The sequence below is a fragment of the Nonomuraea sp. NPDC005692 genome, from assembly GCF_040631115.1.
Taxonomy (GTDB): Bacteria; Actinomycetota; Actinomycetes; order Streptosporangiales; family Streptosporangiaceae; genus Nonomuraea.
The window spans coordinates 1-57128 of record NZ_JBEXYU010000030.1 but is presented as its reverse complement, the minus strand read 5'-3'; the positions used below and the strand labels follow the sequence as shown (position 1 = coordinate 57128).

Here is a 57128-nt window from a genome sequence, read left to right as displayed (position 1 = left end):
CTGGCCACGATCGCGGCGGCGATCATGTTCATCGTGTTCCCGCAGCTGGCCGCCGGCGGGGCGTACTACGTGGCGATGGCGCTGCTGCTGGTCGCGGCTGTGCTGGTCGTGGTCGCGACGCCGGACACGTCCTCGGTGGGGATGGCGCGCGAGCCGTTCAGGCTGGGCGCGTTCCTGGCCGGGTTCGTACGGCCGCTGAGGACTCCGGACTTCACCTGGGCCTTCGTGTCGCGCTTCGGCGTCATGCTCGGATATTTCGTCATCTTCACCTTCAACCTCTTCCTCCTTGAGGACTTCATCAAGATCCCCAAGGGCGAGGTGGTCGCCACGATGGGCCTGCTGATGCTCATCGGCCAGGCCGCCACGCTGCTCGCGGTGCTCGTGATCGGCCCGATCTCCGACCGCCTCGGCCGCTTCCGGCTGTTCGCGCTCGTCGCCGGGCTGTCCTCGGCGGTGTTCCTGGGCATCCCGCTGGCGATGCCGACGTTCGAGGGCATGATCGTCTACAACGTCGCGCACGGCATCGCGTTCGGCGTCTACCTGGCCGTGGACATGGCCCTGGTGACGAAGGTGCTGCCGGACCCCGGCGACGCGGGCAAGGACATGGGCGTCATCAACATCGCCAACGCCGGGCCGCAGATCCTGGCGCCCGCCCTCGCCGCCGTCGTGGTGGGGACGGGCGGCTACCCGGCGCTGTTCGTCGTGGGCATCGTGATCTCGCTGGTCGGCTCCGTCGGGGTCCTCAAGATCAGGGGTGTGCGCTAGCGTCGGCGGCATGACGGAACTTGACCCCAGATTGCGCGCGATCACCGATTTGATGGTGTCCGAGGCGCGCGAAGGGGGCGGCAGGCACGAGTACGACGGCCAGATCCAGGACCTGTCGCCCGAGGGCGTACAGGCCGGTCTGGCGCGCCTGGGCAAGGGCGACGCGCCGGCCGACCCGCACGACGCCGAGCATCTGCAGATCTTCGAAGAGACCATGCGCACCCAGCTCGGCGAGCTGGAGCTGCACCGCAAGAACCCCCTGATCCACCTGTCCAACCTCGACCTGGCCTGCTACGACCGCGACTACGGCCCCGAGGCCGAGCGCACCGCCGCCAGGGTCGCCCATCTCGCGCAGTGGCCGGCCGCCGTGGACGCCGCGATCGCCGCGCTCGACCAGGTCGCGGCCCCGGTCGCCACGTCCCTGCTGGGCGCGGTCAAGGGCCTGGCCGCGGGCATCACCGACGAGGCCGCGATCGAGGCCCACGGCAGGCTCGTGGCCCACGTGGCCCGCGCCGCCGCCGAGGGCGACCCCGACGCCGCGCTCGGCGGCGCGGCCCTGGTCAAGCTCATGAGCAGCGCCGAGGGCCTGCCGGTCGACCTGGGCAGGCTGGCCGAGCGCGCCGACGCCGAACGCGACCGGCTCATGGGGCTGCTCGCCGAGTCCTGCGCCAAGCTCGGGCGTTCCGAGCGGCCCCTCGACGTCGTGCGCGAGCTGGTCAAGGACCACCCCGACGCCGACGGCGTGATCGAGGCGGCCAGGATCGGCACCGAACGGGCCATCGCCTTCACCCGCGAGAAGGACCTCGTGCCCTACCACGACGGCGAGTGCCTGGTCGGGCTGGCGCCGGAGTCGCGCCGCTGGGCCATGGCCATGATGGCGTGGAACTCGCCGGGCGAGCCCGAGGGGCCGTCCTGGTACCACATCACGCCGCCGGACGCGTCCTGGAGCGAGCGCGACCAGGAGGAGTGGCTGGAGGTCTTCAGCGCCACCACGCTGCCCGCGATCAACGTGCACGAGGTGGCCCCCGGCCACTTCTCGCACGCCCGCGCGCTCCGCCGGGCCCCCTCCGACGTGCGGCGGCTGCTGCAGTCGATGGCCTTCGTCGAGGGCTGGGCCCACTACGCCGAGGAGCTGTGCGTCGAGGAGGGCTACGCGCCCGACGACCCGCGTTTCGAGATCGGCGTCTGGGTGGAGGCCCTGATCCGGGTCACCCGGCTGGCCTGCGCGATCGGCGTGCACACCGGGCAGATGACGGTCGAGGAGGGCGCGCGGCGCTTCGAGTCCGACACCCACCTGGCCGGTCCCGCCGCGCTGTCGGAGGCCCGCCGCGCCTCCTTCGACCCGACGTACGGCCGCTACACCTGGGGCAAGCTGCTCATCCTCGACCTGCGCGAGCAGGCGCGCGAGCAGTGGGGAGCGGGCTTCACGCTCCAGCGTTTCCACAAGGCGCTGTTCGACCTCGGCTCGCCGCCCCTGGGCCTGATCGGCGCCATCCTGTAGCGTCGGGGGAGCCGAGCGAGCGCTAGGGAGGTTCAGGCGATGCGTGAACTGTCCGGCAGGGTCGCGGTGGTGACGGGCGCGGCCAGCGGCATCGGCAGGGCCCTGGCCGTCCGGTTCGCCGCCGAGGGCATGGCGTTGATGCTGGCCGACGTCGATCCCGGCGGGCTGGCCGAGACGGCCGCGCTCGCGCGGAAGGCGTCCGCCGGGCCGGGCGAGGTGCTCACGCAGGTCACCGACGTCTCGGACGCGGCGGCCGTGCAGCACCTGGCCGACCGGAGCTTCGGCGCGCTGGGCGCGGTGCACGTGCTCTGCAACAACGCCGGCGTCCACCAGGGCGGCCGCCTGTGGACCAGGACCGCCGAGGACTTCGCCTGGCTGCTCGGCGTGAACCTGTGGGGCGTGCTGCACGGCGTGCGCGCGTTCGTGCCGCGCATGATGCGGCAGGACACCGAGGGGCACGTCGTCAACACCGTGTCCGTGGCCGGGCTGCTCGCCGCGCCGGGCGCGGGCGGTTACGCGGTCACCAAGTACGCCGCGCTGGCCGCCTCCCAGTCGCTGGCCCAGGACCTCGCCGCCGTGGGCTCCAAGCTCCGCGTGAGCGCGCTGTGCCCCGGCGCGGTCAGGACGCGGATCGACGACTCGGCCCGGTCCCGCCCGGCCGGCCTGGTCACCACCCCGACGGACGACGAGACGGCCGCGCGCGAGGCCGTCGGGGCGGCCATGGCGCGCGGCGTCGAGCCCGCCGAGGTCGCCGCCCTGGTCGTGCGGGCCATCCACGAGGAACGTTTCCTCGTGCTGACCCACCCCGAGTTCGCCGACCGGCTGCGCAGGCAGACCGAGCTGCTGCTGGCCGGCGAACTGCCCGGCGCTACCAGCGGCGCTCGTGGGCCAGCACGCTCACCACGCTCCCGCGCCGCGGATTGACCAGCAGCCGGACGAAGTCGCCCGGCAGCACGTCCTGGTAGACGCGCTCCTTGGCCCGGTACGCCGGCGCCCGCTCCGACGTGCCGTCGTGCACCGCCAGGTAACAGGTGCGCGAGGAGGACAGGTCGTCGCCGTGCTCGGTCACGATCCAGCGCTTGACCACCCGCCCCTCGACCTCCTGCCGTTTGGGCGCGCCGCCGTCGCGCGGAGCGGGCTCGACCAGGACGCCGCGCCACCCGTCGCCGGTGAAGATCCACTCCTGCCGCGGGTCGACCGGAGCCGGCTCGGGCCCGGCGACCTCGCGGCCGAGCGGCGTCAGCACGAACCCGCGCCCGCCCAGCAGCAGGGCGGCCCCGGCCACGAACGCCCCCGCCGTCGCGATCCAGCCGGGCCACGACACGCCCGCCTGCGAGATGGTGACGTACCAGGGCACGGCGAGCCCGGCGGCCAGCAGCAGCGGCACGAGCATGCTCTGCCAGCGCCGCCGCGCCAGCCCGAGGTCGATGGCGCTCTGCCGGACCAGGGGCACGAACTCGGCGTCGAGGTCGCCGCTGTCCGGCATCAGGGCGGCGACCGGCGCCTGCGGCGCCCCGCCCATCCGCGCGGCCACCCGGTCGAGCACCCATCGCTCGTACGGCCACACCTGCCCCTCGCCCGTCGCGGAGAGCGTGAGCCGGTCGCCCCGGATCGTCAGGAACCCGCGCCTGGCCAGCTCGAAGACCGTGGCGTGGAAGACCTCACCGGCCCGCAGCCCGCGTAAGAGCTCGACGACGGCGGGCGGCGCCGGGGGAGCAGGGGCCGCCGGGGGCGCGGCGGCCCGGCGCGTCGTCAACCCGAACGCGGCGGCCAGCGCGGCGAACCACAGGGCCCACGCCGAGGCCGGCCAGACAAGATCCACCGTTCTGTGTTAGCACGAGTGACGGTGTGAGGCCAGGCGTAATACCCGAGGCCGATACAATGAAGGCACCGCATTTCGCCTTTGGGGGGTTCTCACGGTGTCTGAATTCGACACAGTACTGGTGGTCGACTTCGGCGCACAGTACGCGCAGCTCATCGCGAGGCGGGTGCGCGAGTGCCACGTCTACTCCGAGATCGTGCCGTCGTCGATGTCCGTCGAGGAGATGATGGCCAAGAAGCCGAAGGCGATCATCCTGTCCGGCGGCCCGTCGTCGGTCTACGCCGAAGGCGCGCCGCCCGTGCCGCACGGCCTGTTCACGACCGGCGTGCCCACGTTCGGCATCTGCTACGGCTTCCAGGCCATGGCCCAGGCGCTGGGCGGCGAGGTCGCCCGCACGGGTGTCGCCGAATACGGCGGCACCGCCCTGGAAGTGCTCGACGAGGGCGTCATCTTCCAGGGGCTGCCCGCCGCGCAGACCGTCTGGATGTCCCACGGCGACAGCGTGGCCGCGGCCCCCGAGGGCTTCGCGGTCACCGCCTCCACGAGCGAGACGCCGGTCGCCGCCTTCGAGAACCCCGAGCGCGGCCTCTACGGCGTGCAGTTCCATCCCGAGGTGCTCCACTCCGAGCACGGTCAGGCCGTGCTCAAGCACTTCCTCGACGCGGCCGGCTGCCGTCCGTCGTGGACCATGCTCAACATCGTCGAAGACTCCGTCGAGGCCGTGCGCCGGCAGGTCGGCGACGGCCGCGCCATCTGCGCGCTGTCGGGCGGCGTCGACTCGGCGGTGGCCGCGGCGATCGTCCAGCGGGCCATCGGCGACCGGCTGACCTGCGTCTTCGTCGACCACGGCCTCCTGCGCAAGGGTGAGGCCGAGCAGGTCGAGCGCGACTTCGTGGCCGTCACGGGCGTCAAGCTGCGCGTCGTCGACGCCGCCGACCGCTTCCTGAAGGCGCTGGAGGGCGTCACCGACCCGGAGGAGAAGCGGAAGATCATCGGCCGCGAGTTCATCCGCGTCTTCGAGGACGAGCAGCGCGCCATCATGGCCGACGGCCCCGTCGACTTCCTGGTCCAGGGCACCCTCTACCCCGACGTCGTCGAGTCCGGCGGCGGCACGGGCACCGCCAACATCAAGTCCCACCACAACGTCGGCGGGCTGCCGGAAGACCTCCAGTTCAAGCTGGTCGAGCCGCTGCGCGCGCTGTTCAAGGACGAGGTCCGCAGGGCCGGCGAAGAGCTGGGCCTGCCGCCCGCCATGGTCTGGCGCCAGCCGTTCCCCGGCCCCGGGCTCGGCATCCGCATCGTCGGCGAGGTCACCCGCGACCGCCTGGCGCTGCTGCGCGAGGCCGACGCCATCGCCCGCGAAGAGCTCTCCCGCGCCGGCCTCGACCGGCAGATCTGGCAGTGCCCGGTGGTGCTGCTGGCCGACGTGCGTTCGGTGGGCGTGCAGGGCGACGGCCGCACCTACGGCCACCCGGTCGTGCTCCGGCCGGTGACGTCCGAGGACGCGATGACGGCCGACTGGGCCCGGGTGCCCTACGACGTCCTGTCGCGCATCTCCACCCGCATCACCAACGAGGTGCGCGAGGTCAACCGGGTGGTGGTCGACGTCACGAGCAAGCCCCCGGGCACCATCGAGTGGGAATGATCCCGTGTGCGAACGGCCCGGACCGGCTTACGGTTCCGGGCCGTTCGCATGTCCGGCCATGAGCGGTTAATGCAGGTCAGAGGGTTGGTTATGGTGGAAGGAGGTCGATTCGCCAGACCCGCTGGACCCCGGCCCGTTACGATTGCTCAGCTCGTGGACGCATACCGGAAAGTTTCTTGGGAAAAGTGCGTGAGTTTGGGCCACTTCTTGGCCGTAGTGGGCAGTGGGGCACCTGAGGCGTCGATTCGTTAGAGCTCGGTGCCGGTGACGAAGGGTGCAATTGCCAACATGGCCCATGCGAGTGAGGATGTCCGGCAGCCGTTGGTGTTGCTCGTGGAGGACGATCCGCAGGATGCGCTGATCGTCCAGGAGCTGCTGGAGGACAGCGGCCTTGCCGTCCGGCTGGAGTGGGCGCGTTCGGTGGACGAGGCCCGCAGGGCGCTGGCCCGCCTGCGTCCCCAGTGTGTGCTGCTGGACCTCGGCCTGCCCGACTCCTACGAGTTCTCCGCTTTGTCGTCGGTGCTGGAGGAGGCCGGGGACGCCGCGGTCGTCGTGCTGACCGGCCTGGCCGAAGAGAGCGCGGGCCTCGCCGCGGTGACCGCCGGAGCCCAGGACTACCTGGTCAAAGGCCGGGTCGAGGCCGAATGGCTGGGCCGCACGCTGCGCTACGCCATGCAACGCAAGCAGGCCGAGCAGGCGGCCGTGGCGCTGCACACCGAACGTATGCGCGCCAAGGAGAACGCCCGCCTGGAGCGCGGCCTGCTGCCGACGCCGCTGCTGCAGGAGATGCCCTTGGAGGTCGCCTCCCGCTACCGGGCCAGCCGCGGCTCGGCCACGCTCGGCGGCGACTTCTTCGACGTCGTCGAGACCGACGACAAGGTCGTGCACGCGGTGATCGGCGACGTCTGCGGCCACGGGCCCGACGAGGCGGCGCTCGGCGTCTGCCTGCGCATCGCCTGGCGGACGCTGGTGCTCAACGGCATGACCGGCGTCCCGCTGCTGCGCCAGCTCGAACGTATTCTCCGGGCCGAGCGGGCCGGCTCGGAGATCTTCGTCACGATGTCCACGGTCGTCCTGGAGCCCGACCGGCACACGATGCGCGTCTGGCGCGCCGGGCATCCCGGCCTGCTGGTGCACGCGGCCGACTCGGTGGTCCTCGCCGACCCGCGGCAGGGGCCCGCGCTCGGCCTGCCCATCGAGGCCGAGTGGGAGGAGGACCTGCTGGAGCTGCCCGAGGGCGGCGGCGTGACGCTCTACACCGACGGTCTCTTCGAGCGCCGGCTGCCGGGCGACACGCCGCGGTGGCTGGGCGAGGAGGGCCTGCTGGAGTTGTCCTCCCGGTGGACGGGCCTGGGCAGCGAGGAACTGCTCGACGCGATCCTCGCCGACGTCGAGGCGGCCGCCGTCCACGACGCGGCGACCGACGACGTCGCCGTCGTGCACCTGCGCTGGAAAGACGAATCGTGAGCGAACAGGCGTCCGTGCTGGAGAGGCAGGCCGTGCAGAAGGTTTCCCGTACGCGTGGCGGCGAGCAGGGCTGGCGGCGGCTGACCGTCCACGGCTGGTTCGTGCTGATGATCGCGGCCGTGTCGGTCCTGGTGGTCACCTGCGTCGTGGTCGCCACCGTGATGCTCGACCGCACCGCGCGGCTGTCGGACCAGGTCATCCTGCGCATCTCGCCGGCCAGGATCGAGGCCGCCCAGTTGCGCAGCACCCTGATCGACCAGGAGACCGGCGTACGCGGTTTCCTGCTGACCGGCAACGAGGACTTCCTGCAGCCCTACACGGCGGGCGTGGCGGACGAGCGGCGCAGCCGCGAACGCATCGCCACGCTCATCGGCGACCGTCCGGAGCTGGTCGGCGAGCTGAACGCGGTCAGGGACGCGGCCGACACCTGGCGGCGCGACTACGCCGAGCCGCTCACCGCCGACAAGCGGGCCGACGGAGTCATCTCCGCGAGCCGCATCGAGAGCGGCAAGCACGCCTTCGACGAGATCAGGACGCTGCTCGACCGGCAGGACGACCGGCTGGCCAAGGCCCGGCAGCGCGCCCAGGAGGAGCTGCGGCAGGTCGAGCAGGTGCGCAACCTGGCCTTCGTCGTCATGCTGATCCTGTTCCTGGTGGCCGGCGTCGCGATGGCGGTGCTGCTGCGGCGGGCGATCGGGCGTCCGCTGGACGAGCTGCGCGAAGCCGCCCGCGACATCGCCGCCGGCGACTTCGACCGGGCCATCCCCGCCAGCGGGCCGGCCGACATCCGCGAGGTCGCACGGGACGTGGAGTCGATGCGGACGAAGATCGTCTTCGCCCTCGACGAGTTCCGCAAGCAGCACGTCCTGCTGCGTGAGCAGGCGGCCGGCCTTGACGCCCAGGCCGAGGAGCTGCGGCGGTCGAACGCCGAGCTGGAGCAGTTCGCCTACGTCGCCTCCCACGACCTCCAGGAGCCGCTGCGCAAGATCGCCACGTTCTGCCAGCTCCTCCAGAAGCGCTACGGCGACGTGCTCGACGAGCGCGGCGTCCAGTACATCCACTTCGCCGTCGACGGCGCCACCCGCATGCAGGTCCTGATCAACGACCTGCTCACCTTCTCCCGCGTCGGCCGCCTGTACGACGACCGCAAGCCGGTCGAGCTCGAGGAGTCGCTCGACAAGGCGCTGGTGGACCTGTCGGCGGTGATCGAGGAGACCGGCGCCGAGATCGAGCGGCCCGACCCGCTGCCCAACGTGACCGGCGACCCCACCATGCTCGGCATGCTCTGGCAGAACCTCGTCGGCAACGCGCTGAAGTTCCGCGCCCCCGACCGCGCCCCCCGCATCCGGATCACCTGCGAGCAGCGGGAGAACGAGTGGCTGTTCTCGGTCACCGACAACGGCATCGGTGTGGAGGCCGAGTTCGCCGATAAGATCTTCATCATCTTCCAGCGCCTGCACAGCCGGGAGGCCTACAGCGGCACCGGCATCGGCCTGGCGATGTGCAAGAAGATCGTGGAGAACCACGGCGGTACGATCTGGCTCGACACTGGCCACACCGAGGGAGCCCGGATCAGCTTCACCCTGCCCGCCGTCACCGACGAAGGAGCAACCGCATGACCGTCCAGCCCATCGAAGTGCTCCTGGTGGAGGACGATCCCGGTGACGAGCTCATCACCCGCGAGGCGTTCGAGGACAACAAGATCCGCAACAACCTCCACGTCGTCCGCGACGGCCTGGAGGCGCTCGACTTCATCTACCAGCGCGGGGCGCACGTCGGCGCGCCGCGGCCCGACCTCGTCCTGCTCGACCTCAACCTGCCCAAGTACGACGGGCGGCAGGTGCTGGAGAAGATCAAGGGCGATCCGGAGCTGCGGGCGATCCCGGTCGTCGTCCTGACCACCTCCTCGGCCGAGGAGGACATCCTGCGCAGCTACAAGCTGTTCGCCAACGCGTACGTGACCAAGCCCGTCGACCTTGAGCAGTTCATGGCCGTCATCCGGCAGATCGACGAGTTCTTCGTCACCGTGGTGCGGCTGCCGGGCCGTACCCGGCTGCCCGACGGTCAGGGGCTGGCCTAGCCGCCTTCGGCGGTGGGCGGGGGCGGCCGGCGCAGCGCGCGCCGTGCCGACCGGGCCGCGGCGAGCAGCAGCCGCCCGACGCTCGCCACGAGCAGCGGCACCAGCAGCAGCCCGACGAAGATCGGCGCGGCCATGTACCGGAAGTCCTGGGCCGAGATGTTGGCCAGCACGGCGAGCTGCTGCCCGGCCACGACCGCCGCCACCCCTGCCACATAGCGGTTGCGCAGGGCCAGCGCCCCCAGCGCCACCGCCGCGTACGACAGGTAGGCCCACGAGGCCCCCCGCCAGAACACCCAGTCCCACTGCGGGAGCAGCGCCCCCGTCAGCCACGGCTCGGCCACCTGGTTCAGCTCGGCCGACAACGGCCGGAGCGAGAACACCCCCCGGCCGGCGAAGTCCGGCACCTTGCCGGGCCCCACGTACGTGTCGGCGCTGGGCCGCCGCGAGAACCGGTACGTCATCCCGCCGACCACGTACGGGTCCTGGACCGGGCTCCACGCGATCGCCCCCCGGCACAGGCGGGTGCCGACGATCATCCCGGGATCGTCGGCCAGCAACCGTTCCCACAGGCCGAGCAGCTCGCCCGCGTGCGCGTCGGCGGCCGGCCAGCTGAAGTCGCGACGCCAGATCAGCAGGTTGACCGTGGCGCAGGTGCCGCCCTCCCACCACCTGCTGAGCGGCGCGACCGAGGTCATCAGCGCCTTGTCCTGCTCGGTGAACAGCTCGGGACGCTCCCTGAACGCCACCGCCACGTCGGCGAAGGCCGTGTGGTAGACGTACGTGCTGGACGGCGGCGTGATGCCGAACCGAGGGAACAGCAGGTTCGTGAGCAGCAGCGGAACGGCGGCCGCCACCGTGCCGACGAGCGCGAGCCGTACCCGCCGCGTGGCGACGACCACCAGCAGGACGGCGACGGCGATGCCCACCACCAGGAAGCCGTTCGCGCGGAAGAGCCCGAGCAGCGTCATCAGCACGCCGAGCCCGGCCAGGGAGACCCGCCGGCGTGCGGCCATGCGCGCGCAGACCCCCGCGATCATGATCGCGCAGATCGTGAACGGCACGTCCTTCCACAGCGTGACCGTGAACGCCCCCACCGTCGGCGTCACCGGCGCCAGCACCGCCACCAGCGTCGTGGCCCACCGCGGCGCCCCCAGCGCCACGAGCGACCGCGCCAGGTACGTCAGCGCCCCCGCCATCGCCGTGGTCTGCGCGAACGAGACCGCCCCGAGGTCACCCGTCTTGGTGAAGCTCAGCCACAACAGCGCGTCGTAGGCCACCGAATGATCGCTCACCCACGGCCCGACGATCGTGTGGCTGAGATAGAGCACCGAGTCGCGGCTGAACAGCCCGGGGTAGAAGGCCGCCCACCAGCAGGCGAGCACCGCCTGAATGATCAGGAAGGTGACGAGGGCGGCCCATGGCCTGGGACGTGCGGCGGCGGGGCTGACACTCTCCATGGTTCCAGCACTCAGGAGGGAGACGTGCTCAGAAGTAGCTCACTCCGGAGTCGGGCCCCTTGCCGCGCAGCAGCGTCGGGACGGTGACGAGGGTGTAGCCCTGCTTCTTGAGCTCCTTGAGGATCTCGGGCATCGCCTTGACGGTCTGCGGGACCGTGTCGTGCATGAGGATGACGCCGTCGCGCTTGGCCAGCTTCAGCACGGTCGCCTTGATCTTCTTGGCGTCGCGCAGTTTCCAGTCGAGCGTGGTGCCCGTCCACAGGATCTCGGCGAGGTCCTGCTGGTCGGCCATCCGCAGCACGCGCTCGTCGGTGTGCCCGTAGGGCGGGCGGTACATCTTCGGCCGGTGGCCCGTGGCGTCCTCGATGAGGGCCTGGGTGGTGCGCAGCTCTTCGATGATGGCGTTGTCGCCCAGCGTCGGCAGCGAGGGGTGGGAATAGGTGTGGTCGCCGATCGCGTGCCCCTCCGCGGCCTGCTGCCGGGCCAGCGCCGGACGCCGCTCGACCTGCTTGCCGACGAGGAAGAAGGTGGCCTTGGCCCCCTCTTTCCTGAGTGCCTTGAGCAGCGTCGCCGTGTGCTCGCTCGGGCCGTCGTCGAAGGTCAGCGCCAGGCACTTGAGCCGGGCACAGTCGATCTTCGGGGCGGCGGCCGCGGGCGTGGCTGTCAGGGCCAGGGTGGCCGCGAGGAGGGCGTGAATCACCACACGCGACAGCCTAGAACCATCCGGGCCCATCCGCGTCACCGGACATCGACTTGAGACCTGACCCCGGCCTTCCCCCTTGTGGTTCGGGACCCGTCACCTGCCCAGCCTGGCCCGCAGGAACAGCGTCACGCCCTTCAGTGACCTGACCGGGAGGTAGCGCTCGGCGCGCACCACCATCGACAGGCCCGCATTGACCACCGCGGGCGTCCGCTGCAGGTCGCTGCCCCTCGACCGCCGCCGGTGCCGGGCCACCAGCGGACGCAGCAGCACGTTCCAGCTCCACAGCCGGTCCACCTTCAGCCCGGCCTTCTCCACCACGACGGTCAGCGTGTCGCGGCCATAGCGGCGTACGTGGCCCACGGCGTCGTCGTGCGCCGACCACAACGCCATGTCGCACGGGACGGCGATCAGCGCGTGCCCGCCGGGCGCCAGCACCCGGGCGATCTCCTCGGTGACGAGATGGTCCTCGTGGATGTGTTCGAGCACGTCGAACGCGGTCACCAGGTCCATGCTCGACGACTCGAACGGCAGCGCCCGCGCGTCGGCGTGCACGGCCTTGAGCCCGCGTTCCCTGGCGACCTCGACCGCCGTCTCGCAGTAGTCCGTCGCGGTGGCGTCCCAGCCCGCCTCGACCAGCACCCGGGTGTTCCCGCCGCCGGCCGCGCCGACGTCGAGCGCCCGCCCGGGACGGCCCAGCTCGCGCAGCTCCCTGCGCAGGATCGCCCGGCGCTCCCGGTACCACCAGTGGGTGTCCTCGAGGTCGAGCAGCCGGCGGATCTCAGTGGTTTCCATGTGGTTGGTTCCTTGTGCGGGAGAAGACCCAGCGGTCCAGAGCGGTGAAGCGGATCAGGGTGAGCAGTCCGTACGTGGCGACCACCGCGCTCATCTCCATCAGCCGCCCGGCCCCCGGCGACACGCTGCGCAGGCCGAGCACGGCGGAGGTGGTCAGGAGGTAGTTCGCCAGGAAGAGCAGCGCCGCCCGGAAGTGCATCGCGGTACGCCGTCCGCCCAGCCGGTTGAACGTCCAGCGCCGGTTCGCCTCGGTGTTGACGAACCCGGTGAGCACGAGCGCGCCCAAATTGGCCGGGGCGGGCGCCCAGACGCCGCGCAACGGCAGGTAGATGAGCGCGTACAGCAGGACGGAGAACACGCCGATCGCGGCGAACGAGGCGAACTTCGCCAGCGTCACCGCCCTCGGCCGGGCGACCACCGCGTCGGGATGCGTGGGCCGCAGCTCCGAACGTGTCACCTCGACCTCGGCCCGGCCCGTCGACATCGACCAGGCGACCCTGGCCAGGCCCTTCAGGTCGTCGATCGCCGTCCTGACCACGCGGACGCGCGAGTCGGTGTCCTCGATCCAGTCGACCGGCACCTCGTGCACGCGCAGGCCGTTGTGCTCGGCCAGGAGCAGCAGCTCGGTGTCGAAGAACCAGGCGTCGTCCTCGATCTTGTCCATGAGCGGCCGGACCACGTCGGTCCTGGCCGCCTTGAACCCGCACTGGGCGTCGCTGAACCTGACCCCGAACCCGTACCTGAGCAGCGCGTTGTAGCTGCGCGAGACCACCTCGCGGCGGATCGAGCGCAGGGTGCGGGCGCTGTGCGCGAGCCGGGTGCCGATGGCGATCTCCGAATGCCCGCTCGCCACCGCCGCGACCAGCGGGAACAGCGCGCCGAGGTCGGTGGACAGATCGACGTCCATGTACGCGACGATGTCGGCCGGGCTCTCCCGCCAGGCCGCCTTGAGCGCGGCTCCGCGGCCCCGGATGTCGAGCCGGCGGGCGTGCACCCGGTCGTGCTCGGCGGCCAGCCGGGTGGCGATGGGCCAGGTGTCGTCGGTGCTGCCGTTGTCCACGACCGTGATGCGCCACGGCAGCGGGAACCTGTCCTCCAGGAACGCGGCCAGCGTGCGCACGCAGCCCGGCAGCGCCCGCTCCTCGTTGAGCACGGGGATGACGATGTCGACGGTCGCCAGGCCGGCCGAGGTGTCCAGGACGTTGGGGCTCGGGTCCATGGCGGCACGCGTGTCCATAGGATTCCTGATCGCTTGCGGCGGTAGGTTCACGGAAATGGTGCTGGGGGCGTCCAGCGGGGCGCGTGCCGTTTCTCCTCACCATTCCATGAACGGTGACAAGCTTTACCTGGTCGTGAGCTCGTACACGGAGACGTCGGCGTTGCGGAAGCGTAGTTCGGCGTATGTCTCCAACGCCGGATCATTGCCGGTGAACAGCCATTTGACGCCGTATTTCCGCCGGAGCCTGCGGACGTTCGCCGCCGACGGCTCGCGGAAGGCCGCGTCGTTGTCCGCCAGCCTGGCCTGGTCGGCGAACGGCACCTGGAGGTAGGGGGTCACGAACATCTCGGCGCGCGACAGCGTGCTCTCGGCGTACGCCCAGCCCTCGACCAGCACCCGGCGCTCGGTGAACCCCGAGACCCAGAAGTGCCTGCTGTCGCACGTACGGCGGGGCGCCGGGTTGCGGCAGTGGAGGTCGGTGGCCACCACGTCGTCGGGCGCGGAATGGTCGCGCAGCCACCGTCCGGCCTCCAGCGCCCCGGCCGGGATCAGCCGCTCGCGCTCCCACGGCTCGGGCACGATGTGCACGACCGCCTCCCGCAGCGAGGTCGGCACGGCGTACCCCGCCAGCAGCGCCACCACCGCCAGCGAGAACCCCCTCCGCCGGAACGCCAGCACCACCACGGCCACCCCCGCGAGCACCAGGTACGGAACCAGCACCCGCACCAGCGCCGCACCCGGCGGCACCAGCCGCGAGGCCACGACGGCCACCGCCGCCCCCGCCCCGGCCAGGCCCGCGACCACCGCCCACGGCACCCGCCGCCGTTCCACGGCCGCCACCACCCCGCACACCGCGGCCACCGACAGGTACGGCCGCACCCCCTCCAGGAAGTAGAGCTGCGCGTCGGAGGGATGGCCGAGCACCATGATCGCGCCGATGCCCGCCAGCCCGACGCCGACCGGCAGCAGCACCGCCGGGTCCAGCAGCCGGGCCTTCAGCGCCGCCACGCCGCCCCACACGCAGAACAGGCAGAACAGGTGCACACCGGCGAACACCAGCACCGGCCCCCACGGCTCGGCGGCCAGCGCGGGCGGCTGCACGTCCGCCACCACCCCCCACAACGTGCGCATCGTGGCGAACGGCGCCACCACCGTGCCCTGCGCCCCCCGCCCGAACACCACGAACTGCGCGATCAACAGGCAGCCGAACGTGATCGCCGCCGGCACCACCCACTCCCACCGCAGCCGCCGGTCCACCGGCAACCGCACGACCAGCACGAACACCAGCCCGGCCAGCAGCAACGGCAGGAACGTCGCCTTCGCCCCCGTCAGCGCCAGCAGCAGCACGGCCACCGCCGCCCATCCCCTCGGCCGCATGGCGGTGAGCACCAGCACCACGGGCGCGAACAACAACGCGCCGAACGTCTGCGTCGGGCTGGCCCACACGGTGAACATCGACCGCGAGGTGAACACCACGCCCTCCTGCAACACCGGGGCGAACAGGAAGTACGTGACGCCGACCGCCGCCACCCCCGCCCCCCACCGCCCGCCGAGCCGCCGCCCGAGCACCGCCACGAGCACGACCATCGCGAACGTCATCGGCAACGTGGACAGCCGGTAGACCAGCGTCACCGGCTCGATCCCGGTGACCCAGCTCGTGGCCGACATCTCGGCGTAGACGAACCAGTGGTAGGACAGCCGCTCGCCCAGCACCGACGGCACCGTGGGCGGCACGTGGTTCCTGACCTCGCCGAGCAGCGCCAGGTGGTAGGGCATGTCGACGTACGCGTCGGTGATCGGCACGCGGTAGAGCGACCGGGCGCAGAAGGCCAGCAGGTATCCGGCGACCCCGGCCAGCGACCAGGCGCACCACCAGGGCATCCGTTCGCGTTCGGCCCGGCCCCGCCAGTGACGCCGCAACCGCGGCACCGCGAGGAACGCCGCGACGGCGATGACCGGCCAGCCCAGGACGAGCAGCGGCAGGCCGGCCGCGCGGGCGGGGATGTAGACCAGGACCTCGACCGCGTACCCGAGGGCCAGCCCGGCGGCCGCGTCCTCGGCGAACGACCGGCCGCCGCCGGTGAGGGCCCGCCAGAGCAACGTCCCCGGCAGCGCCACCCCGAGCAGGACGTACGCGGCGAAGGCCACCAGATCGCCTGCCGGAACCCCGCACCACGACAACACCCAGGCGGCCCCGCCCAGCACCACCCCGGCCGGCAGCCACCCCGCGAGCAGCCGCCGCGCCCACCCCGGTGCCCGCCGCTCCCTGACCGCGGCCGCCACCACCACAGCCGTCATCCCACCGCCACCCCCTCATGCCTCCGAGCCCCGCACCCGCCCCGGCGGGACACCTCCGAGGCAGCCCCGGACATCACGGGTGGCTCATCGCCCGACGGCACGATGGCCGTCGGCGGACCCTCGGCGGCCTGCGGAGGAACTTTCGTCATCGGTGCGCCGCCCCGTGCGAGGGCTCATCTGACCACGGTCACCAGTCGCGTGAACTCGCCCGGCAGGTCGACGCCGTCCCACACCCGGTGGAAGCTCAACGCGCTGCCCACCGGCACCATGCGATCGACCCCGCGACCGGCGAGCCCCCGGGCCAGCTCCTCCAGCTCGCCCAGCGAGAAGCCGAAGTGGGTCAACGTCTGGTCCTTGCGCTCGACCATCGGGATCAGCTCCGCCAGGGTCCGCACCCGCGCGTGCGCGAACGTGCCCGCGCCCAGCCACCGCCGCGGCATGGCGGCCGCCGCCGCCAGCGTCACGTTGGCCAGCGCGTTGCCCCGGAACTCGATCAGGTCCACCAGCCCGTCGGCGGCCAGCCCGTAGACCGAGACCCGCTTCTCCACCGCCATCGCCGCGTCGACGTCCCACCCGCGCCCGGCCAGCACCCGCGACACCTGCTCGGTGAAGTCGCCCCGGGCCGCCTCGCAGTCGCCGTCGGCCCCCACCCAGAACACGGTGCGGGGCGAGGAGCAGGCGGCCTGGTCGAACCAGTAGCTGTCGTTGACGAACCCCTCGGCCGCCGCCACCCTGGCCGCGCGCGGTGCGCACAGCCAGGCCGCCGCGTTCACCACCGCGAACGACGAACGGTCGGGGAAGGTCAGGTCGCGGGCGTGCGGCGCGAGCGGGTGGCGGCGCACCTCGCGTACGGTGTCGTCGCCGCCCCAGATCACCCGCAGGTCGCAGGCGGCCGACAGGGCGGCGGTGACCGCCTCGGCACGCCGGTCGTAGGAGACGATGCGCTGCGTGGCAGTCACCACCGGATCGGCGTCGGCCAGCGCCTCCCCGAGCGTGTCGATGACGACCGCAGCGACCGCCCCCGCGCGCGGCGACAGGCGGACGACGTTGCGGTTGCCCATCAGGGCCGACAGGGCCCAGGAGTAGACGAAGACGGTGTCGACGTTGGCCGGAGGGAGATGGAAGACCAGGCCGCGCGGCACGCGTACGTGCGGGGTGCGCAGCTCTTCGAGGGTGCGGGCCAGCTCGCTGGGCCGCAGGAAGAACCCCAGCGAGCCCAGCTCGGGATGGCGGCGGGCCAGCGCGGGCCGCAGCAGCCGCTTGCCGAACGCCGCCAGGAACGCGCGCATCCGCTCGTCGCCCACCTCAAGGGGCTCGCCCTGCCGCACCTGCGCGACCAGCTCCTCGACGGGGACGGGCGAGCCGCCCGGCGGAAAGCGCACCACGACCCCACCCGCGTCGCCCACCCGCGGGATCCGGGTGGTGATCGATCGATCGGTCATCAGCCGCCCTGCCCGAACGTGTCGCTGCAACCGCGCGCCTCGGCCCGCGGCAGCCTGCCCAGCACGGTGAACCGCTTGCCCGGCCAGTGGCCGTCGTCGACGCCGTGCACCATGCCGAGGTCTTCGGTCAGCAGCGCGTGGCCGGGATAGGAGGTGGGCAGGGTGCTGACCACCTCGATCAGCCCCGGCTCGCCGGGCGGGACCTCCCGCCAGGTGCCGGGGTCGCGGATGACGACGTCGGCGAAGTCGGGGCAGTAGAGCCCGTCGCCGTCGGGACCCTCCAGGAAGACCGTGCCGATCTGCTCGACCATGCCGTAGAAGTTGTGGACCCTGGTCAGCCCGCACTCGGACGCCAGCCGCCGGCGGAAGGCGTCGTTGTCGACCGCCTGCTCGGCCAGCCGCTTCCAGCCGCCCGAGTGGATCAGCACGCCCTGGGACAGGTCGGCCCCCAGGCCGAGCAGGTAGAGCCAGACCATGAACGTGAACCCGAAGACCAGGAACGGCTCGCCGCCGTGGCGGGCCAGGAACGCCTCGACGGCCGCCGCGTCGACCTCGCCCTGCTCGTCGAGGACGAAGGTGTGGTCTCTGCCGAAGTTCATCATCCCGAGCACCCCGGCCCCCCGGGCGCTCAGGGCCGGGCCGCGGACGACCGAGCGGCCGTCGACGATCAGCATCGGCAGCCGCCGCTCGCCCAGCACCGCCCGCAGGGTCGCGGCCAGCATGCGCGGCTGCGCGGCGGCCGCCTCCCGGTCGAGGTAGACCCGGCTCGGCCGCTGCCCGGTGGTGCCGCTGGAGGTCAGGACCCGGAACACCGCCTCGGACGGGACGCTGCGCAGCTCGTGGGTCTTGAACAGCCGCACCGGCAGCCACGGCAGGTCGGCCACCCGCTCGTAGGGCGGGTGGGCGCCGATCGCGTCGAGGATCCGCCGGTAGGGCGGGCACGCCCGCCGGTGCCGCTCGGTCAGCGCCGCCAGCTCCCCGGCCAGCACCTCCTCCCGCGCGGCCGCGTCGAGCGTGAACACGCTCACCGCCCGGCCTCCGCGGCCGACTCCAGCGCCCGGTAGTCGATCTTGCTGGTGGGCAGCAGCGGCAGCCGTTCGACGGCGCGCACGTCGAAGCCGCTCCAGTGGAGCCGCAGCTCGGCGCCCAGCCGGCGGGCCAGGTTGCGGCACCCGGCCGCGTCGAGCCCTTCGGCCCACACTGTGACCCGGTCGTCGCCGCTGGTCGCCGCGACCGGCACGGTGTCGCGCAGCAGGTGCTCGACGTCGTCGAGGTTGACCCGTACGCCGAAGATCTTGGCGATGCGCCTGAGCCGCCCGGTGACGTAGAGGAACCCCTCGTCGTCGAGCCGGCCGAGGTCGCCGGTGCGCAGCACCCCGCCCAGGTCGTCGGGCCTGGCCAGGTCGGCGGCGGTCTCGGCGTAGCCCATCATCACGTTGGGCCCGTGGTAGACGACCTCGCCGCCGTCGATCGTCAGCCGCCCGCCGGGGACGGCCTGCCCGGCCGAGCCGGGCTTGTCGGCGAGCCGGTCGGGCGGCAGGACGGTGATGCGGGCCGTGGCCTCCGTCTGCCCGTACATGACGAAGAAGCGGTCGGCCTGGGCGGCGAACAGGGACACCAGCTCGGGGCTGAGCCGGCCGCCGGCCTGGGTGAGCGTGCGGATCGTGGGATGCTCGGCGCGGTCGAAGCGGAGCCTGCGCAGCATCTCGTACTGGTAGGGGACGGCCGCGAGCGAGGTGCACTTGTGCTCGTCGAGGTGTGTCCAGAAGGACCGTTCGAGCAGCCCGGCCTCGGTCAGGACGACCGTGGCCCCCGCGTGGAGGTGGCTGTTGAGCACCGACAGGCCGTAGCTGTAGTGCAGCGGCAGGCTCGTGGGCGCGATCTCGCCGGGCATGATCGACAGCGCCGAGGCGATGGCCGCGGCGTTGGCCGAGACGGCCTCCCGGGACAGCCGCACCAGCTTGGGGTTGCCCGTCGAGCCCGAGGTGGCCAGGAGCACGGCCAGGCCGGGATGCGGGTCGGGGGCCTGGCCGCGGGCGCCCGGCGGCCCGTCGGCCGCGTGGGTGAACCCCACCAGCGCCGCCGGCCGGAACCGGCTCACCAGGTCGGCCAGGGCCGCGGCCGACAGGTCGGGGTCGAGCAGCGCGATCGGCCTGCCGGTCTGCCAGGCGGCGAGATAGCGCAGCACGGACGCCAGGTTGTTGCGCATGCCGCAGAACAGCGGCCCCGGCCGCAGCCGGGACAGGGCCTCGGCCACGCGGGCGACGCGCCGGGCCAACTCGTCGCCGGCCAGCCCCTCCTGCTCGCCGGCGACGACGAGCCCGGCCTGCCGGGATGGGAACATCACGACACCAGCCCGCCGTCGACCCCGAGCACCTGGCCGGTGATGTACGACGCGCCGGGCGAGAGCAGGAACGCCACCGCCTGGGCGACGTCGTCGGGCCGGCCGAGCCGCCGCAGCGGGGTCGCCGAGATCGCCGTCTCGCGGTCGTCGGGCCGCAGCGTCTTCAGCATGTCGGTCTCGACGTAGCCGGGGGCCACGGCGTTGACCCTGATGCCCGCCGGGCCCATCTCCCTGGCGGCGGCCAGGGTGAGCCCGATGACGGACGCCTTGGTCGCGGAGTAGGCCGCCTGGTTGGCGCCGCCCGCGCGGCCCATGAGCGAGGAGACCAGCACGACGGCGGGGCCCTGCCCGCGCAGCAGCAGCCGGAACGCCAGTTGCAGCGTGTGGGCCGGAGCCAGGGCGTTGGTGCGGTAGAGCTCGTCGAGGGTCTCGGCGCGGGTCATGGCCAGCGGGCCGGAGGCGTAGACGCCGGCGTTGACCACCAGGGCGTCGAGCCGCCCGTGGCGCCGGGTGATCTCGCGCATGTGGCCGGCGACCGCGGCCCGGTCGGCCACGTCGCCGTGGACGGACCACGTCTGGCCGCCGGTCGCCGCGGCCACCTCGGAGGCGGCCTTCTCGGCGCGCTCGGCGTCGCGGCCATGGAGGACGACGGTGTGGCCCGTGGCGGCCAGGGTGGTGGCGATGGCGCGGCCGATGCCCCTCGTCGACCCCGTGACCAGGGCGACGCGGGCCTCAGACCGCGGCTGCGCCGATTCCATGCTTCTCCAGCAGCTCGCCCGCCTTGGCGAACGAGCTCATGTCGATCATGTCGTCGGTGTCGATCATGATGGAGAACTCGTCCTCCATCGCCGCGATCAACGCCATGTGGGCCAGGGAGTCCCACTGGGGGATGCCGCGGTATTCGAGGCGGTCGACGTGTGCGTCGGCCGGCAGGTTGAGCGCCGTGCGGAAGACGGCCCGCAGGCGGTCGAGATGACTCATAATGTCTCACTCTCTGTCCTCAAGCCACGACGCAGTGTAGCGGGGATTGCGGTGGCAGGAGAAACCAAACCCCCGACGTGAGTAATGGAAGCGTATAACGGCGCGTGGCCGTCGTTCGGGGCTGGGAATGTCCCAAGGGGCGCGCCAACCGCTACAGGGGGAATGATGGACGAATCCAATCACTGGTACGGGCACTCGCGCATTCTGGGCAGGTACTGCGAGCTGCCGGACGAGACGCCGAAGCGAATCCAGGGCTTCCTTCAACACGGATGGAACTATCTCCACGGATTTCCCCCGAACGACCACTGGTGCAGTCCCGGCTATCCCCGTTTCATCTGGTCTGACGTGCTTCGTCGTCGGGGCTGGTCCATGGGCAGACGCGGCCACTACCTCATCGGCGCGCCCTGGATCTACCTGCTTTACCTGGAGCCTGAGCTCGGCGTGGTCTCCGAACGGAAGGGTACGATCTGGTATCCCTTTCATGGCTGGGAAAAGTCCTCCGTGACCGGAGACCATGCCCTCCTCGCCGACGAAATCCGAAATGTCGAGACCGAACCGGTAACCGTCTGTCTTTACTGGCTGGAATATGTGAATCCGGACATTCGGCGGGCGTACGAATCGAGGGGATTCAAGGTCATCTGTCACGGCGAGCGCGGCTCCCGGTGGGAGAGCAAGGGGCGCGACTTCCTGCGCCGGCAGCTGATCCAGTTGCGGCGCCACCGCAGGGTGGCCTCCAACCGGCTCGGCAGCGCGCTGTTCTACGGCGCCTCCGTCGGCTGCGAGGTCGCCGTGTACGGAGACCCGATGCAGTACGAGGACGAACGCCCCGAGTACGGCGGCACGGCGCGCCGCATGCGGCTCTGGCCCGAGCTGCACGGCACGCACGTCGATCCCGAGCTGGCCGCCGAGGTGGCGCGGCAGGAGCTGGGATTCGAATATCAGGCGACACCGGAGGAGCTACGGCGAATGTTCGGATGGAAGCGGGTGCCCGGGGGAGCGCCGGCAGGAGGAGGCGCGGCGGGAGCCGGACGTCCCGGGTCCTGGGCGAGGGCGACCGCCTCCGGACGGCCGCTCCACGGGGTGACGTCATGAGCGAGCGCGTGAGCGAGGCGCCCGCGAACGTGCGCCTGATCGGCGGCGAGATGCTGCTGTGGTCGGACCTGTCCAACATGGCCGGCGTCACCGACTGGCGCGGCGCGGCCCTGGAGCTGGTCACGCGCGTGATCCCGGCGACCGGACGGGTGCTGCTGGTCGGGCCGCACCCGCAGGTGCTGGTCGACGACGTGGTGGACCGGGCCGGCGAGACGGCCGTGCTGCTGCGGTCCTACCCCGACGCCTGCGCCCTCGGCGAACGGCACCCGCGGCTCGAAGTCCACTGCGGGCGGCTCGACCTGTTCGACGCCGACGAGCCGTACGAGCTGGTGCTGGCGCTCGACGGGCTGCTGCGCACGCACTCGGCCGAGGCGCCGGCGGCGGCGTGGATCGAGTCGCTGCACGCGCTGTCGGCCCTCGTCGCGCCCGGCGGGCGGCTGGTGCTGGGCGTGCGCAACGACCTGGGCGTCGACCGGTTCATCGAGGCCAGGCCCGCCGACCGGGAGGGCGGCGACGACCAGTGGGCCCCGCACGGGTTCGACCCGAGCCACCCGAGCGGGCCGGGCGCCCTCGACGGCGCGCTTGAGGGGGCGGGGCTGAGCGTCGAGCGCTGCTACGCGGCCTATCCGGGGCGGCAGGCCCCCCGGGCGTTGCTGGCGCGCGAGGCGCTCGCCTTCGACCTGCCGGAGGCGATCACGTTCCCGCTGAGCGCCAAGGGCGGCGACCGCATGCTGGTGGCCGACCCGCTGCGGCTGACCCGGCTGGTGTTCCGCCACCGGCTGGGGGAGGAGCTGGCCCCGCTGTGGCTCGCCGTCGCCACCCGTCCGCCGTCGCCCCCGCACCCGCCGGGCACGGAAAGCACGGAAGGCGCGGAAGGGGCCGACGGCGCGGTCGAGCTGCCGCTCGGCCTGATCGAGGAGGGGGCCGTCGTCCACGAGCTGACCAGGGGCGGCATGCGGCGGTTGCCCGACGGCGCCGAGCGTCCGGTCCCGGCCGGCCGGGTGGTCGAGGAGATCCTGGTCGAGGCGTGCGCCCGCGAGGACACCAAGGCCGTGCGCGAGCTGCTGTCGGCGCTGGCCGACTGGCTGGAGGCCGACGGCGGCCCCTGCGTGACCGCCGACGGCCTGGTCCACGACGGCGAGCGGTTCGCCGCGATCGTGCAGACCGCCGCGCCGGCCGTGCCGCCCGAGCCGCGCGTGGTGCTGTGCAGGGTCCTGTGGCGGTTCGCCGTACGGCTGCTCGCGGCGGGCCATCATCACCCGTGGCCGTGGCCGCTGGAGGCCGACCAGCTCACGCTGACCCTCTGCGGCATGGCCGGACGTCCCTGCGACCAGGGCGACCTCGACCTGGCCCGCAAGTTCGACGCCGAGCTGGGCCACCCGGCCGAGCACGCCGACCCGCCCACCTACCGTGACCTGCTCGGCGCCCGCGACCGCCTGGCCGACCAGCTCACCGCCGCCCTGGCCAGGATCTCCCGGCTGGAGACCAAGCTCTCCTACCGCGAGCGCGAGCTGGTGAGGGCCAGGTCCAAGCTGAGAAGGACCCAGCGCAAGTCCGCCGCCTACCGGCGCACGCTCGGGTACCGCCTCTCCCGCCGTCTGGCCCGTCCGCGCAAGGTCGCCCGCCGGGTCTTCCGACTGCTGTCCGGCTGACGAGCCGACGACAACGCTGAGGAGTGCATGTGCCGGTTCTTTCGGTGATCGTCCCGTTCCACAACGTCGAGAAGTACATCGGTCCCTGCCTGGACTCCATCTCCGGTCAGACGATGTCCGACCTGGAGGTCATCTGCGTCGACGACGGCAGCCGCGACGACGGTTGCGCCGAGGTCGAGTCCAGGCAGGCGGCCGATCCCCGGATCCGTCTCATCAGGCAGCCCAACCAGGGCGTCGGACGGGCCCGCAACGTCGGCCTGACCCAGGCCACCGGCCGCTACCTGGCCTTCGTCGACGGCGACGACACCGTGCCGCGGGAGGCGTTCAAGCGGCTGGTGTCCTCGCTGGAGTCCACGGGCTCCGACCTGGCCTGCGGGAACGTCATGCGGCTCTACCGCAACCTGCTCATCCCCTCCTGGGCCCATCGGGAGGCGTTCGCGACGCCGATGAGGCGTACCCACATCACCCGCCACCCGCTGCTGATCCGCGACCGCATGTTGTGGAACAAGGTCTACCGCCGGTCCTTCTGGGACCGGCTGGGCCTGAGCTTCCCCGAGCGCATGTACGAGGACCAGCCCGTCGCCATGGCCGCCCACGTGGGCGCCCGGTCGGTGGATGTGCTGTCCAAGGTCGTCTACCACTGGCGGCAGCGCGACGAGCCCGGCTCCTCGATCACCCAGCGCCGCCTGGAGCCGGGCAACCTGCGCGACCGGCTGCTGTCGGTGCTGCAGACCGCCGACCTGCTGGCCCGCGACGCGCCGGGGCTCAAGCCCGACTTCGACCGCGACACGCTCGACATCGACATGACGGTGGCGGTCGAGGCGGCCGCCACGACCGGGGTGCGGCCCGAGCTGCTCGACCTGATGGTCCGCTACCTCGACGGCGTGTCCCGCGAGTCCTGGCTGAGCGTCCCGTTCGAGCACCGGATCCAGGTGCACCTGCTGCACCGGCGGCGGCTGCAGGAGCTGGCCGTGGTGCACGAGCAGGCCCGCGAGGGCCGGCTGCAACCCCGCGTCAGACCGGCGGGCCTGCTGCGCAGGCGCTGGTACGGCCGCCACCCGGCGATCCCGGCGCACCTGTCGGAGGTCTCCGAGGAGCTGACGCTGACCGCCCGCCTGGTGTCGCTGGAATGGCGGGACGGCGTGCTGACCGGCGCGGGCCGGGCCGCGCTGGGCCGCTTCGACGCCGGCGCGCTGCGCCGGGTGCGCCTGCGCGCCTGGCTGGCCGAACGCGCGACCGGCGAGATCATCCGCCTGTCGGACGAGGTGAGCGCCCCCGTCTGGGAGACCGTCGAGCTGGAGGAGGGCGTCGCGGCGCCCGAGCACGCCTTCCCGTTCGCCTTCGCGGTCGATCCCGCGGTGTTCACGTCCGCCCAGCTCGCCCGGCGCGGCCACTGGGACCTGCGCGTGCAGCTGCGGGGCCACGGGCTGAGGCTCGACGCCAGAGTGGCCGGGCCGCGCTGGCTGCCGCCGCCGGTGCCCGCGCCGCGCCGCAGGTCAGGTGTGTGGCTGGTGCCGGCGCGCGGCTCCAAGGGCGGGTGGGGGCTGCGGCTGCGCAACGCCCAGGCGCTCATCGGCGAGTGCCGCGTGGACGACGGCGACCTGGTGTTCTCGGGCCGGATCAACGACCTCGGCGACGGTGAGCCGGTGGTGCGGCTGCGGCGCAAGAGCGACGGCGAGGAGATGTACTTCCCCGTCGCACTGGCCGGCCAGGACTTCTCCGCACGCGTGCCGCTGGCCGGCATCGACGAGTGCGTCGGCCGCGAGTCGTGGTGGGAGGTGGTCATCGACCAGGGCCGGCCCATCCGCCCGCTCGTCCGGCGGGCCGAGCGCCAGGTCGCCACCGTGGACGACCGGCGCTTCCTCATCGACCGCAGCGAGGACGGCTGCCTGCTGCTGGCCGAGCGCTGAGGGCCGGCTCCTCAGGCGAGGATCGCGGTGAGGGTCTCGACGACGAGGTCCTGCTCGCCGTCGGTCAGGTCGGCGAACAGCGGCAGCGACAGCTCCTCGGCGTAGTACGCCTCCGCGCGCGGGCACAGCCCACGCCGGTAGCCGAGGTCCTCGAACACCGGGTGCCAGTACGCCGGGATGTAGTTGACCTGCACGCCGATGCCCGCGGCCCGCATGCGGTCGTAGACCTCACGCCGGCGGCCGTCGCGCACCCGGACCGGGTAGAGGTGCCAGCTCGGCGTGACGTAGGCGCGGCGGCCGGGCAGCGTGAGGCCGGGCACGTCGCGCAGCAGCGTGTCGTACCGGGCGACCAGCTCGGCGCGGCGGGCGCGGAAGCGTTCGAGGCGGCGCAGTTGGCTGACGCCCAGCGCGCAGAGCACGTCGGGCAGCCGGTAGTTGAGGCCGAACTCGTGCACCTCCTGGTGCCAGCCGCCGTGGCCGGGGTCGCGCTGCCCGGCCGGGTCGCGGACCAGGCCGTGGTTGCGGAAGCGGGCGGCCCGCTCGAATCGGCCGGGGTCGGCCACCGCCACCGCGCCGCCCTCGGCGGTCGTCACGGTCTTGGTCGGGAAGAACGAGAACGTCGTCAGGTCGGCCACCGACCCCACCGGCCGGTCCTTGTACGACGCGCCGATCGAGTGGGCCGCGTCGGCCACCAGCACCGCGCCGGCCTGCTCGGCGAGCGTGCGCAGCTCGTCGTAGTCGGCGGGATGGCCCGCGTAGTCGACGCCGGTGACGACCTTCGTGCGGTGGGTGAGCAGCGCGGCGACCGAGTCGGGGTCGATGTTGCCGGTGTCGGGCTGGACGTCGGCGAAGGCCACCCGCGCGCCGCGCAGCACGGCCGTGGCCGCCGTGGCGACGAACGTGAGCGGCGAGGTGATCACCTCGTCACCCTGGCCGACGCCGGCCGCCACGTAGGCGACGTGCAGCGCGGCCGTGCCGGACGTGACCGACACGCAGGGCACGCCGCCGGTCCACCGGGCCAGCTCGTCCTCGAACAGCCTGACCGCGGGGCCCGTGGTCAGCCAGTCGCCGCGCAGCACCTCAGCCACCGCCTCGATGTCGGACTCGATGATGGACTGCCGTCCGTAGGGCAGCATCAGCCGGCCACCATTTCGCGCAGGTCGCGCACGGACAGCCACCGGTCGTTGGTGTCGGAACGGTAGGAGAAGCCCTCGGGCAGCAGCTCGCCGGTCTGCGGCGCCTGGTAGCCCCAGGTCGCGATCGTGGGCTGGACGACGTAGCGGTCGGCCAGGCGGAGGGTGCGGCGGCCGTCGTCGGGGCCGATCATCTCCTCGTGCAGCTTCTCGCCCGGCCTGATGCCGATCTCGTAGACCGGGCTGTCGGGGGCCAGCGCCTCGGCCAGGTCGGTGATGCGCATGCTGGGGATGCGCGGCACGTAGAGCTCGCCGCCCTGCATGAGGTCGAAGGAGTCGACCACGAACCGCACGGCCTGGTCGAGGGTGATCCAGAACCGGGTCATGCGCTTGTCGGTGATCGGCAGGCTGCCGCCCTGCTCGGCCAGGCGCAGGAAGAACGGCACCACCGAGCCCCTGCTGCCCACGACGTTGCCGTAGCGGACGACGGCGAAGCGGGTCTCGTGGGCGGCGGCGTAGTGGTTGGCCGAGACGAACAGCTTGTCGGCGACCAGCTTGGTGGCGCCGTAGAGGTTGATCGGGCTGGACGCCTTGTCGGTGGACAGGGCGACGACCTTGCGCACGCCGCAGTCGATGGCCGCCTCGACCACGTTCTGGGACCCGGCGACGTTGGTGCGGACGTACTCGAACGGGTTGTACTCGGCCGTGTCGACCTGTTTGAGCGCGGCGGCGTGGACGACGTGGTCGACGCCGTGCATGGCGCGGGTGAGGCGATCGCGGTCGCGGACGTCGCCGATGAACCAGCGCAGGCGTTCGTCGTCGCGGAACAGCTGCTTGAGCTCGTACTGCTTGAGCTCGTCGCGGGAGAAGACCACCAGGCGGCGCACCCCGAGCGAGTCGAGCGCGTGGCGGATGAACGCCTTCCCGAAGGACCCCGTGCCTCCGGTGATCAGAATGGACGATCCACTGAGAATGCTCACGCGGCCCCCTGAAAATCGCGCTGACGAACTGTGGTCGTTAGAGCTGGCCGGTAGCATAGCGCGACCGGTCAACCACGTATGGTCACACGGGGGAATGTGGTTTTGATGCGTATTGTCGGGATCATCCAGGCTCGGATGGGCTCCACTCGGCTGCCCGGGAAGGTGCTGCGCGACCTCGGGGGGCGTTCCGTCCTGGGCTGGGTCGTGCGCGCCGCGCGCGAGTCGCGGGCGCTCGACGACCTCGTGGTGGCCACGACGACGCAGGCCGCCGACGACGCGGTGGCGGCCGAGTGCGACCGGCTCGGCGTGGCCTGCCATCGCGGTCCCGTCGACGACGTGCTCACCCGGTTCATGGAGGCGCTGGCCGGGCGGGAGGCGGAGGCGGTGATGCGCTTCACGGCCGACTGCCCGCTGCTCGACCCCGTCGTGATCAGGGAGGCGGCGCTGGTCTTCCGCGCGGTCCCGGGCCTCGACTACCTCAGCACGAGCCTGGCCAGGACGCTGCCGCGCGGGCTCGACGTCGAGATCGTCGGCCGGGCGGCCCTGGAGCGCGCCGACGTCGAGGCCACCGGTTTCCACCGCACCCACGTGACCTCCTACGTCTACGCGCACCCGGGCGAGTCGCGGCTGCTCGGCCTCGCCCACCAGCCCGCGGCCGACGACCTGCGGGTCACCCTCGACACCGACGAAGACTGGCGGCTCATCGCCCGCGTGGTCGAGGAGCTGGGCGACGCCTGCGTCCCGGTGCGCACGCTGGTGAGCTGGCTGCGGGCCCGGCCCGAGGTCTGCGAACTCAACGCCCACGTGCGCCAGAAGGAGCTGCAGGACGCATGAGCGGGCGGGTGGGCGTGCGCTGCGACGCCGCGGCGGGGAGCGGGGCCGGACATCTGGTGCGGTGCGTGGCGCTGGCCGAGGAGCTGCGCGCGAGGGGCGTCGAGGTGGTCTTCCTCGGCGCGGTCTCCGGTTCGGAATGGGCCATGGACCAGCTCAGGAGCCGCGGGCTGCCGTTGGTGGCCGCCCCCGGGCGGCCCGACCGGCTCGCCGCGCTGGCGTGCGAGCTGCGGCTCGACGCCATGGTGCTGGACTCGTACGAGCTGGCCGAGGGCACCGGCGGGGCGCTGCGGGCGGTGGGCTTCCCGGTGCTGGCGATCGTCGACGGCGACCCGCTGGGCCAGGAGGCCGACCTCTACCTCGACCAGAACCTCGGCGCCGAGGACCGGCCCTTCCCGCTGCCGCGCGACTCCTGGCGGCTCGCGGGCACCCGGTACGCGCTGCTGCGCGACAGCGTCCGGGGGCGGCGCAGGGTGCGGGAGCCGGGGCCGGTGCCGCGGGTGCTCTGCTTCTTCGGCGGCACCGATAGCGCGGGCGTGGCCCCCGCCTGGGCGGAGGCGCTGGCCTGCACGGGCGTGCCGTTCCAGGCCACGCTGGTCAGCCCGGAGCCGTTCGAGGCGGGCGAGGGCATCACCGTCATCCCGCCCACCGACCGCCTGCCCGAGCTGATGGCCGCCGCCGACCTCGTGGTCACCGCCGCGGGGTCGGCCATCTGGGAGCTGCTGCACCTCGGCGTGCCCACGGCGCTGAGCTGGGTGGCCGACAACCAGCTCGTCGGCTACCGGGCGCTGGTGGGTCGGGGGGTGGCCGCCGGGCTGGGCCGGGTGGCCGACGCCGAGGCCGTCGGCGTGCTCGCTCGTCTGCTCGCCGACCCCGCGCTGCGGGAGGAGCACGGCAGGCGGGGCGGCGGGCTGGTCGACGGCAAGGGCAGGGAACGCGTCGCCGACGCCTTCCTCGACCTGTGGATCAGATGAGGTCCCAGGTCAGCGGCGTGCCGAGGGGCGCGTCGCGGGTGAAGCGGCGGCCGGTCACCTCGTCGATGGCATCGGGGCGCAGGCCGCCGGCGGGGCGGATCGACCGGACGTTCTCCCTGGTCACCGCCTCGCCCGCGCGTACGTCGCGCACCACGTAGAGCGAGCGGCGAAAGCGCAGCCCCTCGCGCTCGGACTCGCGCGGCCCGAGCACCGGGCGGCCCAGCGACTGCCACGCGCGCTCGCTCTCCTCCACCAGCGCCGCCAGCTCGGGCGGCTCCAGCGAGAAGGCCGCGTCGACGCCGCCGTCGGCGCGCGACAGCGTCACGTGCTTCTCGATCAGGCACGCGCCCAGCGCGACCGCCGCCAGCGCGGCCCCGATGCCGGGGGTGTGGTCGGAGACGCCGACCTCGGCGCCGGTGAGCGCGGCCAGCAGCGGCAGCGAGCGCAGGTTGCTCTCGGCGGGGGAGGCGGGGTAGGAGGCGGTGCAGGACAGCGCGGCGAGCTGCGTGCAGCCCGCCGCGCGGGCCGCCGTCACCGCCGCCTCGATCTCACCGGCCGTGGCCATGCCGGTGGAGATGATCAGCGGCTTGCCGGTGGAGGCGGCCAGCCTGATCAGCGGCAGGTCGACGATCTCCGACGACGCGATCTTGTACGCCGGCGTGTCGAGCTTCTCCAGCAGCTCCACGGCCGTGGGGTCGAAGGGCGCGGAGAAGGCCAGGAGGCCGTGCTCGCGGGCCCGCTCGAAGATCGGCTCGTGCCACTCCCACGGCGTGTGGGCGCGTTCGAACAGCCGGTAGAGGTTCTCGCCACCCCACAGCTCGTGCCCGTCGCCCACGCGGAAGGCGGGGCCGTCGGCGTCGACGGTGATCGTGTCGGGCCGGTAGGTCTGCAGCTTCAGCGCATGGGCCCCGCCGGCCGCCGCCGCGTCGACGATGGCGAGGGCCCGTTCCAGGCTGCCGTTGTGGTTGCCGGACATCTCGGCGATCACGAACGGCGGCCGGTCGGCCCCGATCGCCCGCCCTCCGATGGACATCATCCCTGTTCCTCCTTGTGCAGCTCTACCGCGACGACCTCGCGCGGCACCCCGTCGACCGGCATCCGGTAGGTCGCGACCTCGGCGAACCCGAAGCGCCTGTGCAGCCGCCGCACCGGCTCGTTGTCGGCCAGCACCTCGCCGCGCAGGGTCGTCAGGCCGAGCGGGCCGAACGCGTGGTCGATGGCGGCCCGCTCCAGGCCCACCCACGCCCTCAGCAGCGCCCCGGACCGTTCGAGGCCGTCGAGGTCGAGGTAGAAGCCCCAGGAGGCGCGCTCGCCGCCGAGCTCCGAGTACGTCACGACCCCGGCGCCGGCCCCGTCGTGCTCGTAGATCAGCACCTGCCTGGCCGGGTCGGCGCGGACGGCGGACCACCAGCGGGCGTGCTCGCCCTCCGAGATCTCGTGACCGGTGAAGCTGGCGGCGCGCACTTTCGGATGGTTGCGCCATTGGCGCATGACGGGCAGATCGCCGTCCTGGACGCGTCTCAGCACCGCTCCCCCTACCATTCGCGCTCGACTCATTGCACAACGTAGCGGATTCCGTGCCGGGTAAAGAGCTCATCAGGGACGGGCATCGAACGCGGAACAGGCGAGGCGGCCACGGCATGCTGCCCTCGACCGCCTTCCACGAAAGCCAAGGAGCGTCATGATCCCCCTGCTCAGTGTCGTCGTACCGGTCCACAACGTGGAGCCGTACCTGACGGAGTGCCTGAAATCGCTGGCCGCCCAGACCATGGAGGACTTCGAGGTCATCATGGTCGACGACGGCTCGATCGACGGCAGCCGGCGGCTGGCCGACGACTTCGTGGCCCGAGATCCCCGCTTCACGCTGGTCGAGCAGCAGAACATGGGGCCGGGGCCGGCCCGCAATGAGGGCGTCAGGCGGGCCAGGGGCACCTACCTGGCCTTCGCCGACAGCGACGACGTCGTGCCGCCGCACGCGTACGAGGTGCTGCTCGCCAAGCTCGGGGAGACCGGCTCCGACCTGGCGTGCGGCGCGGTCAGGCGCATGGTGGACGGTGTGCTGGAGGAGTCGATCCTGCACGAGCGCGTCTTCCGGCGGCCCGTGCTGTGCACGCACATCACCGACAAGAAGGTGCTGGTCAGGGACCGTACGGTGTGGAACAAGGTCTACCGCGCCGACTTCTGGCGGCGGCACGGCCTGCGCTTCCCCGCCGGCATCTACGAGGACGTGCCGGTCGCCATGCAGGCCCACGTCCTGGCCACCAGCGTCGACATGGTGGACGACGTCGTCTACCACTGGCGCCGGCGCGACGAGGGGGAGACCTCGATCACGCAACGCCGCTCGCAGCTGCCCAACCTGCACGAGCGCCTGGCCGCCATCCGCGCGGTGCGCGCGTTCCTGGACGACGGCGCGCCGGAGCTGCTGCCCGAGTTCGACGCGCTGGTGCTGGAGAAGGACATCATCTTCCTGTTCCAGGCGCTGGAGTCGGCGCGGGAGGCGGGCGAGGACCTGGTGCCGCTGCTGGGGCTGGCCGACTCCTGGCTGGACGAGCTGAGCCCGCGCGCGCTGGCCGGCGCGCCCTCGCTGCGTCGCCTGGAGCTGCACCTGGTCAGGCGCGGCATGATCGACGAGCTGCGGGCGGTGCGCGACTTCCGCCGCAGCCGCGTGGACGGCACCCGGGTGCGCCCCCGCGGCTTCCGCACCGTCAACTGGTACGGCGACTACCCCTACTTCCGGCGGCGACGGCGGCTCGGCATCCCCGACGAGGTCTACGACGCCCGCGACGAGCTCAAGCTGATCGCCAGGGTGGACGACTGCTCCTGGACGGGCGCCGGGTTCCGCCTGCGCGGCGAGGTGGCCATCCACCGGGTCGAGCGCAAGGTGGGCAAGGTGAGCGTGTGGCTGAGCGACGGCCGCCGCCGGGTGCCCCTGGAGGTCCGGCGCGCCGGCCGGTACGGCGTGGTGGCCGACATCGACCCCAGGGCGCTCGAAGGCGGCGGCCCGACCTGGCGGCTCCTGGTCAAGGCCGAGACCCGCGGGCTCGTGCTCAAGGGCTCGTTCAGGGACGGAGACGCGCACGGTGCGTGGCGGTTTTCCCTGCAGGGTTGGTCAAGAAGCGGCATGGACATCCCCCAGTAGTTCCAGACAGTAATCGTCAGACGGCGGTCCGTAGCCATGCTGGGATCCATGAGGACCTATTCGCTGGATGACGTCTACGAGACACGCAAGCGGAGAGACTCCTGGTGGACCGTGTATTTCGTGGATCCGGTCGCCTGCCGGGTCGCCCTTCCCGTCGCCAACCGCACCCGGATCACGCCCAATGGGCTCACGGTGTTCTCGCTGGTCCTCGGCATGGTGTCAGCGGCCTGCTTCGCGCTGGACCAGCTCGTCGCCGGCGCCCTGATGTTCTACCTGAGCTTCACCATCGACTGCGTGGACGGCAAGATAGCCCGGCTCAAGGGCACGGGGACGCCCTTCGGCCTCTGGCTGGACTACGTGGGGGACCGGGTCAGGGTCGTCCTGTGTGCCGGGGGGCTGGCGTACGGGCAGTACGTCCTGACGGACGATGTCCGCTACGTGGTGCTCGGCGCGGCGGTGGCCGTACTCGACCTGTTCAGGTACGTCAACGCCCCGCAGATGAAGCGGGTGCGCGAGGCGGTCAGGGAGGAGCGGGGCGAGCCGGAGCTGCCCGGCGAGGACACCGTCCCGCTGGAGTGTGCGCCCGCGGACCTCGACCTGCACCTGCTCGTGGAGCGCGGTCCGCGCCCCGGTGGCCGCAGGCGGCGGCTGCCTTCCTTCTTCAGGCGCCTCAACAGGTTCCTGGCCAGGCACCGGGTGCGTTCGCACCTGATCAGCGGCATCGAGTTCCATGCCGCGGTCTTCGTGGTCGCGCCGCTCGCGGGGGCGTGGGCGCTGATGCCGCTCGCCATGGCCGCCGGCGTCCTGCTCCTCGCCAACGAGATCTTCCTTGTCTACCGGATGTGGCTCTTCACGCGCAGGCACAGCGTGCCCTCCCAGGAGAGCCGAGAGCACGTTCTCGTCTAAGTTTTCGGGGGTTAGTACGAAATGTCCGACCGGCCAGTCTTCGTCATTGGATGCCCGCGGTCCGGCACCACGATGCTCCAGCTCATGCTCCACTCGCACCCGCGCATGGCGGTGCCACCGGAGACGCGCTTCCTCGTTCCCGCTTATTACCGGCGCCGCACATGGGGCGACCTGCGGGTCCCCCAGCGGCGCAAGGCACTGGCGCAGTGGATCGCGACCGACCGCAGCACGAAGTTCCGCGAGCTCAAGATCGACAAGGACGAGTTCATCCGGCAGGCCGTGGAGGGGCCGGGCTCGCTCGGCTCGGTCATCGGCACCGCCTTCCGGATGTACGCCGACCGCTTCGACAAGGCCCGCTGGGGCGACAAGAGGCCCAGCTACGTCAAGCAGACCGACCTGCTGCTGCGCCTCTTCCCCGACGCCCAGTTCATCCACCTGATCAGGGACGGCCGCGACTGCGTGGCCTCGCTGAAGGAGATGCCCTGGTACACGCTGGACTCCTTCCACGCGATCTCCACCTGGGCCGAGGCCATCGACGCCGGCGAGCGGCTGCGGCGCACGCTGCCCGACGACACCTACTACGAGCTGCGCTACGAAGACCTCACCGACGACCCGATGACCGAGATGAAGAAGCTCTGCCACTTCCTGGAGGAGGACTTCGCGCCGTCGATGATCTCCCCTCGCGAGGCCGCCGTCCAGGCCGTCCCGCAGCACAAGGTCTGGCACAGCAACACCCATCGCGAGGTCACCCGCAGCCGGGTCGGGAGCTGGGCCAACCGCCTGGACGACTGGGAGATCGCGCTCTGCGAGCACGTCCTCGGTGAGCGCCTCCAGGCCAACGGGTACGAGCTGACCGGCGCGCCCAGGCCGACCAAGGAGCACGTGACGGCCTGCCAGAAGACCATGCAGAAGCGCAAGGCCAGCCGGTCGCGCAAGGCCATGCGCGACCGCTTCAACCGGCTGCGCGAGCCCAGCCCGGTCGGCGCGCTGCTCACCTCCACGCAGAAGTCGCTGGCCGGCATCCCGCAGCAGCGTCCCGAGGTGACCGTCTAGCGCTCGATGTGCGCGAACAGCCGCTCCCAGCGGTCCAGCACGTGGTCGAGGCGGAACGCCTCGGCCCGTGCCCGGGCGGCGGCCCCCAGCCGCCGCCGCTCCCGCGCCGACCCCATCAGCGCGGCCAGCTCGGCGGCGAACGCGTCCACGTCCCCCGGCGGCACCCGTACCGGGCCCGCCGAGCGCACGCCGCCCGACACGTCGAAGGCCACCGACGGCACCCCGTGGGCGCACGCCTCCAGCAGCACGACAGGCAGGCCCTCGTGCTCGCTGGTCAGCGCCACCAGCGAGGCGTTCTGGTACTCCTCGCGCATCCGATGAGCGGGCACCAGACCGCGCAGGACCACCCGGTCCGCGACGCCCTCCCGGGCCGCGTGCGCCCGCAGCCGCTCGCGTTCCGCGCCGTCGCCGATCAGGTGCAACTCCCAGGACGGCGGCGGCTCGGCGCGGGCGAACGCGCTGATCAGCCGGTCGAACCGCTTGACGCCCTCCAGCCGTCCCACGCCCAGCACCCGCGGCACCTCCAGCGCCGACGTCTCCTGCGGCCAGGCGCCCAGCGGGTTGGGCAGCGTCCAGGCGTTGGGCAGCAGGGCGTGCTCGGAGAAGGCCCAGGCGTCGTCCTCGCTGAGGAAGAGCGCCTGGTCGAGGTCGGGGTAGTGCTTCTTGATCGAGGCCAGGTGCCAGCAGTCGCGGGCGTGGTCGTAGGAGCCGTGGTACTGCCCGATCGAGCGGAACCCGGCGGGCAGCAGCCCTGACAGCCTGGTCACCACCGACGGCGACGTCAGCACCGCGTACCCGGGGCGGACGCCGCGCAGCAGCTCCCTCACCCTGCGGTCGGCCAGGCGCCTGGCCAGCGGCCCCTCCACGCCGAGCGGGCCGCCCACGACGTGCTGCCGGTAACGCGGCCGGTCCACGTAGCGGAAGGGCGCGGCGGCGCGGTGCAGGCCGACGACGTGCACCTCGTGGCCGCGTTCGGCCAGGCCCTGGGCCAGGGTGTGGGTGACCTGCTGGACGCCGCCGAGCGTGTCGGCGTCCAGGCAGGCGAAGACGACGGTCATCGCGTGCGCCCCTCGAAGAAGTCGTCCACGATGCGGGCGGAGGCGTCCCCGTGCTCGTCGGCGCACCACAGGGCGCGGAAGGCGGCGTACTTGGCGGCGAAGGCGGCGTGCACCTCGGGCAGGTTCCGCAGCACGTCCACCAGCTCGGCCGTGGTCGTCACGCACGGGCCCGGGGCGATGGCGGGCAGGTCGTGGTAGACGCCGCGCTCGGAGAGCCGGTAGTCGTCCCAGTCGTCGATGAGGAACACCATCGGCCGGCCGGTCACCGCGTAGTCGCACATCACGGAGGAGTAGTCGGTCAGCAGCGCGTCGGAGGCCAGCATCAGGTCGTTGATCTCCGGATAGGACGCGGCCGACCGCACGAAGTGCCTGAGCCGCTCGGGCGGGTCGTACTTCTCGACCGGATGCGTACGCAGCACCACCACCCACTCGCCGGCCAGCTCCTCGGCCATGAGGTCCAGGTCGGCGCGTACCGAACGGCCGCTCATCCTGTCCCGGTCGCGGTAGGTGGGCGCGTAGAGCAGGACCTTGTGCCCCGGCGGGATCTCCAGCCGGGCCCGCACGTCGCCGCCTGCCTGCGCCCGCACCAGCGCGTCGCAGCGCGGCGTGCCGCACCGGTAGACCTTGCCGTCGTAGCCGTTGGAGGGCAGGAACACCCGCGAGAACTCCGCGCTCGGCGACACCAGCGCGTCCCACCGGGCGACGGCGGCCCGCCACTGCTCGCGCGGCCGGTCGAAGTCGCCGCGCAGGTCGGGGGCGTCGAAGCCGATCGACTTGATGCCCTGCCCGTGCCAGGTCTGCAGGTAGCGGGTGCCGGGCGGCTTCGGATAGTCCAGCGGGAAGCCGTGGCTGTCCACCCAGATCCCGGCGCGGGCCATCGTCCACAGGTAGCGCCAGCTTCCCCGGCGGACCAGCCGCACGTCGGCGGGGAAGTTCTTGCGGCCCTTGGCGACCGACCAGACCGCCTCGATCGGCAGGCCGCGCCGCCGTACCTCCTCGTAGATGGCGCGGGGGCTGCCGTTGTAGCCCTTGCCGACGTCCGACTCGAACAGGGCGAGGTCGTCGCGCCGCGGCACCACCCTGATCAGCAGCTTGTACGCGCGCAACTTGGCGCCCGGCGTGTTGAGCTTCCTGAGCAGCAGCCGCCGCGCCCGCCGCAGCGCCGAGCGGGTACGCGAATGCGTGCGCACGCACAGGTAGGCGGCGTAGCCCTCGGCCTTGACCGTGCAGCCGGGCAGCTCGATCGGCTCCAGGTTGGGGTCCACGATCAGCCGGTCGGTGGTGACGTGGCCGTCGGAGCGGCGCCGGAAGCCGACGTGCGGGTCGCTCCTGCCACAAGGGGCGAAGACGACCTCGCTGACGTAGCCGCCGTCGCCCGAGGGGACCGGCTGGATCGGCACCCGTTCCCGGCCCGCCTCCAGGAAGGCGTCCCACTCGGCCGGCAGCACGCCGAACGGGTCGTAGGTGCGCACGGTCATCCGCACCCGCTCGCCGTTCGTGGCCAGGCCGGTCACCTCGTGCCGCAGCCGGGAGTCGGTGTAGGGCAGCTCGGCCAGGCGCAGCGCGGTGATGTCCAGCCCCGGCGCGGCCGTCGTGCCCCAGTACGTGCGCCCGTCCACCTGCACGGCCGCCCGCGGCGCGGCCCGGGGGCCGGTCAGCGAGCCGGCCGCCACGCGCAGGTCCTCGATCCGGTCGTCCAGGATGAGCCGGCAGCAGACCCGGTCCATCGGCTCGATCCGGTCGAACACCTCGCCGGGGATCTCCTCCAGGTACGGCCGCACGACCGAGGCGAACTCCTTGACCCACACCAGGTCGCGCGCGGGCAGCGGGTTGAGGTAGACCCGCAGGTCCTGCCGCAGGAACCGGTACTGCCGGTGTGGCACCAGGTCCTGCGCGCCGTACCCGCGCAGGATGTCGTCGCTCAGCCGGGCCGCGACCACCCGCTGCCGGACGTTGTCCATCTCGTCGATGCTCAGGGAGATGGACTCGTTCGAGCTCGCCCGGTGCCAGTGGTAGACCACCCACGGCACGATCGCGAACCGGCGGGCCACCGCGTACAGCTCGGTGGCGAAGACGTGGTCCTCGTAGTGGATGTCCTCGGGGAAGCGCAGCACGTTGTCGCGCAGCCAGGCGACGTTGTAGAGCTTGTTGGTGCTGAAGGAGTCGAGGAAGAGCTCTGGCTCCGCGCGGATGCCCTCGACCACCCGCCGCCGGGCGAACAACGACGGGTAGTACGGGCGCAGCCGTCCGTCCCGCTCGAACAGCCGGGAGATCTGCCCCGACACGAAGTCGGCGCCGGTGCGCTCGATCTCGGTGAGCAGGCTCTTGCACGCGTGCCTGGGCAGCTCGTCGTCGCTGTCGAGGAACATGGCGTACGGCGCCCTGGCCGCGTCGATGCCGTCGTTGCGCGGGGCGCCGCAGCCGCCGCTGTTGCTCTCCCTGCGCAGGTAGCGCACCCGCGGGTCCTCGGCCATGAGCCGCGCGGCCACCTCGGGCGTGCCGTCCGTGCTCGCGTCGTCGGAGATGATCACTTCCAGGTCGCGCAACGTCTGCCGCAACACCGAACGCACGGCCCTGGGCAGGCGGGCCGCGTCGTTGTACGAGATCACGACGACGCTGCAGTCCGGCATGCCCATGTCCCCCCAGAAATGACCTGCGGGAATGGCACTTCCCCCTGGCGGCGGGAACTGACCGGACTTTATGGGGTTTTTGCTGAAAATCAGCGCATAAGACGACGAATCGCCCAGATGAGGATCGTGAGCGCCAGGAGGCCGCCCGCGATCGGCGCGAGCCGCTTGAGCAGCGGCTGCCCGGCGATCTCCATCAGGTCGAGCGCCTCCTCGTCGGGCGTGCGCGAGGTCCGCAGCGTGCCCGCGGGCCGCACGTCCGGCTCGGGGACGGGCACCGCGCTCAGGTGCCGCTCTTCCTCCAGCGGCTGCTGCTCCTGCTCCTGGGGCGCCACCGGCTCCACCATCGGCTCGGAGAGCAGCTGGGCGAGGTTGCCGGCGAACCTGTCGATCAGCTTGGCCCCGACCTCGGCCATGACCCCGCGTCCGAACTGCGCCGGCCGCCCGGTCACGTTGAACGTCGTCTCCACCGCCACCGACGTGCCCTCCGCGGCCGGCGCCATGCGCGCCCTGACCGTGGCCGAGGCCGTGCCGGAGCCCCTGGCCTCCTTGCCCGACGCCTGGATGGTGAGGGTGTGGGCGTCTTTGTCGACGTCCTCGAACCTGGCCGAGCCCCGGTAGGTGACGGTGATCGGGCCGACCTTGACCTTCATCCGGCCGGTGAACTCGTCGCCCTCGAAGATGTCGAGCGTCGCCCCGGGCAGGCACGGCGCGACCCGTTCGACGTCGAGCAGCACCGCCCACGCCTGCTCGACCGGAACCGGGACAGTGAACTCGTGCTCGAACCGCATCGCCATCGATCCGCTCCTTCCGAGGTTGGTTGCGACACTACGTCGGGGCGGGGGCGCCCGGAAGAGGCGCCCCCGCCTCACTCAGGGGGTCCCGGCGGCCGCGCGCACTGCCCGATGGGTCAGCACCCGGGCCAGGTGGCGGCGGTAGTCGGGCTGGGCGTGCAGGTCGGCGGGGGGCGAGGTGCCCTCCGCCGCCTCCTCGCACGCCTGCCGCACCCGGTCGCCGAGCTCGACGCCGCGCAACGCGGTCTCGGCCGCGCGGGCGCGCACCGGGGTCGGGCCCATGTTCGTCAGCGCGACCCTGGCCTCGGCGATCGAGCCGTTGGAACGCCTGACCGCGGCCGCCACGCCGACGATCGCCCACGACTGCGCGGTCCGGTGGAACTTCTCGTAGTGGAAGCCCCAGCCCTCGCCCAGCTTCGGCACCTTCACGCCGACCAGGATCTCCCCGGCGCGCAGGGACGTCTCCAGGTAGTCGACGAAGAACTCGGCGGCCGGGATCTCCCGTTCGCCCTGCGCCGACGCCGCCACGATCACGCCGTCCAGCGCCAGCACCACGGCCGGCAGGTCACCCGCCGGGTCGGCGTGCGCCAGCGAGCCGCCGAACGTGCCCCGGTGCCTGATCGCGGGGTCGGCCACCCTGGCCGTGGCCAGCGCCACCAGCGGGGCGCCGGCGTTCACCACCGGCGACCGCATGACCTCGTCGTGCGTGGCCAGCGCGCCGATGAAGACGTGGTCGCCCCGGTCGTGCACGCCGTTCAGGCCGGGCAGGCGGCCGATGTCCACCAGCTTGGACGGATACGCCAGCCGCAACCGCAGCAGCGGGAGCAACGACTGCCCGCCGGCCAGCGCCTTGGCGTCCTCGTCGGCGGCGAGCTCCGCGCAGGCCGCCGAGAGCGAGTCGGGACGCACGTAGTCGAACGGTGCGGGGATCATCGCCGCGCTCCTTCCAGCGCTCGCCAGACACGCTCGGGCGTGCACGGCATCCGGATGTCGCCGACGCCGTAGGGCCGCAGCGCGTCCACGATCGCGTTCACCACCGCCGGGGTGGAGGCGATCGTGCCCGCCTCGCCGACGCCCTTGACGCCCAGCGGGTTGCCGGTCGCGGGGGTCTCGGTGCGGTCCGTCGTGAACGACGGCAGGTCCGCCGCCGACGGCAGCAGGTAGTCGGCCATGGTCGCGGTCAGCAGGTTGCCCTCGGTGTCGTAGACGGCCTCCTCGAACAGCGCCTGCGCCACGCCCTGCGCGATGCCGCCGTGCACCTGGCCCTCGACGATCAGCGGGTTGACCACCTTGCCGACGTCGTCCACGGCCACGTACGAGCGGATCCGGGTCTTGCCCGTCTCGGTGTCCACCTCCATCGCGCACAGGTGCGTGCCGTGCGGGAAGGAGTAGTTGTCCGGGTCGAACGTGGCGTCGGAGTCCAGCCGCGCCTCCACGCCGTCGGGCAGGTCGTGCGCCTGGAACGCGGCATAGGCCAGCTCCTGGATCGTCCGGCCCGACCCGGTGCCGCGCACCTTGAACACGCCGCCGTCGAACTCCAGGTCGTCCGGCGAGCACTCCAGCATGTGGGCGGCCAGCCTCCTGGCCTTCTCCCTGACCTTCTCGCACGCCCGCAGCACGGCCATGCCGCCCACGACCAGCGAGCGCGAGCCGTAGGTGTCCATGCCCTTGTGCGCGACGGCCGTGTCGCCGTGCAGCACGCGCACGTCCTCGAACGGCACGCCCAGCGCGTCGGCCACGATCTGGCTCCACGCCGTCACGTGCCCCTGGCCGTGCGGGGACGTGCCGGTGATGACCTCGACCTTGCCGGTCGGCAGCATGCGCACCGAGCCGTGCTCCCAGCCGCCCGCCCCGAAGTTCGCCGCCCCGAGCAGCCGCGACGGCGCCAGCCCGCACATCTCCGTGTACGTGCTGACCCCGATCCCGAGCTGCACCGGATCGCCCCGGTCCCGCCGGTCGGCCTGCTCGGCCCGCAGCTTGTCGTAGCCGAACAGCGACAGCGCCCGCTCCGTGGCCGCCTCGTAGTTGCCCGAGTCGTAGGTCAGCCCCGAGATCGTCGTGAACGGGAACTCCTCGTGCCTGATCCAGTTGCGCCGGCGCACCTCCAGCGGGTCCAGGCCCAGCTCGGCGGCGAGCTCGTCCATCGTCCGCTCGATGCCGAACGTCGCCTCCGGACGGCCCGCGCCCCGGTAGGCGTCCGTGGGCATCTTGGTGGTGAACACGCCCCTGCAGCCGAACTCGTACGCGTCCATCTTGTAGATCGCGTTGAACATGGACGCCCCGAGCAGCGGCACCCCCGGCGTCACCAGCATCAGGTACGCGCCCATGTCGGCCAGCAGGTCGACCTGGAGGCCCCGGATGCGCCCGTCGGCGTCGGCCGCGAGCCGGATGTGCTGGAGCTGGTCGCGGCCGTGGTGCACGGTCAGGTTGCCCTCGGAGCGGGACTCCGTCCACTTGACCGGCCGGCCCAGCCGGCGCGCCATCAGCAGGCAGAGCACCTCCTCGGCGGTGACCTGCAACTTCGAGCCGAACCCGCCGCCCACGTCGGGGGCGATCACCCGCAGGTCGTGCTCGGGGATGCCGGTCACCACCGCGAGCATGACGCGCAGGATGTGCGGGATCTGGGTGGAGGTCCACATCGTGAACGAGTCGCCGTCGGTGTCCACCAGCACCGCCCGCGGCTCCATGGCCGTCGGGATGAGCCGCTGCTGCACGTACGTCCGGTCGACGACGACGGCGGCGCCCTCGAACGCCGCGTCGATGTCACCGGAGGTGATCTTCATGGAGAACGCCTGGTTGCCCGCCTCGTGCACCTTCGGGCTGTCCGGCGACAGCGCCTCGGTCATGTCGAGCACCGCGGGCAGCGGTTCGTAGTCGACCTCGATGGCCTCCAGCGCGTCGGCCGCCCGGTACCGGTCGGTCGCGACCACGCAGGCCACGGCCTCGCCGACGTACCGGACCTCGGAGGTGGCCATCGGCGGGTGGTCGGGGATGACGACGTCGTCGGTCACCGGCCACGCGCACGGCAGACTGCCCTGCTCGGCGGCGAAGTCCTGGCCGCTGAACGCGGCCACCACGCCGGGCAGGCCGCGGGCCGCCGACACGTCCACCCGGGTGATCCGGGCGTGAGCCATCGGGCTGCGCAGGAACATCACGTGCAGCGTGCCGGGCCTGGAGAGGTTGTCCGTCCAGCGCGTACGCCCCGTCAGCAGCCTGGCGTCCTCCTTGCGCCGGCGCGGCCGGCCCACCTCGTGCACGCCGGCCGGCTCGTTGATCTGGCCGCTGTCGGCGATCTGCCCGGCGACGGCCTCGGGGCTCAGCTCGCTCACTGCGTCCTCACCGCCTGCCCCATCTCCTGCGCGCCGCGCTTCACCGCGCGCACGATGTTGCAGTAGCCCGTGCAGCGGCACAGGTTGCCCTCCAGGCCGTGCCTGATCGACTCCTCCGAGGGCTCCGGGTCCTCGCGGACCAGGTCGATCGCGGCCATGACCATGCCGGGGGTGCAGTAGCCGCACTGCAACGCGTGCTCCTCGTGGAAGGCCCGCTGCATCGGGTGCATCGACCCGTTCGCGCCCAGGCCCTCGACGGTGACGACGTCGCCGCCGTCGGCCTGCACGGCGAGCACGGAGCAGCTCTTCACGCTCCTGCCGTCGAGCAGCACCGTGCACGCGCCGCAGTTGCTGGTGTCGCAGCCGACCGGGGTGCCGGTCCTGCCGAGCCGCTCACGTAGTAGATGGACGAGGAGGAGCCGCGGCTCGACGTCCTCCTCGTACTTGATCCCGTCGACGGTGACGGTGATTCGGGGCATACGTCCTCCCTCAGGAGCAGGGGGAAAGGCGGACACACCCGAAACTACGCCGGTGTTTTTCCCGGTCAAGGGTTACTTGCCGCGGACCACCCGCGCGATGATCGCCACCACCCCCGCGAAGGCCAGCCCCACCACGGTCAGCCCGACCACGACCAGCGCGTCCGTGAGCACGCGGGTCACCACCAGGATGCCGAGCACCACGAACAACGTGCCGCTCAGCAGGGCCATCCAGTCGGTCCTGTGCAGGCGCCGGACCCGCTCGACGTCACGCGCCACGGCGCACCTCCATGTCGCCGAGGCCGCCCCGCAGGTTCAGCACGATCGTGAACTCCTCGTCCTCGGACCTGACCTCGGGCTCCAGCACCTTGTCGAACTTGACGTCCACGCCACCCCTGATCGACTGGTCGACCTTGATGTCGCCGACCTTGTTCATCGCGTGCACCTCGACCCTGGCCGTCGGCGGCACGATCACCGTCAGCTCGCCCACGGAGACCCGGGCGTCGAACGTCAGGCTCGTCCCCGGCAGCGCCTTCAGCTCCGTCAGGTCCAGCCGGCCGTCGCCGACGCCGACGTCGTAGACCTTGCCCGCCTCCGAGGGCTTGGTCAGGTACCAGGTGGAGTCGCCGACGTTGCGCGGCAGGCCGCCCAGCATCAGCCCCACGCCGATGAGCAGCGCGACCGTGGTGCCCGCCGCGACGAGACCGGCGCCGCGGCCCCACCAGGCGGCGATGAGCAGCCCGGCGCCGATGGTGATGAGCACGGCGCCGCCGACGATGGTCGGGCTCACGCCCGCGGCCGACCTGGCCTGGACCGCCACGACGATCCCTCCCACTATGATCGCGAGCAAGATGGTGATGACCCCGATGAACGACTTGGGGCGTCGTTTCTGCGGGGCCGGGGCGGTGGCCGGACGGCCGTACAGGGCGGGGTCGTAGGGCGACTGGCCGGACCGCCTGGCCGGGTCGAGCGGGCGGTAGGGGCCCTTCGGGGCGAAGGGCTCGCCGTAGCCGCTGTAGTCGATCGCGGTCCTGGGCTGGGGGCGGTAGGCGGGCGGCTCCTGCCGCGACGCCGCCTGAGCCTGCGGCCGCGGCTGCTGGGCCTCGACCCGCGTCTTCGGGGCCTCCTCGTCGGGGGCCTGCGCGTCAGGGGTCTCGGTGCCGGGGGTCTGCGCCTGGCGGGTCGCGTCGCGGGGGAGCTGGTGCTCCGCCGTCACGGCGCCGGCGGCCTCCATCGCCTGTGCGGCCTCGATCTTCGACATCTCGGCCTTGCCGGCCTCCGCCTGTCCCGCCTCGGGGGTCTCGGGCCGGTCCGTACGCGGTGTCTCGGCCTGCCGGCCGGCCGACATCGCCCGCAGCCGCGCGGCCACGGCCTCGGCGTGGGCGGCGGCCGTCATCCTGGGAGCCGGGGCCGGCGCGGGGGACTCGGGGTGCGCCGTCGCGGTGTCGCCGAGGCCTGACCAGCCCGGTTCGGCGGGACGTACCGGAGGGGTGGCCGCGGGCGGCGCGTAGGACGGCGCCGGCGGCTCCGCGTCGGGGGAGCGCCGGCGACCGAGCCGCTCGGGCATCGAGCGGGCCAGGCCCAGCAGGTCGACGCCTCTGGAGTGGGCCGCGAGCAGCGAGACGGCCAGCAGCACGCCGACCACCAGCGTGCCGGTGTCGAGCCAGACGGTCGCGAGGTTGAGCGCGAGGCCGAACCCGAGCACCGCGGTCAGCAGCGCCATCACGGCCTCGGCGTCGAAGTCGCGGCGGGTCCACTGCTCGATGATCCCCGGCCCGCCGTTGGGCTCCTTCATCAGCAGGAACGCCGCGATGTACAGGAAGATCCCGATGCCCGAACCGAGCAGGAGCACGGCGAACGCCACGCGGAACACCACGGGGTCGATGCCGGTGTGCCGCCCGAGACCGGCGCAGACGCCCATGAGGAAGCGCCCCTCGCTGCTGCGTCGCAGCTCCCGGGGCGGGGCGGCTGGTTGCCGGGGCGGAGCTTCTGTCATGGAACCATCGTGGACCGTCGGGCGGGGTGGTCGCATCCGGGAGACCCCTGACTCGACCCTGGGGGTTGTTCCCTGATGCCCGAAGTGCCCGCGACATGTGACGATGGCGATGTTATGGCAGACCAGAAGACACTTGCCGAGCCCACCGGCGATCGACCCTATCGCCGGATGCTCCGCCCCATGGAGGGCCGCCTGCTCGGCGGCGTGGCCCAGGGGCTGGCGGCGCAGCTCTCCCTCGATCCCGTCGTGATCAGGCTGATGTTCGTGCTGCTCAGCGTCGTGGACGGGGTCGGCATGGTGGCGTACGCCGTGCTGTGGATGATCACTCCGCGTGAGCCGTACGAGGGGCCGCCGCCGCAGCGCGACTGGAGTCAGCTCGCCGCGTTCAGCGCGATCGGCGTGGCGCTGGCCGCGTTCGGCTGGCTGACCGGGGCCTCGAAGGGCGGGATCGGCATGTTGCCGTTCGCCGTCGGCGGCATCGGCGCGCTCATCCTGTGGCAGCAGGCCGACCCCGAACGCCGCAAGAACTGGGTCAGCGGCGCCACCAAGAGCATCCGGACCAACCGGGTGCGCACGCTGCTCGGCGTGACGCTGGTCGTCATCGGCGCGGCCGGCTTCCTGTACGCCCAGGGCGAGCTGGCCCAGGCCAGGCCCGGTCTGCTGTTCACCGTCGTCGTGGTCGGCGGCATCGCGGTCATCGCCGCGCCCTGGCTGGCCGGCCTGTGGAAGGAACTGCAGCTCGAACGGCGCGAGCGCATCCGGCAGGAGGAACGCGCCGAGGTGGCCGCCATGGTGCACGACTCGGTGCTGCACACGCTCACGCTCATCCAGCGCGTCTCCCACGACCCCCGCGAGGTCACCCGGCTGGCCCGCTCCCAGGAACGCGAGCTGCGCAACTGGCTCTACCAGCCCGCCCAGGACGCCGACGCCACCGTGGCCGCCGCCGTCCGCCGGATCGCGGCCGAGGAGGAGGACTCCCACGGCGTGCCCATCGAGGTCGTCTGCGTCGGCGACATCGACCTCGACGCGCAGGGCAAGCTGGCGGCGATGCTCAAGGCGTCCAGGCAGGCGATGGTCAACGCGGCCAAATATTCTGAGAGCCCGGCCATCTCCGTCTACGCGGAGGTGGAGGGCTTGGAGGTGACCATCTTCGTGAAGGACCGCGGCAAGGGCTTCGACCTTGAGGCGGTGCCCCTCGACAGAATGGGCATCAGGGAGTCCATCATCGGGAGAATGGAACGTCACGGCGGCACGGCCAGGGTCCGCACCGAGCCCGGCGAGGGCACGGAAGTGATGCTGACGATGAAGGTGGACAAGCAATGACACGCGTGTTGATCGTCGACGACCACCGGCTGTTCAGATCCGGCGTACGCGCGGAGCTGGGCGACTCGATCGAGGTCGTGGGCGAGGCGGAGGACGTCGAGACGGCGGTCAAGGCCATCGCCGAGCACCAGCCCGACGTGGTCCTGCTCGACGTACACATGCCCGGCGGCGGCGGCCAGGAGGTGCTGCGCCGCGTCCTCAGCACGGGCTCGCAGGTGCGCTTCCTCGCGCTGTCGGTCTCCGACGCCGCCGAGGACGTCATCGGCGTCATCAGGGGCGGCGCCCGCGGCTATGTCACCAAGAACATCAGCGGCAAGGAGCTCACCGACGCCATCCGCCGGGTGGCCGACGGGGACGCGGTCTTCTCGCCGCGGCTGGCCGGGTTCGTCCTCGACGCCTTCGCCTCCTCCGAGGCGCCCTCGATCGACCCCGAGCTCGACTCGCTGACCCAGCGCGAGCGCGAGGTGCTGCGCCTGATCGCCCGCGGCTACGCGTACAAGGAGATCGCCAAGGAGCTGTTCATCTCGGTCAAGACCGTGGAGACGCACGTGTCGTCCGTGTTGCGCAAGCTCCAGCTCTCCAACCGGCACGAGCTGTCTCGCTGGGCCACCGCGCGCCGCCTGGTCTGACCTGCTTTCTGGACCGTTACAAGGTCGTTACGGCGATCCGTAGACGAATCAGGCGTCTCAGTAGTCACACATGGAAGGAGAAGCACATAAACCAGGAGTAACCCCCTTGAATCGCGTCCCCCGGTTGCTTGCCATGGTCGCACTGGTCTCGGCTGCGGCCTGTTCGGCAGAAGGCGTGCCAGCCTCGCAGGCCCCGGCGGTCCGGACGACCGCCTCCGTGGGCGTCGCCGCGGCTGCCCACGTCGCGGCTCCGGCCAAGAAGGTCAAGCTCGACATCGCCGACATCACGCCCATGGCGGAGACGTCGGAGAAAGTCGGCGTCGGTTTCCCGATCATCGTCACGTTCGACCGGGACGTGAAGGACAAGGCCGCCGTGGAGGCGCTGCTGGAGGTCCAGGCCGACAAACCGGTCGAGGGCGCCTGGCGCTGGGTGTCGGCCCGCAAGGTCATCTACCGGACGAAGACGTACTGGAAGCCGCACCAGAAGGTGCTGTTCACCGCGCGCCTCAGCCAGCTCCCCGGCAACAAGGCCGAGGACGTCACCCGCCGCTTCGCCGTCGGCAACGCGAACATCTCGGTCGTCGACACCCGCAGGCACCAGATGAAGGTCTACCGGGACGGCAAGATCGCCAAGAAGATCGCGATCAGCGCCGGCCGGGGCGGCCTGCTGCGCAACGGCGTGGACGTCTACCTCACCACCAGCGGCGTGCACCTCACCATGGGCAAGAAGGCCGTCGAGACGATGACGTCGTCCTGGATGGGGGTGACCGACCCGAAGGACCCGCGCTACTACAAGGAGGAGATCCCCTGGGCGGTGCGCATCTCCGACAGCGGCGAGTACGTCCACCAGAGCGCCGGCTACTACCAGTACCTCGGCCGCTCCAACCAGAGCCACGGCTGCGTGCGCGCCACCCCGCAGGGCGCCAAGTGGTTCTACGGCATCGCCCAGCGCGGTGACGTCGTCAAGATCACCGGGACCAAGCGCAAGCTCGACTGGCGCAACGGCTGGAGCTACTGGCAGCTCAACTGGACCCAGTGGAAGCAGGGCAGCGCCCTCAAGCCCTGACCCGGCAACCGACCGGCAGGGCCGCCCCCCAGGCGCCCTGCCGTCGCCCGACCCGCCGTAGGGCGCCCGGCCTCCGGCGAGGGGCGGGCGCCTGTCGGCCTTCAGGGGTCAGAGCTTCTCCAGGGGTGCGTACGCCAGCAGCAGCGTCTTCTCCCCGTCGGCACCGAAGTCGATCTTGACCTTGGTCTTCTCCGCCACCCCGTCCACGGCCACCACCGTGCCGAGCCCCCACTTGTCGTGCGTCACCCGATCGCCGGGCGTCAACGACAGGACCTGCCGCGACCCGCCGCCGCCGCTCCTGGGCGCCGGCCGCGCAGCCGGCTCCCGCCGCGTCGCCGCGCTCCAGGCCGACTTCTCCGGGTCGGTACGCCAGTCGATGAGCTGCCCCGGCACCTCGTTGACGAACCGCGAGGCCGGGTTGAACGACGGCGACCCCCACGAGCTGCGCACCGCCGCCCGCGTGAGGTAGAGCCGCTTCTGCGCCCGGGTGATGCCGACGTAGGCCAGCCGCCGCTCCTCCTCCAGCTCCTTCGGCTCGCCCAGCGACCGGACGTGCGGGAACACGCCGTCCTCCATCGCGGTCAGGAAGACGACCGGGAACTCCAGCCCCTTGGCCGTGTGCAGCGTCATCAGCGTGACGACCCCCTGCCCGCCGTCGGCGTCGGGGATCTGGTCGGCGTCGGCGACCAGCGACACCTGCTCCAGGAACTCCACCAGCGTGCCCTCGGGGTTGGCCTCCTCGAACTCCGAGGCCACCGAGACCAGCTCGTTGAGGTTCTCCAGGCGGGACTCGTCCTGGGGGTCTTCGGAGGCCTCCAGCTCGGCGCGGTAGCCGGTGGCCACCAGGATCTCCTCGGCCAGCGTCGACGGCGGCACGCCCTCGGCCTTGGCGATCAGCTCCTCGAGCATCGCCACGAACTCGCGCACCGCGTTGAGCGAGCGCGTCGCCATGCCGTACGCCTCGTCGGCCCGGCGCAGCGCGTCCCAGAACGAGATGCGCTCGCGCGAGGACAGCGCCTCGATCATGGCCTCGGCCCGCTCGCCGATGCCGCGCTTGGGCACGTTGAGGATGCGCCGCATCGACACGACGTCGGCCGGGTTGGCCAGCACCCGCAGGTAGGCCAGCAGGTCCTTGACCTCTTTGCGCTCGTAGAAGCGCACGCCCCCGACCACCTTGTACGGCAGCCCGGTGCGGATGAAGATCTCCTCGAACACGCGCGAGGCGGCGTTGGTCCGGTAGAACACCGCGACCTCGCTCGGCCTGACGCCGTCCTCGTCGCTGAGCCGGTCGACCTCCTGGGCCACGAACATGGCCTCGTCGTGCTCGTTGTCGGCGACGTAGCCCACGATCTTGGGGCCGTCGCCCTGGTCGGACCAGAGGTTCTTCGGCTTGCGGCCCTCGTTGCGCGCGATCACCGCGTTGGCCGCGGCCAGGATGTTCTGGGTGGAGCGGTAGTTCTGCTCCAGCAGGATCGTGCGGGCGTCGGGGTAGTCGCGCTCGAACTCCAGGATGTTGCGGATCGTCGCGCCGCGGAAGGCGTAGATCGACTGGTCGGCGTCGCCCACCACGCACAGCTCGGACATGTCGGCGCCCGGACGCACGACGTCGCCGTCGGCGGTGCGCAGCTCGGGATGGCCCACCAGCTCGCGGATCAGGATGTACTGGGCGTGGTTGGTGTCCTGGTACTCGTCGACCAGCACGTGCCTGAACCGCATCCGGTAGTGCTCGGCCACCTCGGGGAAGAGCTGGAACAACGTCACCGTGTTCATGATGATGTCGTCGAAGTCCATCGCGCCGGCCTCGGTCAGCTTGAGCTGATAGGCCTTGTACGCCTGCGCGAGCGTCTTCTCCAGGTGCGAGCCCGCCTTGTCGAGCGCGGTCTCGTAGTCGACCAGCTCGTTCTTGAAGTTGCTGACCTGCGCCGAGAACGAACGCGGCGGGTAGCGCTTCGGGTCGAGCTCCATCTCCCTGCAGACCATCGCCATCAGCCGCTGCGAGTCGGCCTGGTCGTAGATCGAGAAGCTCGACGGGAAGCCCAGCCGCTTGGCCTCGCGCCGCAGGATGCGCATGCAGGCGCTGTGGAACGTCATCACCCACATCGCCTTGGAACGCGGCCCGACGAGCTTGTCGATGCGCTCCTTCATCTCGCGGGCGGCCTTGTTGGTGAAGGTGATGGCCAGGATCTCGCCCGGATGGGCGTTGCGCTCGGCCAGCAGGTAGGCGATGCGGTGGGTGAGCACCCGCGTCTTCCCCGACCCCGCCCCCGCCACGATGAGCAGGGGGCTGCCATGATGGATCACGGCCTCGCGCTGCTGGGGGTTGAGGCCGTCGAGCAAGGGGTGGTCAACAGAGACTTGGGTCGGCACCCACCTAGGTTAAGACGCGCCACCGACAAACGGCGCCCGGAATGCCTCCGACGGGGTGCCGGTTGTCCTCCGTACAGGGTCCAGGAAGGGAAGCCATGCTGCCGGAAGCCGAGATCAACCGGGTACTTGTCGTGACCGCGCATCCCGACGACGTCGACTTCGCCGCGGCGGGAAGCGTGGCGCTGTTCGTGGAGCGGGGGCTGGAGGTCACGTACCTGCTCGTCACCGACGGTGACGCCGGCGGCAACGAGCGCACCCTCGACAACTCCGGCATGGCCGAGCTGCGCAGGACCGAGCAGCTCGCCGCGGCCAAGGCCGTCGGCGTGACGGACGTGCGCTTCCTCGGCTACTCCGACGGCCGGGTGGTGCCCTCGCTCGACCTCCGGCGCGACATCGCCCGGGTGATCCGCCAGGTACGCCCCGACCTGGTCATCACCCACCACCCCGACCGCAACTACCAGTTCGTCGCTCCCAGCCACCCCGACCACCGGGCCGTGGGCGGGGCCGCGCTCGACGCGGTCTACCCCGACGCCCGCAACCCCTACGCCTTCCCCGAGCTGCTGCGCGACGAGAGCTTGGAGGCGTGGACGGTCAGGGAGGTCTGGCTGAACGGCGGCCCCACCCCCAACCACTGGGTGGACGTCACCGCGGTCATGGACCGCAAGCTCGCGGCCTTGCAGTCGCACGTCAGCCAGGTCGCCCACGTCGAGGGCTTCACCGACTTCGTCCGGGGCCGCTTCGCCGCGTGGGCCGAGCAGGCCGGCTTCGGCGAGGGCCACTACGCGGAGGGCTTCCAGGTCGTGCCCACGGCCTGACCGCGGCCTGACCGCGGCCTGAGCACGACCTTTCCGCCCCTGGCTCAGGGGATCGAGCCGGGCGGCACCACCCAGAGCGCGGGCTGCCCGGTGACCTCGGAGATGACGTCGAAGTACCGGTCGTAGTGCAGGATCGTCGCCTGATGCAGCTCGGCACAGGCGGCGATCAGCAGGTCGCCCGGCCCGGCCGCCCGGGTGTGCGACCTTCCGGCGAGCATCGCCTGCACCTCCAGGGCCCTTGGTCCGACCTCCTTGTGCGTGATGGACAGGAGGCGGAAGCCCTCCCGCAGGTAGCGGGCGTCCCGTTGGTGGCCTTTGAGGTCAGAGGCGCTGTAGAGCACCTCCAGTTGCGTGACCTCGCAGACCGCGAGGGTTCTGTCGAGCATGAGCGGTTCGAGGGCCCGCTGGACCGCTGGATGCGGCATGCGGGCCAGAGCGCTCTTGTCGATCAGGTAGACCACTCCGGTGGTCACCACGCATGCTTCATGATCCACGGATCCAGAAGATGCGTATTGTCCCGGGTGCGCCAGTATTTGTAGGCTTCGCGGCGTTTGGCCCTTTCTGCGACCTCCGACAGTGCCGCGTTCACCGTCTCCTTCACGGTCGATGTGCCCAATTCGCGTTGGGCCAGCTCCAGGAGACCTGTGTCGACGTCGATCACCGTACGCATGCAACACCACCTCCGTACCTCCGGGGATATCAGAAATAGTGATCTTGAGATGCGCCCGTCCCGGAGTGGTGCGCCTGCGGGGAGGGTCGTGGCCGAGACGTTAGAGCATCGGTCGCGCCCATTGTGGACCGTTCCAAATGTCGGTGAAGGATCCTCATCTTCCGAGGTGGAAATCTCATCCCGGCCCGGGGGAGAACTCTCAACCCGGCCGCGGTCCGGGATGATTTCAGCGCTTTGCCGAGAGCCTCGCGAAGAGGTAGCCGAGCGAGTTGGTCGCCAGGTGCAGCATCGACGGCGCCAGCAGCCCGCCGCGGCGCCGGAGCTCGCAGAAGAGCACCCCGGCCGCCGCCGTGGACACCACGCTGCCCGCCACCACCCGCGCGACGTCGAGATGGGCGGGCGACTCGCCCGCGGTCAGCGCGCCGAGCGCCGGGTTCGCGCGGGCCATGTCGATCGCCGGGAGGATGTGCCACAGGCCGAACAGCGCCGAGGAGACCGCCGTGGCGGCGGTCGCGCCGTGCCGGCGGGCCAGCATGCCGTGCAGCGCGCCGCGGAACCCGGCCTCCTCCAGCAGGACCGTGCCCAGGGGGACCTGGAGCAGGGCCTCCTCCAGGGCGCGGGCGCGCGAGAGCGACAGGGCGCGCTCGTCGTGGAAGAGCGGCCTGGTGCGGGGCACGGCGATGCCCACGGTGTAGACGGCGGCCACCGCGGTCGCCAGCGCGCCGCCGACCGCCGCTCCCCGGGACGCCTTCTCGAACCCGAGCTCACGCCACGACACCCCGTGCCGGCGGGCCATGGCCACGAGCGCGGCGGTGGCGGCGGCGGACGTCAGGGGGGCGAGCCTGGGGGCGATCTTGTTGTTGAGGACGTTGGCGGCGGTGAGGACGGCGATCGAGCGCAACAGCACCCTTGCAGGCTACGTCGCACCACAACCCGACGGCGTCACACCCTCCGGCGGGGGAAGGCGTCCGGAGACGGGGGGTCACACCATCCGACGGTGACGGCGTCAGGGGACGGGGGCGTCACGCCATCCGACGGGGACGGCGTCGGCGGGCAGGGGGGTCGCGTCGTCCGAAGGGAGCCGATGTCAGCGGGCAACGGGATGTCGCGTCATCCGGTGGGGACGGCGTGGGTCAGGAGGCGGCGGAGTTGCGCCAGCCTGCGGGGAAGCGGGTGCGGCGGCGTTCCTGCGGAGTGAGGCCGCCCCAGATGCCCTCCGTTTCGCCCTCGCGTAAGGCGTAGGAGCGGCACTCGTCGATGACCGGGCAGCGGGCGCAGACCGCCTTCGCGCGGGCCTCCTGCAACGGTGAGGGCGCGAGCGGGAAGAAGAGGTCAGGGTCGCTGGACCTGCACGCGCCTCTGCGCAGCCAGCCGATCTCCTCCAGTGGCATGCCTCCACCGTAGAGGCAGGTCATGATCAGACACATCATCCTCTGGGCTGACCCGCGTGTACATCCTCAGCAGGCGCGCACGCCGTCCTGGTAGCCGTCGGCGAAGGAGGTCTGGCGTTGCTCGGCGGTGCCGTGGGCGGCGGGGTTCAGCCAGTCGTCCGTGGGGTCGCCGGCGGCCTCCAGGCTGGTCATGAGCTCGTCCTCGTCACCGGGCTGGGCGCGCAGGGAGCCTGACCCGACCAGGGCCGACAGGGTTCCGCCGGCGTAGCAGTCGGCCTGGAGCTCGGCCTGGACATTCAGCTCGAAACCGGTCCTGAGCTGGGCCTGGACGGCGTGCCCGAACTCATGGGGGATGATCACGTACACCGACCCGTCGCCCATGTCGTTCCACAACGACTCCATCCAGGCCTGGTCATAGGCGATGAAGTGGCCCTCGGGGCAGTAGAAGGCGTTGTTCGGCACGGACGGCTCGCCCCCGCAGGAAGGACCCGAACTCCCGGAGTAAGGGATGAAGTCGGCGATAGGCCGATATGTCATCCCCTGCTGGTCGAAGAATTCCGTCCAGAACGACTCGGTGAGGGTGCGCGCGGCCCGGATGTCGTCCTCGAACGTGTCGGCCCCCTGAACGTCCCTGGACGCGGGCCGGGTGAGGCCGCAGCCGGCGAGCAGCAGGACGAGGGCCAGGACGAGAAGGCGAGGTCGCACGAGGTTCACACGTCCCAAGTGTGCACCGGATCGTTGCCGTGCATGCGGTCGATGTAGTCCAACGTCATGGCGCGTAACGCCTCGTGGCGGTCGCCGCCCTGCGCGCGCACCCGTTCGACCTGCCACGTCGCGCCCGTACGGCCGGTCAGGCAGCGTCCCTCGATGATGCCGAGCAGCCGGTCGGCGACCGGCGTGTGCACCCCCCACGCGGCCAGGCCCTCGCGCGCCATGGGCAGCAGCCGGCGCAGGATCAGCTCGGCCGCCGGCACCTCGCCCAGCCCCGGCCAGTACAGCCGGGCGTCCAGGCCGTGCCGGGCCGCGGCGGCGAGATTGTCCTCGGCGGTGCGGAAGGACATCTGGCTCCAGATCGGCCGTTCGGCCGACGGGAGCACGCGCATCAGGCCGTAGTAGAACGCGGCGTTCGCGGCGATGTCGGCCACCGTGGGCCCGGCGGGCAGGACGCGGTTCTCCACGCGCAGATGCGGCACGCCGTCCACGACCGCGTAGACGGGCCGGTTCCAGCGGTAGATGGTGCCGTTGTGCAGGGTCAGCTCGTGCAGCTGGGGGATGCGTCCCTGGTCCAGCTCGGCCCGCGGGTCCTCCTCCTCGCACAGGGGGAGCAGCGCCGGGTAGTAGCTGACGTTCTCCTCGAACAGGTCGAAGACGCTGGTGATCCAGCGTTCCCCGAACCACACCCGCGGCCGCACGCCCTGCGTCTTCAGCTCGGCCGGACGGGTGTCGGTGGCCTGCTCGAACAGCGCGATCCTGGTCTCGCGGTGCAGTTCCTTGCCGAACAGGTAGGGGGAGTTGGCCGCGACGGCGACCTGGGGGCCCGCGATGACCTGGGCGGCGTTCCAGTGCGGCGCGAACGCCTCCGGGCTGACCTGGAGGTGGAGCTGGACGCTGGTGCACGCGGCCTCGGGCGCGACGCTGTCGGCGTGGGTGTCGAGGCGTTCCACGCCTTCGATGCACAGGTGCAGGTCCTCGCCGCGGGCGGCGAAGATCTGCTCGTTGAGCAGGCGGTAGCGGGGGTTGGCCGACAGGGTGCCCTCGCTGATGTCCTGCTCGCGCAGCGTGGGCAGGATGCCGATCAGCACCAGGTGCCCGTCCTGGGAGCGGGCGCGCTCCTCGGCGTGGTTGAGCCGCCTTCGTACGTCCGCCTCCAGGTGCAGCGGGCCGTCGCCGGTCAGCTCCCGGGGCTCGACGTTGATCTCGATGTTGAACTGGCCCAGCTCGGTGGCCCAGTCCGGCTGCTCGATCGCGGCCAGCACCTGGGCGTTGCGCATGGCGGCCTCGCCACGGGCGTCCACGATGTTGAGCTCGATCTCCAGGCCGGCACGGGGGCGTTCGAACTCGAAACGGGACTCGCGCAACATCTGGGCGAAGACGTCGAGACATCGACGCACCTTTTCCCGATATTTCCGGCGATCGTCCCGGCTGAACACGACGACTGGTACGTCCCTGCCCATACCAGGAAATGTCGCACGGCTGGGCCGACATGACCAGCCGGAGATCGACGCGATGTCCCCGCGGGCCGGACCACATGAAGATCATCGAGAGGGCGCGCGACCCCCGTGACATCCCCGTAGGGTTCGGGCATGCGCGTATTGATTACCGGTGGGGCGGGCTATATCGGCAGCACGATCGGGTCGGCGTGCCTCGACGCCGGCATCGAGCCCGTGATCCTCGACAGCCTCGTGACGGGCCGCAGGGAGTTCGCCGACGGACGGGTCTTCTACGAGGGCGACATCGGCGACGGCGCCCTCGTCGACAAGATCTTCGCCGAGCACCCCGACATCGAGGCCGTCGTCCACTGCGCGGCCCTGATCGTCGTGCCCGACTCCGTCGCCGACCCGGTCGGCTACTACCGCGCGAACGTCGCCAAGAGCCTGGAGTTCGCCGACCACCTGCTGCGCAACGGCTGCGAGCGGATGATCTTCAGCTCGTCCGCGTCGATCTACCAGGCCGGCGCGGACCACACCGTGGACGAGAGCTCGCCGCTCGCCCCGCAGAGCCCGTACGCGCGGACCAAGGCGGTCTGCGAGGCCATGTTCGCCGACGTCGCCGCCACCCGGCCGATCCGCATCCTGTCGCTGCGCTACTTCAACCCGATCGGCGCCGACCCGGCCATGCGCACGGGCCTGCAACTGCGCCGTCCCAGCCACGCCCTGGGCAAGATGATCGAGGCGTACGAGGAGGGCGTGCCGTTCGCGATCACCGGCACCGACTACCCGACGAGCGACGGCACGGGCATTCGCGACTACGTCCACGTCTGGGACCTGGCCGCCGCGCACGTGGCGGCGCTGCGCCGGTTCGACTCCCTGGACGCCGACGTCATCAACCTCGGCACCGGCGCAGGAACGACGGTCCGCGAGCTGGCCGAGGCGTTCAACCGGGTCGCCGACCGGCCGATCGACGTGGTCGAGGCGCCCGCCCGGCCCGGTGACGTGGCGGGGGCGTACACGCGCAGCGACCGGGCGCGGCGGCTGCTCGGCTGGGAGACCCGGTTCACCGTCGAGGAGGGCATCAGGCACTCGCTGGAGTGGGCCGCCCTGCGCGACTCCCGCCTCGCCTGACCCGCGCGCCCGGGGCCGGAGGGGCCGGGCACCGCGCCTGTCCCGCCAAGCGGCGACGGGAGAGGCGCGGACCTCGGCACTGGCGGTGCTACTTGGCGACGCTGACGCCGAACGGCAGGTCGAGGGAGGAGATGTCGTCCTTGCCGTTCTCGAACTCGCTGGAGACGTCGTCAGCCGTCGGAGCCTTGATCGACACGGCGCCGCCCCAGCCGGTGAACCGGGTGTCGACCCGCACGCCGCCGTCCTTCGTGGAGCCCGAGCCGGTGATCGCGGTCTGCGGGAACGTGGCCACCAGGCGCACCGGCAGGCCGGCCGCGTTCACGGTGAGCTTCCAGCTGATGACGCTCTTCAGCGCCTTGGCCGTCGGACGCGGGTCGATCGCGCTCGACCGGTACCAGAGCGAGATCTTCCGCAGGTCGCGGACGGTGATCTTGCCGGCGTAACCGCCGCTCACCGGCTTGGCGGTCTTGAGCAGGGCCTTGAGCGTGGCCTGCTCGGCGACGTTCACCGGCTGGCCGAACGTGCCGGTGAGGCCGCCCGTCGGGCCGTGCGGGGCCTTGAACCAGGTCTCGCCCTCGGGCAGGACCTTGCTCCACATGCCGCCGGACAGGTACGACGTGGTGCCGATCCGGATCGTGCGCTCGGGCGTGGCCAAAGCCTTGAGCGTCTCCGGCGCGTCGTCGCCCAGGTCGGACAGGTTGAGGGCGAACTTGGCCGTGATGTCCGAGGCGGCGAGGCCGGACTTGCTGAACTGGAACGTGCCCGTGCGCCGGATGAAGACCTCGCTGCGCGTACCGTCGGAGACGCTGATGCGCTCGCTGAACTTCACCCCCTTGCCGGGGACGAGCTGCTTCTTCACGGCGGCCACGGGGTTCTTGGGCGCGGCCGCCTGGGCCGGAGCCGCCAGCAGCGCGGGGGTGGCGACCACCAGGGCGGCGGTCGTCGCCAGCGCGACGCCGGTGAGGATTCGCTTCATGTGCGGTTGTGTTCCTTGGTTCGAGGGGGAGTGACGGCAGCTCGGCGGCTCAGACATCCCTGGACGTTTGTTGTCAAGCAGCGAGGTCGTTTGATCGGTGCGACCAGGCGGTTGCCTGGTCGTAGGGGCTGTGGGTTTTGAGGC

General features: G+C 71.8%; 51 protein-coding genes (1 of these 51 running past the window's edge). 20 read left to right on the top strand and 31 right to left on the bottom strand.

All coding sequences use genetic code 11. The features are described from left to right. The 3 genes in view from ABZ459_RS40645 to ABZ459_RS40635 are tightly spaced (at most 39 nt apart) and all read left to right on the top strand, a layout consistent with a single transcriptional unit that may run on beyond the window. A protein-coding gene (locus tag ABZ459_RS40645) for an MFS transporter (protein ID WP_357982623.1) crosses the window boundary here: on the top strand, positions 1–765 show its 3' portion. 477 nt of this gene lie to the left of the window's left edge; 765 of the gene's 1242 nt are visible here — the last part of the coding sequence; the start codon falls outside the window, past its left edge; the stop codon is at positions 763–765. Between the two features lie 10 nt (positions 766–775). After that, a complete protein-coding gene (locus ABZ459_RS40640; RefSeq protein WP_357982620.1) occupies positions 776–2266 on the top strand; it encodes a DUF885 family protein in 1491 nt (496 codons plus the stop codon). A gap of 39 nt (positions 2267–2305) precedes the next feature. After that, on the top strand, positions 2306–3190 hold the full coding sequence (locus ABZ459_RS40635) for an SDR family NAD(P)-dependent oxidoreductase (RefSeq protein ID WP_357982617.1): 885 nt from the start codon (positions 2306–2308) through the stop codon (positions 3188–3190). On the opposite strand, the gene ABZ459_RS40630 is transcribed toward ABZ459_RS40635, so the two are convergent. Continuing rightward, entirely contained in the window at positions 3135–4088 is a 954-nt protein-coding gene (locus ABZ459_RS40630) for a hypothetical protein (RefSeq protein WP_357982614.1), read from the bottom strand. The two genes, ABZ459_RS40635 and ABZ459_RS40630, sit on opposite strands and share 56 nt — an antisense overlap. 97 nt (positions 4089–4185) lie before the next feature. Here ABZ459_RS40630 and guaA point away from each other — a divergent pair, with 97 nt between their 5' ends. The 4 genes from guaA (at position 4186) to ABZ459_RS40610 (ending at position 9280) form a co-directional block, all read left to right on the top strand. Further along, the gene (gene guaA, locus ABZ459_RS40625) at positions 4186–5733 is read left to right on the top strand and encodes a glutamine-hydrolyzing GMP synthase (protein WP_357982611.1); all 1548 of its coding nucleotides are present in this window, start codon (positions 4186–4188) and stop codon (positions 5731–5733) included. A gap of 288 nt (positions 5734–6021) precedes the next feature. After that, entirely contained in the window at positions 6022–7200 is a 1179-nt protein-coding gene (locus ABZ459_RS40620; RefSeq protein WP_357982608.1) for a fused response regulator/phosphatase, read from the top strand. Then, positions 7197–8819, top strand: coding sequence for a CHASE3 domain-containing protein (locus ABZ459_RS40615; RefSeq protein ID WP_357982605.1), 1623 nt, complete (start codon positions 7197–7199; stop codon positions 8817–8819). Before ABZ459_RS40620 ends, ABZ459_RS40615 begins: the two co-directional genes overlap by 4 nt. Further along, entirely contained in the window at positions 8816–9280 is a 465-nt protein-coding gene (locus ABZ459_RS40610; protein WP_352318742.1) for a response regulator, read from the top strand. Before ABZ459_RS40615 ends, ABZ459_RS40610 begins: the two co-directional genes overlap by 4 nt. On the opposite strand, the gene ABZ459_RS40605 is transcribed toward ABZ459_RS40610, so the two are convergent. The 10 genes from ABZ459_RS40605 to ABZ459_RS40560 form a co-directional block, all read right to left on the bottom strand. After that, positions 9277–10737 carry a hypothetical protein gene (locus ABZ459_RS40605; RefSeq protein WP_357982602.1) on the bottom strand — a complete coding sequence of 487 codons (1461 nt, stop codon included), beginning with the start codon at positions 10735–10737 and terminating at the stop codon, positions 9277–9279. The two genes, ABZ459_RS40610 and ABZ459_RS40605, sit on opposite strands and share 4 nt — an antisense overlap. A 28-nt stretch (positions 10738–10765) precedes the next feature. Continuing rightward, on the bottom strand, positions 10766–11440 hold the full coding sequence (locus ABZ459_RS40600; protein WP_357982599.1) for a polysaccharide deacetylase family protein: 675 nt from the start codon (positions 11438–11440) through the stop codon (positions 10766–10768). Positions 11441–11533: 93 nt separating this feature from the next. Next, on the bottom strand, positions 11534–12232 hold the full coding sequence (locus tag ABZ459_RS40595) for a class I SAM-dependent methyltransferase (protein WP_357982596.1): 699 nt from the start codon (positions 12230–12232) through the stop codon (positions 11534–11536). Further along, on the bottom strand, positions 12219–13469 hold the full coding sequence (locus tag ABZ459_RS40590; RefSeq protein WP_357982593.1) for a glycosyltransferase: 1251 nt from the start codon (positions 13467–13469) through the stop codon (positions 12219–12221). Before ABZ459_RS40590 ends, ABZ459_RS40595 begins: the two co-directional genes overlap by 14 nt. A gap of 105 nt (positions 13470–13574) precedes the next feature. After that, positions 13575–15749 carry a hypothetical protein gene (locus tag ABZ459_RS40585; protein ID WP_357982590.1) on the bottom strand — a complete coding sequence of 725 codons (2175 nt, stop codon included), beginning with the start codon at positions 15747–15749 and terminating at the stop codon, positions 13575–13577. A 173-nt stretch (positions 15750–15922) separates the two neighbouring features. Then, on the bottom strand, positions 15923–17191 hold the full coding sequence (locus ABZ459_RS40580; RefSeq protein ID WP_357982587.1) for an acyl-CoA reductase: 1269 nt from the start codon (positions 17189–17191) through the stop codon (positions 15923–15925). Beyond that, positions 17191–18219: an acyl-protein synthetase gene (locus ABZ459_RS40575; protein WP_357982583.1), complete on the bottom strand. Its 1029-nt coding sequence runs from the start codon at positions 18217–18219 to the stop codon at positions 17191–17193. The genes ABZ459_RS40580 and ABZ459_RS40575 overlap by 1 nt, the downstream gene beginning before the upstream one ends. Next, positions 18216–19535 carry an AMP-binding protein gene (locus ABZ459_RS40570; protein ID WP_357982580.1) on the bottom strand — a complete coding sequence of 440 codons (1320 nt, stop codon included), beginning with the start codon at positions 19533–19535 and terminating at the stop codon, positions 18216–18218. The genes ABZ459_RS40575 and ABZ459_RS40570 overlap by 4 nt, the downstream gene beginning before the upstream one ends. Next, positions 19535–20293, bottom strand: a complete 759-nt coding sequence (locus tag ABZ459_RS40565) for an SDR family oxidoreductase (protein ID WP_357982577.1) — start codon at positions 20291–20293, stop codon at positions 19535–19537. Before ABZ459_RS40565 ends, ABZ459_RS40570 begins: the two co-directional genes overlap by 1 nt. Then, positions 20268–20516 (bottom strand): acyl carrier protein, encoded by a 249-nt coding sequence (locus ABZ459_RS40560; RefSeq protein WP_357982574.1) that lies wholly within the window; start codon positions 20514–20516, stop codon positions 20268–20270. The genes ABZ459_RS40565 and ABZ459_RS40560 overlap by 26 nt, the downstream gene beginning before the upstream one ends. Before the next feature lie 162 nt (positions 20517–20678). Between ABZ459_RS40560 and ABZ459_RS40555 the strand changes: the two genes are divergently transcribed. From ABZ459_RS40555 to ABZ459_RS40545, 3 genes are read left to right on the top strand one after another with little or no spacing between them, the layout of a single operon-like run. Beyond that, positions 20679–21608 carry a hypothetical protein gene (locus ABZ459_RS40555; protein WP_357982571.1) on the top strand — a complete coding sequence of 310 codons (930 nt, stop codon included), beginning with the start codon at positions 20679–20681 and terminating at the stop codon, positions 21606–21608. Next, positions 21605–23260 carry a hypothetical protein gene (locus ABZ459_RS40550; RefSeq protein WP_357982568.1) on the top strand — a complete coding sequence of 552 codons (1656 nt, stop codon included), beginning with the start codon at positions 21605–21607 and terminating at the stop codon, positions 23258–23260. Before ABZ459_RS40555 ends, ABZ459_RS40550 begins: the two co-directional genes overlap by 4 nt. A 29-nt stretch (positions 23261–23289) precedes the next feature. Next, a complete protein-coding gene (locus ABZ459_RS40545; protein ID WP_357982565.1) occupies positions 23290–25170 on the top strand; it encodes a glycosyltransferase family 2 protein in 1881 nt (626 codons plus the stop codon). A gap of 11 nt (positions 25171–25181) precedes the next feature. Here ABZ459_RS40545 and ABZ459_RS40540 read toward each other — a convergent pair whose 3' ends face one another. Both ABZ459_RS40540 and pseB read right to left on the bottom strand, forming a co-directional pair. After that, positions 25182–26306: an aminotransferase class V-fold PLP-dependent enzyme gene (locus ABZ459_RS40540; RefSeq protein ID WP_357982562.1), complete on the bottom strand. Its 1125-nt coding sequence runs from the start codon at positions 26304–26306 to the stop codon at positions 25182–25184. Further along, a complete protein-coding gene (pseB, locus tag ABZ459_RS40535; protein ID WP_357982559.1) occupies positions 26306–27283 on the bottom strand; it encodes a UDP-N-acetylglucosamine 4,6-dehydratase (inverting) in 978 nt (325 codons plus the stop codon). The genes ABZ459_RS40540 and pseB overlap by 1 nt, the downstream gene beginning before the upstream one ends. A gap of 105 nt (positions 27284–27388) precedes the next feature. On the opposite strand from pseB, the gene ABZ459_RS40530 reads away from it, so the two are divergent. After that, a complete protein-coding gene (locus ABZ459_RS40530) occupies positions 27389–28117 on the top strand; it encodes a glycosyltransferase family protein (RefSeq protein ID WP_357982556.1) in 729 nt (242 codons plus the stop codon). Next, positions 28114–29088 carry a hypothetical protein gene (locus ABZ459_RS40525; RefSeq protein WP_357982554.1) on the top strand — a complete coding sequence of 325 codons (975 nt, stop codon included), beginning with the start codon at positions 28114–28116 and terminating at the stop codon, positions 29086–29088. The genes ABZ459_RS40530 and ABZ459_RS40525 overlap by 4 nt, the downstream gene beginning before the upstream one ends. On the opposite strand, the gene pseI is transcribed toward ABZ459_RS40525, so the two are convergent. Then, complete coding sequence (gene pseI, locus ABZ459_RS40520) at positions 29081–30124, bottom strand: pseudaminic acid synthase (protein ID WP_357982551.1); 1044 nt, start codon at positions 30122–30124, stop codon at positions 29081–29083. The genes ABZ459_RS40525 and pseI overlap by 8 nt on opposite strands. Further along, on the bottom strand, positions 30121–30615 hold the full coding sequence (locus tag ABZ459_RS40515; RefSeq protein ID WP_357982548.1) for a GNAT family N-acetyltransferase: 495 nt from the start codon (positions 30613–30615) through the stop codon (positions 30121–30123). Before ABZ459_RS40515 ends, pseI begins: the two co-directional genes overlap by 4 nt. Before the next feature lie 154 nt (positions 30616–30769). On the opposite strand from ABZ459_RS40515, the gene ABZ459_RS40510 reads away from it, so the two are divergent. The 3 genes from ABZ459_RS40510 to ABZ459_RS40500 are packed head-to-tail and all read left to right on the top strand — an operon-like array spanning position 30770 to position 34186. Beyond that, on the top strand, positions 30770–32227 hold the full coding sequence (locus tag ABZ459_RS40510) for a glycosyltransferase (RefSeq protein ID WP_357982545.1): 1458 nt from the start codon (positions 30770–30772) through the stop codon (positions 32225–32227). Positions 32228–32275: 48 nt separating this feature from the next. Further along, positions 32276–33133 (top strand): CDP-alcohol phosphatidyltransferase family protein, encoded by an 858-nt coding sequence (locus ABZ459_RS40505; RefSeq protein WP_357982543.1) that lies wholly within the window; start codon positions 32276–32278, stop codon positions 33131–33133. Between the two features lie 21 nt (positions 33134–33154). After that, positions 33155–34186: a sulfotransferase gene (locus ABZ459_RS40500; RefSeq protein WP_357982540.1), complete on the top strand. Its 1032-nt coding sequence runs from the start codon at positions 33155–33157 to the stop codon at positions 34184–34186. Here ABZ459_RS40500 and ABZ459_RS40495 read toward each other — a convergent pair. From ABZ459_RS40495 to ABZ459_RS40460, 8 genes are all read right to left on the bottom strand, one after another. Beyond that, the gene (locus ABZ459_RS40495; RefSeq protein ID WP_357982538.1) at positions 34183–35244 is read right to left on the bottom strand and encodes a glycosyltransferase; all 1062 of its coding nucleotides are present in this window, start codon (positions 35242–35244) and stop codon (positions 34183–34185) included. The genes ABZ459_RS40500 and ABZ459_RS40495 overlap by 4 nt on opposite strands. Then, positions 35241–37874, bottom strand: a complete 2634-nt coding sequence (locus ABZ459_RS40490) for a CDP-glycerol glycerophosphotransferase family protein (RefSeq protein ID WP_357982535.1) — start codon at positions 37872–37874, stop codon at positions 35241–35243. Before ABZ459_RS40490 ends, ABZ459_RS40495 begins: the two co-directional genes overlap by 4 nt. A gap of 89 nt (positions 37875–37963) precedes the next feature. Beyond that, entirely contained in the window at positions 37964–38668 is a 705-nt protein-coding gene (locus ABZ459_RS40485) for an SRPBCC family protein (RefSeq protein ID WP_357982532.1), read from the bottom strand. A gap of 75 nt (positions 38669–38743) precedes the next feature. Then, entirely contained in the window at positions 38744–39598 is an 855-nt protein-coding gene (locus ABZ459_RS40480) for a xanthine dehydrogenase family protein subunit M (protein WP_357982529.1), read from the bottom strand. Further along, positions 39595–41940, bottom strand: a complete 2346-nt coding sequence (locus ABZ459_RS40475) for a xanthine dehydrogenase family protein molybdopterin-binding subunit (protein WP_357982798.1) — start codon at positions 41938–41940, stop codon at positions 39595–39597. Before ABZ459_RS40475 ends, ABZ459_RS40480 begins: the two co-directional genes overlap by 4 nt. A gap of 50 nt (positions 41941–41990) precedes the next feature. Continuing rightward, entirely contained in the window at positions 41991–42473 is a 483-nt protein-coding gene (locus tag ABZ459_RS40470; RefSeq protein ID WP_357982526.1) for a (2Fe-2S)-binding protein, read from the bottom strand. Between the two features lie 72 nt (positions 42474–42545). Continuing rightward, a complete protein-coding gene (locus ABZ459_RS40465) occupies positions 42546–42749 on the bottom strand; it encodes a hypothetical protein (protein WP_352323884.1) in 204 nt (67 codons plus the stop codon). After that, the gene (locus ABZ459_RS40460; protein WP_357982522.1) at positions 42739–44466 is read right to left on the bottom strand and encodes a PspC domain-containing protein; all 1728 of its coding nucleotides are present in this window, start codon (positions 44464–44466) and stop codon (positions 42739–42741) included. Before ABZ459_RS40460 ends, ABZ459_RS40465 begins: the two co-directional genes overlap by 11 nt. Positions 44467–44580: 114 nt before the next feature. On the opposite strand from ABZ459_RS40460, the gene ABZ459_RS40455 reads away from it, so the two are divergent. From ABZ459_RS40455 to ABZ459_RS40445, 3 genes are all read left to right on the top strand, one after another. Then, complete coding sequence (locus ABZ459_RS40455; protein ID WP_357982519.1) at positions 44581–45789, top strand: PspC domain-containing protein; 1209 nt, start codon at positions 44581–44583, stop codon at positions 45787–45789. After that, positions 45786–46418, top strand: a complete 633-nt coding sequence (locus tag ABZ459_RS40450; protein ID WP_352323887.1) for a response regulator transcription factor — start codon at positions 45786–45788, stop codon at positions 46416–46418. The genes ABZ459_RS40455 and ABZ459_RS40450 overlap by 4 nt, the downstream gene beginning before the upstream one ends. A gap of 175 nt (positions 46419–46593) precedes the next feature. Next, positions 46594–47484 (top strand): L,D-transpeptidase, encoded by an 891-nt coding sequence (locus ABZ459_RS40445; RefSeq protein WP_357982516.1) that lies wholly within the window; start codon positions 46594–46596, stop codon positions 47482–47484. Between the two features lie 108 nt (positions 47485–47592). Here the strand turns inward: ABZ459_RS40445 and pcrA are convergent, their stop codons facing one another. Further along, positions 47593–49821 carry a DNA helicase PcrA gene (gene pcrA, locus ABZ459_RS40440; protein ID WP_357982795.1) on the bottom strand — a complete coding sequence of 743 codons (2229 nt, stop codon included), beginning with the start codon at positions 49819–49821 and terminating at the stop codon, positions 47593–47595. 125 nt (positions 49822–49946) lie between these two features. On the opposite strand from pcrA, the gene ABZ459_RS40435 reads away from it, so the two are divergent. Further along, positions 49947–50666, top strand: a complete 720-nt coding sequence (locus tag ABZ459_RS40435) for a PIG-L deacetylase family protein (RefSeq protein WP_357982513.1) — start codon at positions 49947–49949, stop codon at positions 50664–50666. 44 nt (positions 50667–50710) lie between these two features. On the opposite strand, the gene ABZ459_RS40430 is transcribed toward ABZ459_RS40435, so the two are convergent. The 6 genes from ABZ459_RS40430 to ABZ459_RS40405 all read right to left on the bottom strand — a co-directional run bounded on the left by ABZ459_RS40430 (position 50711) and on the right by ABZ459_RS40405 (position 54838). Then, complete coding sequence (locus ABZ459_RS40430) at positions 50711–51160, bottom strand: PIN domain-containing protein (RefSeq protein ID WP_357982510.1); 450 nt, start codon at positions 51158–51160, stop codon at positions 50711–50713. Beyond that, positions 51136–51336, bottom strand: a complete 201-nt coding sequence (locus tag ABZ459_RS40425) for a type II toxin-antitoxin system VapB family antitoxin (protein ID WP_357982507.1) — start codon at positions 51334–51336, stop codon at positions 51136–51138. Before ABZ459_RS40425 ends, ABZ459_RS40430 begins: the two co-directional genes overlap by 25 nt. A 226-nt stretch (positions 51337–51562) precedes the next feature. Further along, positions 51563–52243 carry a CPBP family intramembrane glutamic endopeptidase gene (locus ABZ459_RS40420; protein ID WP_357982504.1) on the bottom strand — a complete coding sequence of 227 codons (681 nt, stop codon included), beginning with the start codon at positions 52241–52243 and terminating at the stop codon, positions 51563–51565. A 226-nt stretch (positions 52244–52469) separates the two neighbouring features. Beyond that, entirely contained in the window at positions 52470–52727 is a 258-nt protein-coding gene (locus ABZ459_RS40415; protein WP_352323895.1) for a WhiB family transcriptional regulator, read from the bottom strand. 66 nt (positions 52728–52793) lie between these two features. Further along, positions 52794–53432 (bottom strand): neutral zinc metallopeptidase, encoded by a 639-nt coding sequence (locus ABZ459_RS40410; RefSeq protein ID WP_357982501.1) that lies wholly within the window; start codon positions 53430–53432, stop codon positions 52794–52796. A 5-nt stretch (positions 53433–53437) separates the two neighbouring features. Next, on the bottom strand, positions 53438–54838 hold the full coding sequence (locus tag ABZ459_RS40405; RefSeq protein ID WP_357982498.1) for a glutamate--cysteine ligase: 1401 nt from the start codon (positions 54836–54838) through the stop codon (positions 53438–53440). A gap of 192 nt (positions 54839–55030) precedes the next feature. Between ABZ459_RS40405 and galE the strand changes: the two genes are divergently transcribed. After that, positions 55031–56008 (top strand): UDP-glucose 4-epimerase GalE, encoded by a 978-nt coding sequence (gene galE, locus ABZ459_RS40400; protein WP_357982495.1) that lies wholly within the window; start codon positions 55031–55033, stop codon positions 56006–56008. An 88-nt stretch (positions 56009–56096) separates the two neighbouring features. Here the strand turns inward: galE and ABZ459_RS40395 are convergent, their stop codons facing one another. After that, entirely contained in the window at positions 56097–56984 is an 888-nt protein-coding gene (locus tag ABZ459_RS40395) for a hypothetical protein (RefSeq protein WP_357982492.1), read from the bottom strand. Positions 56985–57128 lie beyond the last annotated feature (144 nt).

Coding starts and splice junctions, on each gene's coding strand:
- ABZ459_RS40640 (WP_357982620.1), top strand. CDS start 776: ATGACGGAACTTGACCCCAGATTGCGCGCGATCACCGATTTGATGGTG.
- ABZ459_RS40635 (WP_357982617.1), top strand. CDS start 2,306: ATGCGTGAACTGTCCGGCAGGGTCGCGGTGGTGACGGGCGCGGCCAGC.
- ABZ459_RS40620 (WP_357982608.1), top strand. CDS start 6,022: ATGGCCCATGCGAGTGAGGATGTCCGGCAGCCGTTGGTGTTGCTCGTG.
- ABZ459_RS40610 (WP_352318742.1), top strand. CDS start 8,816: ATGACCGTCCAGCCCATCGAAGTGCTCCTGGTGGAGGACGATCCCGGT.
- ABZ459_RS40605 (WP_357982602.1), bottom strand. CDS start 10,737: ATGGAGAGTGTCAGCCCCGCCGCCGCACGTCCCAGGCCATGGGCCGCC.
- ABZ459_RS40595 (WP_357982596.1), bottom strand. CDS start 12,232: ATGGAAACCACTGAGATCCGCCGGCTGCTCGACCTCGAGGACACCCAC.
- ABZ459_RS40590 (WP_357982593.1), bottom strand. CDS start 13,469: ATGGACACGCGTGCCGCCATGGACCCGAGCCCCAACGTCCTGGACACC.
- ABZ459_RS40585 (WP_357982590.1), bottom strand. CDS start 15,749: ATGACGGCTGTGGTGGTGGCGGCCGCGGTCAGGGAGCGGCGGGCACCG.
- ABZ459_RS40580 (WP_357982587.1), bottom strand. CDS start 17,191: ATGACCGATCGATCGATCACCACCCGGATCCCGCGGGTGGGCGACGCG.
- ABZ459_RS40570 (WP_357982580.1), bottom strand. CDS start 19,535: ATGTTCCCATCCCGGCAGGCCGGGCTCGTCGTCGCCGGCGAGCAGGAG.
- ABZ459_RS40565 (WP_357982577.1), bottom strand. CDS start 20,293: ATGGAATCGGCGCAGCCGCGGTCTGAGGCCCGCGTCGCCCTGGTCACG.
- ABZ459_RS40560 (WP_357982574.1), bottom strand. CDS start 20,516: ATGAGTCATCTCGACCGCCTGCGGGCCGTCTTCCGCACGGCGCTCAAC.
- ABZ459_RS40555 (WP_357982571.1), top strand. CDS start 20,679: ATGATGGACGAATCCAATCACTGGTACGGGCACTCGCGCATTCTGGGC.
- ABZ459_RS40550 (WP_357982568.1), top strand. CDS start 21,605: ATGAGCGAGCGCGTGAGCGAGGCGCCCGCGAACGTGCGCCTGATCGGC.
- ABZ459_RS40540 (WP_357982562.1), bottom strand. CDS start 26,306: ATGCTGCCCTACGGACGGCAGTCCATCATCGAGTCCGACATCGAGGCG.
- ABZ459_RS40530 (WP_357982556.1), top strand. CDS start 27,389: ATGCGTATTGTCGGGATCATCCAGGCTCGGATGGGCTCCACTCGGCTG.
- ABZ459_RS40525 (WP_357982554.1), top strand. CDS start 28,114: ATGAGCGGGCGGGTGGGCGTGCGCTGCGACGCCGCGGCGGGGAGCGGG.
- pseI (WP_357982551.1), bottom strand. CDS start 30,124: ATGATGTCCATCGGAGGGCGGGCGATCGGGGCCGACCGGCCGCCGTTC.
- ABZ459_RS40510 (WP_357982545.1), top strand. CDS start 30,770: ATGATCCCCCTGCTCAGTGTCGTCGTACCGGTCCACAACGTGGAGCCG.
- ABZ459_RS40505 (WP_357982543.1), top strand. CDS start 32,276: ATGAGGACCTATTCGCTGGATGACGTCTACGAGACACGCAAGCGGAGA.
- ABZ459_RS40500 (WP_357982540.1), top strand. CDS start 33,155: ATGTCCGACCGGCCAGTCTTCGTCATTGGATGCCCGCGGTCCGGCACC.
- ABZ459_RS40495 (WP_357982538.1), bottom strand. CDS start 35,244: ATGACCGTCGTCTTCGCCTGCCTGGACGCCGACACGCTCGGCGGCGTC.
- ABZ459_RS40490 (WP_357982535.1), bottom strand. CDS start 37,874: ATGCCGGACTGCAGCGTCGTCGTGATCTCGTACAACGACGCGGCCCGC.
- ABZ459_RS40485 (WP_357982532.1), bottom strand. CDS start 38,668: ATGGCGATGCGGTTCGAGCACGAGTTCACTGTCCCGGTTCCGGTCGAG.
- ABZ459_RS40480 (WP_357982529.1), bottom strand. CDS start 39,598: ATGATCCCCGCACCGTTCGACTACGTGCGTCCCGACTCGCTCTCGGCG.
- ABZ459_RS40470 (WP_357982526.1), bottom strand. CDS start 42,473: ATGCCCCGAATCACCGTCACCGTCGACGGGATCAAGTACGAGGAGGAC.
- ABZ459_RS40460 (WP_357982522.1), bottom strand. CDS start 44,466: ATGACAGAAGCTCCGCCCCGGCAACCAGCCGCCCCGCCCCGGGAGCTG.
- ABZ459_RS40455 (WP_357982519.1), top strand. CDS start 44,581: ATGGCAGACCAGAAGACACTTGCCGAGCCCACCGGCGATCGACCCTAT.
- ABZ459_RS40450 (WP_352323887.1), top strand. CDS start 45,786: ATGACACGCGTGTTGATCGTCGACGACCACCGGCTGTTCAGATCCGGC.
- ABZ459_RS40435 (WP_357982513.1), top strand. CDS start 49,947: ATGCTGCCGGAAGCCGAGATCAACCGGGTACTTGTCGTGACCGCGCAT.
- ABZ459_RS40425 (WP_357982507.1), bottom strand. CDS start 51,336: ATGCGTACGGTGATCGACGTCGACACAGGTCTCCTGGAGCTGGCCCAA.
- ABZ459_RS40415 (WP_352323895.1), bottom strand. CDS start 52,727: ATGCCACTGGAGGAGATCGGCTGGCTGCGCAGAGGCGCGTGCAGGTCC.
- galE (WP_357982495.1), top strand. CDS start 55,031: ATGCGCGTATTGATTACCGGTGGGGCGGGCTATATCGGCAGCACGATC.
- ABZ459_RS40395 (WP_357982492.1), bottom strand. CDS start 56,984: ATGAAGCGAATCCTCACCGGCGTCGCGCTGGCGACGACCGCCGCCCTG.